This is a genomic window from Citrifermentans bremense R1 (assembly GCF_000426865.1).
Lineage (GTDB): Bacteria > Desulfobacterota > Desulfuromonadia > Geobacterales > Geobacteraceae > Geomonas > Geomonas bremensis.
In genome coordinates this window covers 1-56,312 of the sequence record NZ_AUGE01000014.1, presented here as the reverse complement: position 1 = coordinate 56,312, position 56,312 = coordinate 1, and the positions used below count along the sequence as shown (strand labels likewise).

51 protein-coding genes (1 of these 51 running past the window's edge) are annotated in these 56,312 nt (G+C 61.5%); 34 read left to right on the top strand and 17 right to left on the bottom strand.

The window, feature by feature from the left end:
• From K419_RS0110370 to ptsP, 18 genes are all read left to right on the top strand, one after another.
• Nucleotides 1–716, top strand: the 3' portion of a protein-coding gene (locus K419_RS0110370; protein WP_026841524.1) for a DegT/DnrJ/EryC1/StrS family aminotransferase. Its footprint begins 493 nt before the window's first position; the window shows 716 of its 1,209 coding nt (coding positions 494–1,209); the start codon falls outside the window, past its left edge; its stop codon occupies nucleotides 714–716.
• Between the two features lie 3 nt (nucleotides 717–719).
• The gene (locus K419_RS21925; RefSeq protein ID WP_051292977.1) at nucleotides 720–1,673 is read left to right on the top strand and encodes a glycosyltransferase; all 954 of its coding nucleotides are present in this window, start codon (nucleotides 720–722) and stop codon (nucleotides 1,671–1,673) included.
• The gene (locus K419_RS0110360) at nucleotides 1,670–2,665 is read left to right on the top strand and encodes a glycosyltransferase family 9 protein (RefSeq protein ID WP_026841523.1); all 996 of its coding nucleotides are present in this window, start codon (nucleotides 1,670–1,672) and stop codon (nucleotides 2,663–2,665) included. Before K419_RS21925 ends, K419_RS0110360 begins: the two co-directional genes overlap by 4 nt.
• A 30-nt stretch (nucleotides 2,666–2,695) precedes the next feature.
• Nucleotides 2,696–3,706, top strand: coding sequence for an NAD-dependent epimerase (locus K419_RS0110355; protein ID WP_026841522.1), 1,011 nt, complete (start codon nucleotides 2,696–2,698; stop codon nucleotides 3,704–3,706).
• Nucleotides 3,707–3,792: 86 nt separating this feature from the next.
• Nucleotides 3,793–4,740 carry a hypothetical protein gene (locus tag K419_RS0110350; RefSeq protein ID WP_026841521.1) on the top strand — a complete coding sequence of 316 codons (948 nt, stop codon included), beginning with the start codon at nucleotides 3,793–3,795 and terminating at the stop codon, nucleotides 4,738–4,740.
• 137 nt (nucleotides 4,741–4,877) lie between these two features.
• Nucleotides 4,878–5,243 carry a four helix bundle protein gene (locus K419_RS0110345; protein ID WP_026841520.1) on the top strand — a complete coding sequence of 122 codons (366 nt, stop codon included), beginning with the start codon at nucleotides 4,878–4,880 and terminating at the stop codon, nucleotides 5,241–5,243.
• Nucleotides 5,244–5,443: 200 nt separating this feature from the next.
• Nucleotides 5,444–6,907 carry a bifunctional D-glycero-beta-D-manno-heptose-7-phosphate kinase/D-glycero-beta-D-manno-heptose 1-phosphate adenylyltransferase HldE gene (hldE, locus tag K419_RS0110340; protein ID WP_026841519.1) on the top strand — a complete coding sequence of 488 codons (1,464 nt, stop codon included), beginning with the start codon at nucleotides 5,444–5,446 and terminating at the stop codon, nucleotides 6,905–6,907.
• Nucleotides 6,908–6,932: 25 nt separating this feature from the next.
• Entirely contained in the window at nucleotides 6,933–7,862 is a 930-nt protein-coding gene (gene fcl, locus K419_RS0110335; RefSeq protein ID WP_026841518.1) for a GDP-L-fucose synthase, read from the top strand.
• Between the two features lie 113 nt (nucleotides 7,863–7,975).
• A complete protein-coding gene (gene lptC, locus K419_RS0110330; RefSeq protein ID WP_012529300.1) occupies nucleotides 7,976–8,551 on the top strand; it encodes an LPS export ABC transporter periplasmic protein LptC in 576 nt (191 codons plus the stop codon).
• Nucleotides 8,551–9,039, top strand: a complete 489-nt coding sequence (gene lptA / locus K419_RS0110325) for a lipopolysaccharide transport periplasmic protein LptA (RefSeq protein ID WP_026841517.1) — start codon at nucleotides 8,551–8,553, stop codon at nucleotides 9,037–9,039. The genes lptC and lptA overlap by 1 nt, the downstream gene beginning before the upstream one ends.
• The gene (gene lptB / locus K419_RS0110320; protein ID WP_026841516.1) at nucleotides 9,020–9,757 is read left to right on the top strand and encodes an LPS export ABC transporter ATP-binding protein; all 738 of its coding nucleotides are present in this window, start codon (nucleotides 9,020–9,022) and stop codon (nucleotides 9,755–9,757) included. The genes lptA and lptB overlap by 20 nt, the downstream gene beginning before the upstream one ends.
• A gap of 266 nt (nucleotides 9,758–10,023) precedes the next feature.
• Complete coding sequence (gene rpoN / locus K419_RS0110315; RefSeq protein WP_026841515.1) at nucleotides 10,024–11,571, top strand: RNA polymerase factor sigma-54; 1,548 nt, start codon at nucleotides 10,024–10,026, stop codon at nucleotides 11,569–11,571.
• 65 nt (nucleotides 11,572–11,636) lie between these two features.
• Entirely contained in the window at nucleotides 11,637–12,185 is a 549-nt protein-coding gene (hpf, locus tag K419_RS0110310; protein WP_012529304.1) for a ribosome hibernation-promoting factor, HPF/YfiA family, read from the top strand.
• A 150-nt stretch (nucleotides 12,186–12,335) separates the two neighbouring features.
• Nucleotides 12,336–13,286, top strand: a complete 951-nt coding sequence (gene hprK / locus K419_RS0110305) for an HPr(Ser) kinase/phosphatase (RefSeq protein WP_084154189.1) — start codon at nucleotides 12,336–12,338, stop codon at nucleotides 13,284–13,286.
• Nucleotide 13,287: 1 nt separating this feature from the next.
• Nucleotides 13,288–14,151 (top strand): RNase adapter RapZ, encoded by an 864-nt coding sequence (gene rapZ / locus K419_RS0110300; RefSeq protein WP_026841513.1) that lies wholly within the window; start codon nucleotides 13,288–13,290, stop codon nucleotides 14,149–14,151.
• Nucleotides 14,148–14,543 carry a PTS sugar transporter subunit IIA gene (locus K419_RS0110295; RefSeq protein WP_012529307.1) on the top strand — a complete coding sequence of 132 codons (396 nt, stop codon included), beginning with the start codon at nucleotides 14,148–14,150 and terminating at the stop codon, nucleotides 14,541–14,543. Before rapZ ends, K419_RS0110295 begins: the two co-directional genes overlap by 4 nt.
• 10 nt (nucleotides 14,544–14,553) lie before the next feature.
• Nucleotides 14,554–14,820 carry an HPr family phosphocarrier protein gene (locus tag K419_RS0110290; RefSeq protein WP_026841512.1) on the top strand — a complete coding sequence of 89 codons (267 nt, stop codon included), beginning with the start codon at nucleotides 14,554–14,556 and terminating at the stop codon, nucleotides 14,818–14,820.
• Entirely contained in the window at nucleotides 14,801–16,561 is a 1,761-nt protein-coding gene (ptsP, locus tag K419_RS0110285) for a phosphoenolpyruvate--protein phosphotransferase (RefSeq protein ID WP_026841511.1), read from the top strand. Before K419_RS0110290 ends, ptsP begins: the two co-directional genes overlap by 20 nt.
• 7 nt (nucleotides 16,562–16,568) lie before the next feature.
• On the opposite strand, the gene K419_RS0110280 is transcribed toward ptsP, so the two are convergent.
• Nucleotides 16,569–17,336, bottom strand: a complete 768-nt coding sequence (locus K419_RS0110280; RefSeq protein WP_026841510.1) for a phosphorylase family protein — start codon at nucleotides 17,334–17,336, stop codon at nucleotides 16,569–16,571.
• 151 nt (nucleotides 17,337–17,487) lie between these two features.
• Between K419_RS0110280 and hpnJ the strand changes: the two genes are divergently transcribed.
• The 4 genes from hpnJ to K419_RS0110260 all read left to right on the top strand — a co-directional run bounded on the left by hpnJ (nucleotide 17,488) and on the right by K419_RS0110260 (nucleotide 21,036).
• Entirely contained in the window at nucleotides 17,488–18,909 is a 1,422-nt protein-coding gene (gene hpnJ / locus K419_RS0110275; protein ID WP_026841509.1) for a hopanoid biosynthesis associated radical SAM protein HpnJ, read from the top strand.
• Between the two features lie 7 nt (nucleotides 18,910–18,916).
• Nucleotides 18,917–19,783, top strand: a complete 867-nt coding sequence (gene hpnK, locus K419_RS0110270) for a hopanoid biosynthesis-associated protein HpnK (RefSeq protein ID WP_026841508.1) — start codon at nucleotides 18,917–18,919, stop codon at nucleotides 19,781–19,783.
• Nucleotides 19,776–20,156 carry an EamA family transporter gene (locus K419_RS0110265; protein ID WP_012529313.1) on the top strand — a complete coding sequence of 127 codons (381 nt, stop codon included), beginning with the start codon at nucleotides 19,776–19,778 and terminating at the stop codon, nucleotides 20,154–20,156. Before hpnK ends, K419_RS0110265 begins: the two co-directional genes overlap by 8 nt.
• Before the next feature lie 115 nt (nucleotides 20,157–20,271).
• Nucleotides 20,272–21,036: a DUF3108 domain-containing protein gene (locus K419_RS0110260; protein WP_026841507.1), complete on the top strand. Its 765-nt coding sequence runs from the start codon at nucleotides 20,272–20,274 to the stop codon at nucleotides 21,034–21,036.
• Nucleotides 21,037–21,196: 160 nt separating this feature from the next.
• On the opposite strand, the gene asnS is transcribed toward K419_RS0110260, so the two are convergent.
• A complete protein-coding gene (asnS, locus tag K419_RS0110255; protein WP_026841506.1) occupies nucleotides 21,197–22,582 on the bottom strand; it encodes an asparagine--tRNA ligase in 1,386 nt (461 codons plus the stop codon).
• Nucleotides 22,583–22,690: 108 nt separating this feature from the next.
• Between asnS and K419_RS0110250 the strand changes: the two genes are divergently transcribed.
• Both K419_RS0110250 and K419_RS0110245 read left to right on the top strand, forming a co-directional pair.
• Nucleotides 22,691–23,077, top strand: a complete 387-nt coding sequence (locus K419_RS0110250; protein WP_026841505.1) for a S41 family peptidase — start codon at nucleotides 22,691–22,693, stop codon at nucleotides 23,075–23,077.
• A 1-nt stretch (nucleotide 23,078) separates the two neighbouring features.
• Nucleotides 23,079–23,444 (top strand): glutaredoxin domain-containing protein, encoded by a 366-nt coding sequence (locus K419_RS0110245; protein ID WP_026841504.1) that lies wholly within the window; start codon nucleotides 23,079–23,081, stop codon nucleotides 23,442–23,444.
• A gap of 55 nt (nucleotides 23,445–23,499) precedes the next feature.
• On the opposite strand, the gene K419_RS0110240 is transcribed toward K419_RS0110245, so the two are convergent.
• Nucleotides 23,500–24,474, bottom strand: coding sequence for an HD domain-containing phosphohydrolase (locus K419_RS0110240; RefSeq protein WP_026841503.1), 975 nt, complete (start codon nucleotides 24,472–24,474; stop codon nucleotides 23,500–23,502).
• A 250-nt stretch (nucleotides 24,475–24,724) separates the two neighbouring features.
• Here K419_RS0110240 and K419_RS0110235 point away from each other — a divergent pair, with 250 nt between their 5' ends.
• The 3 genes from K419_RS0110235 (at nucleotide 24,725) to K419_RS0110225 (ending at nucleotide 26,722) form a co-directional block, all read left to right on the top strand.
• Nucleotides 24,725–24,904: a MerR family transcriptional regulator gene (locus K419_RS0110235; protein ID WP_026841502.1), complete on the top strand. Its 180-nt coding sequence runs from the start codon at nucleotides 24,725–24,727 to the stop codon at nucleotides 24,902–24,904.
• Between the two features lie 111 nt (nucleotides 24,905–25,015).
• Complete coding sequence (locus tag K419_RS0110230) at nucleotides 25,016–25,978, top strand: HD-GYP domain-containing protein (RefSeq protein ID WP_026841501.1); 963 nt, start codon at nucleotides 25,016–25,018, stop codon at nucleotides 25,976–25,978.
• Nucleotides 25,979–26,221: 243 nt separating this feature from the next.
• Complete coding sequence (locus tag K419_RS0110225; RefSeq protein ID WP_026841500.1) at nucleotides 26,222–26,722, top strand: chemotaxis protein CheX; 501 nt, start codon at nucleotides 26,222–26,224, stop codon at nucleotides 26,720–26,722.
• A gap of 171 nt (nucleotides 26,723–26,893) precedes the next feature.
• Here the strand turns inward: K419_RS0110225 and K419_RS0110220 are convergent, their stop codons facing one another.
• The 4 genes from K419_RS0110220 to K419_RS0110205 all read right to left on the bottom strand — a co-directional run bounded on the left by K419_RS0110220 (nucleotide 26,894) and on the right by K419_RS0110205 (nucleotide 33,134).
• Nucleotides 26,894–28,519: a fumarate hydratase gene (locus K419_RS0110220; RefSeq protein WP_026841499.1), complete on the bottom strand. Its 1,626-nt coding sequence runs from the start codon at nucleotides 28,517–28,519 to the stop codon at nucleotides 26,894–26,896.
• 224 nt (nucleotides 28,520–28,743) lie between these two features.
• On the bottom strand, nucleotides 28,744–31,242 hold the full coding sequence (locus tag K419_RS0110215; RefSeq protein ID WP_026841498.1) for an alpha/beta hydrolase: 2,499 nt from the start codon (nucleotides 31,240–31,242) through the stop codon (nucleotides 28,744–28,746).
• Between the two features lie 19 nt (nucleotides 31,243–31,261).
• Nucleotides 31,262–32,623, bottom strand: coding sequence for an OmpP1/FadL family transporter (locus K419_RS0110210; RefSeq protein WP_026841497.1), 1,362 nt, complete (start codon nucleotides 32,621–32,623; stop codon nucleotides 31,262–31,264).
• Nucleotides 32,624–32,870: 247 nt separating this feature from the next.
• Nucleotides 32,871–33,134 (bottom strand): hypothetical protein, encoded by a 264-nt coding sequence (locus tag K419_RS0110205; protein ID WP_012529325.1) that lies wholly within the window; start codon nucleotides 33,132–33,134, stop codon nucleotides 32,871–32,873.
• Nucleotides 33,135–33,307: 173 nt separating this feature from the next.
• Here K419_RS0110205 and K419_RS0110200 point away from each other — a divergent pair, with 173 nt between their 5' ends.
• The gene (locus K419_RS0110200) at nucleotides 33,308–33,880 is read left to right on the top strand and encodes a class I SAM-dependent methyltransferase (protein WP_026841496.1); all 573 of its coding nucleotides are present in this window, start codon (nucleotides 33,308–33,310) and stop codon (nucleotides 33,878–33,880) included.
• Between the two features lie 69 nt (nucleotides 33,881–33,949).
• Here K419_RS0110200 and ubiE read toward each other — a convergent pair whose 3' ends face one another.
• Nucleotides 33,950–34,657 (bottom strand): bifunctional demethylmenaquinone methyltransferase/2-methoxy-6-polyprenyl-1,4-benzoquinol methylase UbiE, encoded by a 708-nt coding sequence (gene ubiE, locus K419_RS0110195; RefSeq protein WP_026841495.1) that lies wholly within the window; start codon nucleotides 34,655–34,657, stop codon nucleotides 33,950–33,952.
• A 230-nt stretch (nucleotides 34,658–34,887) separates the two neighbouring features.
• On the opposite strand from ubiE, the gene cdaA reads away from it, so the two are divergent.
• From cdaA to K419_RS0110180, 3 genes are all read left to right on the top strand, one after another.
• Complete coding sequence (gene cdaA, locus K419_RS0110190) at nucleotides 34,888–36,054, top strand: diadenylate cyclase CdaA (protein ID WP_026841494.1); 1,167 nt, start codon at nucleotides 34,888–34,890, stop codon at nucleotides 36,052–36,054.
• 127 nt (nucleotides 36,055–36,181) lie between these two features.
• A complete protein-coding gene (locus K419_RS0110185) occupies nucleotides 36,182–37,210 on the top strand; it encodes a C40 family peptidase (RefSeq protein WP_026841493.1) in 1,029 nt (342 codons plus the stop codon).
• A gap of 65 nt (nucleotides 37,211–37,275) precedes the next feature.
• On the top strand, nucleotides 37,276–38,949 hold the full coding sequence (locus K419_RS0110180) for a B12-binding domain-containing radical SAM protein (protein WP_026841492.1): 1,674 nt from the start codon (nucleotides 37,276–37,278) through the stop codon (nucleotides 38,947–38,949).
• Nucleotides 38,950–39,025: 76 nt separating this feature from the next.
• On the opposite strand, the gene K419_RS0110175 is transcribed toward K419_RS0110180, so the two are convergent.
• From K419_RS0110175 to K419_RS0110150, 6 genes are all read right to left on the bottom strand, one after another.
• On the bottom strand, nucleotides 39,026–39,433 hold the full coding sequence (locus K419_RS0110175) for a hypothetical protein (protein WP_012529331.1): 408 nt from the start codon (nucleotides 39,431–39,433) through the stop codon (nucleotides 39,026–39,028).
• 113 nt (nucleotides 39,434–39,546) lie between these two features.
• Nucleotides 39,547–42,732 (bottom strand): YhdP family protein, encoded by a 3,186-nt coding sequence (locus K419_RS0110170; protein WP_026841491.1) that lies wholly within the window; start codon nucleotides 42,730–42,732, stop codon nucleotides 39,547–39,549.
• 113 nt (nucleotides 42,733–42,845) lie between these two features.
• Complete coding sequence (locus K419_RS0110165; RefSeq protein WP_026841490.1) at nucleotides 42,846–45,116, bottom strand: sensor histidine kinase; 2,271 nt, start codon at nucleotides 45,114–45,116, stop codon at nucleotides 42,846–42,848.
• Between the two features lie 149 nt (nucleotides 45,117–45,265).
• Nucleotides 45,266–46,183 (bottom strand): UDP-3-O-acyl-N-acetylglucosamine deacetylase, encoded by a 918-nt coding sequence (gene lpxC / locus K419_RS0110160; protein WP_026841489.1) that lies wholly within the window; start codon nucleotides 46,181–46,183, stop codon nucleotides 45,266–45,268.
• Nucleotides 46,184–46,376: 193 nt separating this feature from the next.
• Nucleotides 46,377–48,059 (bottom strand): ABC1 kinase family protein, encoded by a 1,683-nt coding sequence (locus K419_RS0110155; protein ID WP_026841488.1) that lies wholly within the window; start codon nucleotides 48,057–48,059, stop codon nucleotides 46,377–46,379.
• Entirely contained in the window at nucleotides 48,044–48,379 is a 336-nt protein-coding gene (locus tag K419_RS0110150) for a phasin family protein (RefSeq protein ID WP_012529336.1), read from the bottom strand. Before K419_RS0110150 ends, K419_RS0110155 begins: the two co-directional genes overlap by 16 nt.
• A gap of 155 nt (nucleotides 48,380–48,534) precedes the next feature.
• Between K419_RS0110150 and K419_RS0110145 the strand changes: the two genes are divergently transcribed.
• Nucleotides 48,535–50,322 (top strand): GspE/PulE family protein, encoded by a 1,788-nt coding sequence (locus K419_RS0110145; protein WP_026841487.1) that lies wholly within the window; start codon nucleotides 48,535–48,537, stop codon nucleotides 50,320–50,322.
• A 199-nt stretch (nucleotides 50,323–50,521) separates the two neighbouring features.
• Here the strand turns inward: K419_RS0110145 and glgC are convergent, their stop codons facing one another.
• A complete protein-coding gene (gene glgC / locus K419_RS0110140) occupies nucleotides 50,522–51,763 on the bottom strand; it encodes a glucose-1-phosphate adenylyltransferase (protein WP_026841486.1) in 1,242 nt (413 codons plus the stop codon).
• A 26-nt stretch (nucleotides 51,764–51,789) separates the two neighbouring features.
• Nucleotides 51,790–53,064 (bottom strand): ChaN family lipoprotein, encoded by a 1,275-nt coding sequence (locus K419_RS0110135; RefSeq protein ID WP_026841485.1) that lies wholly within the window; start codon nucleotides 53,062–53,064, stop codon nucleotides 51,790–51,792.
• A 564-nt stretch (nucleotides 53,065–53,628) separates the two neighbouring features.
• Here K419_RS0110135 and leuB point away from each other — a divergent pair.
• Together leuB and asd are read left to right on the top strand one after the other, a co-directional pair.
• Entirely contained in the window at nucleotides 53,629–54,717 is a 1,089-nt protein-coding gene (gene leuB, locus K419_RS0110130; RefSeq protein ID WP_026841484.1) for a 3-isopropylmalate dehydrogenase, read from the top strand.
• 128 nt (nucleotides 54,718–54,845) lie between these two features.
• Nucleotides 54,846–55,943, top strand: a complete 1,098-nt coding sequence (gene asd, locus K419_RS0110125) for an aspartate-semialdehyde dehydrogenase (RefSeq protein WP_026841483.1) — start codon at nucleotides 54,846–54,848, stop codon at nucleotides 55,941–55,943.
• A 71-nt stretch (nucleotides 55,944–56,014) separates the two neighbouring features.
• Here asd and K419_RS0110120 read toward each other — a convergent pair.
• Nucleotides 56,015–56,312 (bottom strand): transposase (locus K419_RS0110120; protein ID WP_026841313.1); only part of this gene is annotated, 298 nt, incomplete at its 5' end.

The following is a 56,312-nucleotide window of genomic DNA, read 5'->3' as shown; positions in this document are numbered from 1 at the left end:
GGCGCGGCCTGAAGCTTATCTTCGACGCCGCCCATGCCTTCGCCTGTTCCCACAAAGGTCAGATGATCGGTAGCTTCGGCGACGCCGAAGTCTTCAGTTTTCACGCCACCAAGTTCTTCAATACCTTCGAGGGCGGAGCAGTGGCCACCAACGACGACGACCTCGCGGTCAAGATCCGCCGCATGAAAAACTTCGGATTCGCCGGCTATGATAACGTGGACTACATCGGGACCAACGGCAAGATGAGTGAGATGTCTGCCGCCATGGGGCTCACCTCGCTGGAAGGGCTGGAGGGTTTCATCGACGTGAACCGTCGCAATTACGAGCTTTACCGTGAGAGGCTCGCCGGCCTTAGGGGCGTGCGTCTGATCGACTACGACGGCGCCGAGAAATGCAACTACCAGTACATAGTGGCGGAGATTGACGAGGACCTAGCGGGGGTGAGCCGGGACCAGCTGGTGGACGTGCTGCACAAGGAGAACGTTCTGGCGCGGCGCTACTTCTACCCGGGCTGCCACCAGATGGAGCCTTACTGCTCCTATTTCCCCCATGCGGGGCTGCTACTTCCCAACACGGAAAGGCTTGCCGACCGGGTGATGTCGCTTCCCAATGGCACCTCTGTGGGGCCGGCAGCGATCGACGCCATCTGCGGCGTGATCAGGCTAGCGGTGACAAACGGCAAGAAACTCCGCCACATGCTGCAGGTGCAGGGATAACCGATGAAACTAAGCGTCCTCATGATCACCTACAACCACGCCCCCTTCATTGCGCAGGCCCTGGAGAGCGTGCTTATGCAACAGGTGGGATTCGACTACGAGATCGTCGTCGGTGAGGACTGCTCGACAGACGAGACGCGTGACATCCTCATGGAGTACCAGGAAAGGCACCCAGACCGGATACGCCTGCTTTTGCCCGAGAAGAACCTGGGGATGATCAGGAACTTCGCAGCCACCTGCAAGGAGTGCCGCGGCGAGTACGTCGCCATCCTGGAGGGGGACGACTTCTGGACGTCGCGCAATAAGCTGCAAAGGCAGGTCGATTTTCTGGACGCCAATCCGGAATGCGCCGCCTGCTTTCACAACGTTGAGGTGGTCTACGGCGACGGGCGCGAGCCGCACCTTTTTCACCGCAAGCCCCTCAAGATGCTTTTTGATCAACGCGACATAGCCTCCGACTTTTTCATCCCGACCTGCTCGACAGTGTTTCGAAACGGCCTGTTCGGCGACTTCCCAAAATGGTTCTACGACCTCCCCATGGGGGACTGGCCCCTGCACGTGTTGAACGCGGAGCACGGCCTTTACGCCTACCTGGACGAGATACTGGCTTCGTACCGAGTGCACCAGGGCGGGGTCTGGTCCCAAAGGAAAACGCACGACAACATGCGCCAGACGGTGCTTGCCATGACGGTGGTCAACAGGGAACTCGGGTTCAGACACGGCAAGTCGATGGGAAGGAAGATCGCCATGCTGGAGTACGAGTTGGCGTACGCCATGGCCGAGAGCGGCGATGCCAAGGGGGCGTTAAAGCAGGTTGCCAGGGCTCTGGAGGCAGCCCCACTCTACCTGAAGCTGTACCGGCGGGTTCTGACCAAGCTGCTTTGGAAGACGGTCATTCGCGGGGGAGCGCACGGTGGAAACCTACGCACCGGCAACGAAGGGAACGGGAAGCCATGAGAATACTCCTCATCAAGCCGGGCGCCATCGGCGACCTTTTGCAACTAACACCTGTACTGCGGGCGCTGCACAGGCGTTACCCGCAGGCCAGGATCACCGTTTTAGTCAGCTCCCGGTTCACCGCCTCGCTCTTCGCGCACAACCCGATGGTGTACGACACGGTCATCTTTGACAAGAGGGGGGAACAGCGCAGTTGGGGCGGGGTACTCAGGCTCTGGAGCCGGCTCAGGGAGGAGAAGTACGACCTGGTGCTGAACTACCAGCGGAGCAACCTGAAGGCCTGGGTGCTGGCTTCCGCGGCGTTCCCCTGCCGCGTCCTGATCTACCACAAGAAAAACGCGCAGCATGCCGTGGTCAACCACCTGGAGGTTCTGCGTCCGTTGGGAATCGACCCCCTTGCCTGCGACACCACTTTGGAGCTCTACACGGGAACGGACGACAAGCGCTACGCCGAAGAACTCCTTGCCTCCTTGGGCGCGCAGAAGCAACCGGTGATAGCGATCAACCCGGGCGCAAGCCATCCGGTGAACCGTTGGAGCACGACGAACTTCGCAAGGCTGTGCGATCTGCTGGCCGGGGAGCTGGGGGCGAAGGTGCTGATCATTGGCGGAAGCGAAGACACACCTTTGGCCCAAGCGATCCTGGCGGGAGCTGGCTCCGAGCCTGTCGTGCTGACCGGAACCACCACCCTGCTGCAACTGGGCGCCGTGCTGCAAAAGTGCGATTTGCTGGTGACGGGGGACACAGGACCGATGCACGTGAGCACCGCGGTAGGCACCAAGGTGCTGGCGCTTTTCGGCGCTGCCGACCCACTCAGGACGGGGCCGGTTGGCAGCGGACACAGGGTGATGCAGGCGCATGATGTGGATTGTGTCCCATGCCGCAGCCGCAAATGCGATAACGGCAGGTACCTGGCGTGCATGGAGGGGATAACTCCGGAAGAGGTGCTGTCGGCAGTGAAGGAAATGTTGCAAAGTGGCGACTCCGCTTAAGATATCTTTTTTAGAATCCTGGGAGGTCAGATGACAAAGATACTTGTTACCGGCGCAGCGGGTTTCATAGGCTCGCACCTTTCCCACAGGCTCCTCGCCAAGGGATGCGAGGTGGTCGGCCTCGACAACCTGAACGACTATTATGAAGTGAGCCTGAAAGAGGGGAGGCTGGCGCGGCTGGAAGGAAAGCCTGGCTTCCGCTTCGTGCGGATGAACCTTGAGGACCGGGAGGGGATAGCCCGCCTCTTCGCCGCAGAGAAGTTCGATTCCGTGGTGAACCTCGCCGCCCAGGCCGGGGTACGTTACTCGATCCAGAACCCCTACGCCTACATCGACAGCAACATCTCAGGCTTCATCAACATCCTGGAGGGATGCCGCCACAACAAGGTGAAGCACCTGGTCTACGCCTCGTCCTCCTCGGTCTACGGCGCCAACGCCACGATGCCCTTCTCGGTGCACCACAACGTGGACCATCCGGTCTCGCTCTACGCCGCCACCAAGAAGGCGAACGAACTGATGGCACACACCTATTCCAGCCTGTACGGGCTCCCCACCACGGGGCTGCGCTTTTTCACCGTCTATGGACCGTGGGGGCGTCCCGACATGGCGCTGTTCCTCTTCACCAAGGCGATCCTGGAGGGGAAGCCGATCGACGTCTTCAACTACGGGAAGATGCAGCGCGACTTCACCTTCATCGACGACATCGTGGAAGGCGTAAGCCGCGTGATCGACAGCGTTCCTCCCGGCGAAGCCGGCTGGAGCGGGGCGAACCCGGATCCGGGGACGAGCTACGCCCCTTACAAGATCTACAACATCGGGAACAACAACCCGGTGGAGCTCTTGCGCTTCATCGAGGTGCTGGAAAAGGCGCTGGGGAAAGAGGCGCAGAAGAACCTGCTCCCGATCCAGGCCGGCGACGTCCCGGCGACCTACGCCGACGTGGACGACCTGATGCGGGACGTCGGCTTCAAGCCGGCCACCTCCATCGAGGACGGCATAGCCCGCTTCGTCGCCTGGTACCGGGATTTCTACAAGGTCTAGAAGGGGCATTCTCCCAGGGGCGCGTTCGATGGCCAGCCGAAGTTCCGGAGTTGGCAGCCGGCGCTAAAATGCGAAAAGGATAGCTCGTGAAGAAATACCGCCCGCTCGATTTCTCAGGTGTCAGCACCTACCCCCTCGCCACGCGGAAGAACAAGATGAACGTCAAGGACGACTTCGCCCTGCCGGTGCGGCCGGGGATGACCGTAGCCGACCTCTTGGCGGCCATGCCGAACCAGTTGGGCTCCCTGTCCCTCAATCGCGTCATCGATGCGGTGGTTGCTGCGCGCAAGAAGGGAAAGCCGGTGGTGATGGCGATGGGGGGGCACGTCATCAAGTGCGGACTGCAACCGGTGCTCAAATCGTTGATCGAGGCGGGCGTCGTTACCGCCGTGGCCCTCAACGGTGCCGGTTCCATCCACGACTTCGAGATCGCGCTCATCGGCGCCACCAGCGAGGACGTGGGGGCCGTGCTCCACGCGGGGAATTTCGGCATGGCCGAGGAGACCGGGAGTCAGATCAACGAGGCGCTCAAAGAGGGGGTGGCCCAGGGGCTGGGGCACGGGGAGTCGCTAGGAAGGATGATCCTGGAGCGCGAGCTCCCCTACCGCGAGCAGAGCCTCATGGCCGCCTGCGTCAAGAACGGCATCCCCGTCACCGTGCACGTCGCCATCGGCACCGACATCACGCACCAGCACCCCTCCGCCGACGGGGCGGTGCTGGGGGCGGCCAGCTTCACCGATTTCCGCACCTTCGCCTCCGTCGTTTCCGAGCTTGGCGACGGCGGGGTCTATCTGAACATCGGGAGCGCGGTGCTCCTTCCCGAGGTGTTTTTGAAGGCGCTCTCCATAGCGCAGAACCTGGGGCATCACGTCGATCACTTCACCACCGCGAATTTCGACATGCAGCAGCACTACCGTCCTCTCACCAACGTGGTGAAGCGTCCCACCTCCGGTGAGAGCCGCGGCTACACCGTCACCGGCCACCACGAGATCATGATCCCCCTTCTGGCTGCGGGGATACTGGATAGGATCTAGAACCCGTTCAAGGTTCAACGTTCAGATTGTTCCTCCTTTATATTGTCGCATGATGCGTGACGGGAGAATCTGAAGCAAACCTGTTCCAATGTTCTACGTTCAGCTTCTGTGTGCTTTTATTGTTCCGGGGGGGTGACGTGAAAATCGAGCGCTTTGAGGACGTTGACTCTTGGAAAGAAGCTCGTTTGTTGGTGAGTGAGGTATATAAACTACTCGACAATTGCAGGGATTATGGGTTTAAAGACCAGATCCAGCGTGCCACGGTTTCGGTCATGTCGAACATTGCAGAAGGTTCCGACCGAGGCAGCAACAGGGAGTTCGTGCAGTACCTTGTAGTCTCTCGCGGTTCCCTCTCCGAGGTGAAAAGCCTGACCTATGCAGCTCTCGACATCGGATATTTCGATCATGCCGCCTTTGAGGCGGTAATCGCGCGTTGTAACAAGATCAGCAACATCTTAAACGGGTTCATAAGGTTCCTGAAGGCATCGGAACGTAAGGCATAACCCTCTGTAACCTAAGTTGCGGACGAAGTCGGATCGTAAGGGCACACAATGGCTTTTAGCCTAAGTCATTCGTCAAACATTGAAGTTGAACCTTGAGCGGTTTTCAGGACAAAGTCAGATAGTAAGACAGATATGACCTTTAGCCTTACCTGTCTGTCGAACATTGAACATTGAACCTTGAACGGGTTTCTGGAGGTTTTGTGGAACGTAGGGAAGTAGAATCCTTTTTCGAGCGGGCCGCTTCGATCCGGGCCCTGGTTGTCGGCGACCTGATGCTGGACGAGTACCTCTGGGGACGGGCGGAACGGATCTCGCCGGAGGCCCCGGTGCAGGTGGTGGAGGTGGCCAGAGAAGACCTCCGTCTCGGCGGCGCCGGCAACGTGGTGAATAACCTCGCCGCCCTGGGATGCCAGGTCAGCGTCTGCTCGGTGATAGGGAGCGACGAGAACGGAGCGCTCCTGCGCCGCGCCCTGGAGGAGAAAGGGGCGGGACTGGAAGGGCTCTTCGAGGAAGGCGAGAGAAGGACCAGCAAGAAGACGCGCGTGCTCGCGGCGAACCAGCAGATCGTCAGGATAGACCGGGAGACGAAGTCGTCCATAGCAGCCGCCAGCGAACAGGGGATTATCGACTACCTGGCCGCCCGAAGCGGCGACTTCGACGTGATCGTGGTCTCGGATTACCTGAAAGGTGTCCTGACCCCGGCGGTCCTTTCGGCGGTCTGCCGCAGCGGCAGGGAACTGGGGATCCCGGTGGTGGTCGACCCCAAGGGAAACGACTACGGCAAGTACCGCGGCGCCACCATACTGACCCCGAACCGCAAGGAGGCGGAAATCGCCTCGGGGGTAGCCATCACGGACCAGGAGTCGCTGCAGTGCGCAGCGAGCGGGCTTTTGTCCTGCCTGGAGCTGGACGCGCTTCTCATCACGCGCAGCGAGGCCGGGATGTCGCTCTTCCCGGCGGCCGGGGGGGCGGTTCATATCCCGACCGTGGCCCGCGAGGTGTTCGACGTGACCGGCGCCGGGGACACGGTGATCTCGGTCCTTTCGCTGGGGCTTGCCTGCGGCCTCGCCATGGCGGACGCCGCCTGGATCGCCAACGTGGCGGCTGGGATCGCGGTCGGCAAACTCGGTACCTCGACGGTCGCCCCGCAGGAGATCGTCGCGGAGGTGGGGCACGGTGCTAAGGACAGCGACTCCAAGATCAAGAACCTGGACGTCCTGGCGCACGCCATAGCCCGCGAACACTCGCGCGGCAAGAAGGTGGTCTTTACCAACGGCTGTTTCGACCTTTTGCATGTCGGGCACGTGAAGTACCTGCAAAAGGCGAGAGGGCTCGGGGACATCCTGGTGGTGGGGCTAAATACCGACGCCTCGGTCCGCCGCCTCAAGGGGGAGAAGCGCCCCCTCATCGAGGAGACGGAGCGGGCCCACATCCTGGCGGCGCTGGACTGCATCGACTACGTGGTGCTCTTCGACGAGGACACCCCCTTGAAGGTAATCGAGACGCTTGCGCCGGACATCCTGGTGAAAGGCGGCGACTACAGCATCGAAGGGGTGGTCGGGCGCGAGGTGGTGGAGGCCCGCGGGGGACGCGTGGAGCTGATCCAGTTTGTCGACGGCAGGTCCACGAGCCGCATCATCGAGAAGATCCTTTCCTCGTATTGAGAGTGGGGGGAGGGGGATAGAAGCGATGGATAAAGACGCGAAAATCTACGTCGCCGGCCACCGCGGCCTGGTCGGCTCCGCTCTGGTGCGGGAACTCGCTCGCCTTGGCTACGGAAACCTGTTGCTGCGCGAAAGCCGCGAGCTCGACCTGCGCAACCAGGCTGATACGCTGGCCTTGTTCCAGGCGGAGCGCCCGGAATACGTTTTTCTCGCCGCGGCCAAGGTGGGCGGGATCGCGGCCAACAACAGCTTCCCGGCCGACTTCATCTACGACAATCTGATGATCCAGAACAACGTGATCCACTCCGCCTACCTGAACGGGGTCGCCAAGCTTTTGCTTTTGGGCTCCACCTGCATCTATCCGAGGCTCGCGCCGCAGCCGATTCGGGAGGAGGCGCTTCTGACCGGTCCGCTGGAGCCGACCAACGAGCCTTACGCCATCGCCAAGATAGCGGGAATCAAGCTGTGCCAGTCCTACAACCGCCAGTACGGCACCCGCTTCATCAGCGCCATGCCGACGAACCTCTACGGCCCCAACGACAACTTCGACCTCGACTCGTCGCACGTGCTCCCGGCGCTGATGAGGAAGTTCCACGAGGCGAAGGTCTCCGGCAGCCCGAGCGTCACCGTCTGGGGGAGCGGCACCCCTTACCGCGAGTTCGTCCACGTGGACGACGTGGCGCGGGCGTCGCTCTTTCTCATGGAGCGCTACGAGGGATGGGAGCCGGTGAACATAGGGAGCGGGCAGGAACTGACGATTCGGGAGCTGGCCGAAAAGATCCGGGAGGTGGTCGGCTTCACCGGGGAGATCGTCTTCGACAGCTCCAAACCGGACGGCACTCCCCGAAAACTCAGCGACGTAAGCCGCATCCACCAGCTTGGCTGGAGGCACGGCATCGAGCTCATGCAGGGGCTCCGTGACACCTACGCCTGGTACCTCGCTAACCTCTGCTGACCGGCTGCAACCACTGTTTTGCATCCTTTTTCAAACTTTGTGCCAAAAGTAACGGTTTGGCCAAAATTGGCTTTACAGTGAAATTTTATGATGCTATACTTTGCAGCGGAATTATGAATAACTTCAATAATATCAAGCGATTTCTCGGTCTGGTGGCCATCGTAGCATCCCTTTTGGTGGTAGGAACAATTCTGTTGCGAATGGATCACGGTATGGTGCCGAAGCTGCCGGTAAGGAAGCTTCCGCTGCAGGTGGACATCTCGTTGCAGAAGTTCCACTACACGGAAACCAAACAGGGGGTGAAGCGGTGGGACCTTGCGGCCGAGAAAGCCGAGTACAACAAGAAAAAGGACCTGACCTCCCTGGCGACGGTACGGCTTACGGTGGCAGGTGCAGCGAAGTTCGGAGACCTGGTGATCACTGCGGACCGTGCGCTGTACCATAACGGGACCCGGGACGTGGTCCTGTCCGGCAACGTAACAGGGGTGAGCAGCAAGGGGCTTCGGTTCTCCGCCTCCAACCTGAGCTACTTGGCGTCTCGCTCCCTGCTGGTGAGCGAGGAAAGGGTCCGCTTCAGCGACGGGGGGAACGAGCTGGAAGGGGTAGGGATGGAGTTTCAGACGCAGACACGGAGGTTCAAGTTGAAAAAGGACGTGAGCGCCGTATTTCGGCAGCAGGAGGCCAGGTGATGCGGAGCGTCTTTTGCCAGTTAATACTGTTGCTGCTGCTCGTTTCTGGGGCTATTGCCGCGCCGATAAGCGGAAATGAGCCCCTGAAGGTTAAGTCCGACAACTTAACTGCCGATAACGAGAAGAAGACGGCGACCTTCGAGGGGAAGGTGGTTGCCCACCAGGGCGAGCTGACCCTGTACACGGACCGGCTGGTGGTGAGTTCCGCCGGCGACGGCAACGAGCTCTCCAAGGTGGAGGCATTCGGCAACGTCAGGATTCTGCAGGGGATTCGGCAGGCTACCGGGGGGCACGCGGTCTACGACCCGAAGCGGGGGGTGATTTTGTTGGACGGCAACCCCAGGGTCGTGGTAGGGGATGACGTGGTGACCGGGAAGGTGATCACCTACTTCATCAACGAGCAGAGAAGCATTGTAACCGGCGGCCCGAAGGAGCGGGTGGAAGCGGTCATTCACCCCGGAGGGAAAAATGTCGGCGCAAAACCGTAGCACCCTCTGCACCAGGGGGCTTGAGAAGGGGTTCAACAAGCGCATGGTAGTGCGCGGCGTGGACCTCGAGGTCTCGTCGGGTGAGGTGGTTGGGCTTTTGGGTCCCAACGGGGCCGGCAAGACGACCACCTTCTACATGGTCGTGGGGCTGTGCCGCCCGGACCAGGGGGAAGTCATCCTGGACGGCGAGCCGATCACGGCGCTTCCCATGTACCAGCGCGCCAGGCGCGGCATCAGCTATCTCCCCCAGGAGCCGTCCGTCTTCAGGCGCCTGAGCGTGAGGGACAACCTGATGGCGGTACTGGAGACCATGGACCTTGAAGAGGTGAGGCGCCGGGAGCGGGTCGAGGAGCTTTTGGGGGAATTCCGCATCGAGCACATCGCCGGGAGCAAGGGGTACGCGCTTTCGGGCGGCGAGAGGCGCCGGGTCGAGATAGCCCGGGCGCTCGCGACCGATCCGGCCTTCATCCTCCTGGACGAGCCGTTTGCCGGCATCGACCCGATCGCGGTGATCGACATACAGAGCATCATCACCACCCTGAAGGAAAAGGGGCTCGGGGTGCTGATCTCGGACCACAACGTGCGGGAGACCCTCGGCGTCTGCGACAAGGCCTACATCATGAGCGCCGGAGAGGTGCTGGAATGCGGGGACCCGGTCCAGATATCCCAGAGCAAGAAGGCCCGCGAGATCTATCTGGGCGATAAATTCAGGCTTTGACGGCGGCGACGTTCTTTGTTCTGTTTTCAATTCCTTCGTTTTAAAAAAATAATGCTTTCCCGGTTTTCCAAATGCCTTTCCGCGGTTATAATGAGCATAGGCGCAAGTCATAGCTGAGGCAGACGGCAGCCGAATAAAGGACAGCAAACGTAGAACGGGCAGCTTGTAACTGTTAAACCGGCGACTAACAACGCATAATCAGCACGTAGAACTTTATCCGCTTAGAAAGGAACTGTCGTAGCAGTACACGGATTCAGCGAGGACTTATGGCAATAGAGATGCGCCAGCAGATGAAAATGAGTCAGCAACTGGTGATGACGCCCCAGTTGCAGCAGGCCATCAAGCTCCTCCAGCTTTCCCGGCTGGAGTTGCAGGACGTAGTACGTCAGGAGCTGGAGGAAAACCCCATACTCGACGAGGCGATCGAGCAGGAGGAGATCCGGGAACCCGAGCAGATCGAGTTGCGCGAGAAGGAAGCCGAGCCGGAGGCCGCAGCGAGCGATTTCCAGGAAGTGCGGGCCGGCGAAGAGACGCGCGAAGCGGACTGGGATTCCTACATAGACGGCTACAACTACAGCTCCGGCGAGCAGTACTACGACGACGAGGACCGTCCCTCCTTCGAGAACCTCCTCACCAAGAAATCCACCCTGTTCGACCACCTGATGTGGCAGCTGAGCTTAACCCGCCTCACCGAGCGCGAGATGGCGGTAGGAGCCGAGATCATCGGCAACATCGACGAGGACGGCTACCTCCGCGCCTCCCTCGAGGACGTCGCTTCCGCCTGCGTGCAGGTAGCCCCGTTCCAGGAGGAGATGCTCGAGTGGTCGGGGCTTTGCGCCGACGCCTGCGAGGAAGAGATCGCCGATGCTGCGGGCGGTTTCTCCGCTACCGTGCTGGTGCCGCTGGTCGATTCGGTGTTGAAGCGGATCCACGAGTTCGACCCGGTCGGCGTCGGAGCCCGCGACCTGCGCGAGTGCCTCCTGATCCAGGTCGGCAGCCTCGGCATGGGGGGGAGCCTCGTGGAGTCGCTGTTGCGCGACCACCTGAAGGACCTGGAGAGCCACAAGTACAAGCAGGCCGCCAAAGTGCTGGGGGTGGAGGTGAACGACATCCTCGCCGCCACGAGGATCATCGCGGAACTCGATCCGAAGCCGGGGCGGGTCTTTGGCAGCGACGACGTGCAGTACATCTCGGCCGACATCTTCGTGCACAAGGTGGGTGAAGAGTATGTGGTGATGCTGAACGACGAGGGGATGCCCAACTTGAGGATCAACCCCATCTACGCCCCCGACGCCAAGAGCAGCCGGCCGGTGGACAAGGTGGCCGAGGATTACATCGGCGAGAAGATGCGCTCCGCCCTGTGGCTCATCAAGAGCATCCAGCAGCGCCAGCGCACCATCTTCAAGGTGGCCAAGAGCATCGTCAAGTTCCAGCGCGACTTTCTGGACCGCGGCATCGAGCACCTGCGCCCGCTGGTCCTCAGAGACATCGCCGAGGACATCGGCATGCACGAGTCCACCATCAGCCGCGTCACCACCAACAAGTACATGCAGACCCCGCAGGGGCTCTTCGAGCTGAAGTACTTCTTCAACTCCGGCATCTCGACCGGGGAGGGGGACTTCATCGCCTCCGAGAGCGTGAAGAGCAAGATCAAGGAACTGGTGGACAACGAGGACTCAAAGCGCCCCTACAGCGACCAGCGCCTGGCGGAACTCCTCTCGGACCACAACATCGTCATCGCCCGCCGCACCGTTACCAAGTATCGCGAGATGCTTAGGATCGGCTCGTCTTCGGAGCGCAAGAAGCATTTCTAAACGCGGGCGCCGCCGTCGGCCGGCGCGTGAGCCGCGTGTATTGACAATAAAGGGAGGTACTTATTATGCAAACAACCGTGACGTTCAGACACATGGAGCCGAGCGACGCTCTCAAGAGCTACGCAGAAGAGAAACTGGAGCGGGTTAAGAAATATATAGACGAGCCGATCGTCGTCCAGGTATTTTTGACCGTTGAGAAGATCCGTCACATGGCCGAGGTAACCATCACCGCCAAGGGGATCACCATCAAGGCCGCAGAAGAAACCAACGACATGTACGCCTCCATCGACGCCGTCTCGGACAAGATCGAGCGCCAGCTGCGCCGCTTCAAGGAGCGCATCAAGGCCCACAAGCCCGCCCCCGACGCCCGCGAGCGCCAGGTGCAAAAGAGCATCGTCGAGGCTCAGAGCATCGAAGAGGGGGCACAGGCCCCGGTCATCATCAAGACCAAGAGCTTCTCCATGAAGCCCATGTCCGTCGAGGAAGCCGTGATGCAGATGGAACTTTTGCACAAGGATTTCCTGGTCTACACCGAGTCCTCCACCGAGAAGATCAACGTGGTGTACCGCAGGAAAGACGGCAACTACGGCCTGATCTCCCCGGAGATCGCCTGATCGGCGGCACACCGGCAGCCATGCTGAAAAAGGGAGCTTTTAGCTCCCGGTAAAGGATAGGGAGGCGCCCCCCGTGGCGCCTCCCACCATCTATGGCCCCTTTTGGGGCTTTTCGCTTGCACGGGGGAAAGGTCGACGCAATTGACAAGCATGAGCCTCAGCATCAAGGATCTTCTGGAAGACAAGGCCTACGGCCTGGACCTGCAGCTGCTCGGCGGCGAAGCGGGACTGGCCAACCGTCTCTACAGTTCCCGCATCCAGAAACCGGGGCTCGCGCTCACCGGGTACACGGAGCACCTGCACCCGGACCGGGTCCAGGTACTGGGCAACACCGAGATCTCCTACCTGAGCCAGATCCCCGAGGAAGTGGGGAGCCGGCACATCGAGAAGCTTTGCAGCTACCCCATCGCCTGCTTCATCGTCACCAAGGGGCTCGATCCCCCCGAATTCCTTAAGAAGAGCGCCCATGATGCCGGAATCCCGCTTCTGGGCACGCACCACCAGTCCTCCACCTTCATCTCCCTCATCACCAAGTTCCTGGAGGAGAGCCTGCTCCCCTCGACCCACATCCACGGCGTGCTGGTAGACGTCCTGGGCGTGGGGGTGCTGCTTTTAGGCAAGAGCGGCATAGGCAAGAGCGAGTGCGCCCTCGACCTGGTGATCCGCGGACACCGGCTGGTTGCCGACGACGTGATCCACATCAAGAAGAAGATGCCCGCGGCCCTGGTCGGGCAGGCGGGAGAGTCGATCCAGTACCACATGGAGATCAGGGGCTTAGGGATCATCAACGTCAAGGACCTCTACGGGGTCTCCTCCATCCGGGAAAAGAAGATCATAGACATGGTCCTGGAGCTCATGGAGTGGGACGCAAGCCAGGAGTACGAGCGCCTGGGGATCGACGAGCCGATGAAGACCATCCTGGGCGTGGACCTGCCGCATCTGAAGATCCCGGTACGCCCGGGCAGGAACCTCACCTCCATCATCGAGGTGGCCGCCAGGAACTTCCTCCTGAAGGGGATGGGGTACCACTCCGCGCGGGAATTCCACGAAAAGCTCCTGGCCCGCCTGGAATTCCGGCCGCTGGGCAACGAGGTGGAATAGCATGCGCATCGTCATCATAACCGGGCTCTCGGGCTCGGGAAAATCCACCGCCGTGCGCGCCTTGGAGGACGAGGGGTTCTTCTGCCTGGACAACCTCCCGGTCTCCCTCGTTACCACCTTCATCGAACTGGTAGAGCACTCACGCGAGGACATAAAAGACGTAGCCCTCGTGATGGACATCCGCTCCCGCGACTTCATCAAGGGGTACGACGAGGTCTTCCAGGCCATCGCCTCCGCCGGGCACAGCGTCAAGATCTTCTACTTCGACGCCACCGACGAGGTGCTGATCCGCCGCTTCTCCGAGACCCGGCGCCGGCACCCGGCGCTTGAGGGGGCGACGGTTCCCGAGGGTATCCGCTTCGAGCGCGACCAGCTCGCGGGCCTAAGGCGCATCGCCACGGCGATCATCGACACCTCGGAGATGAACGTGCACCGCCTGAAAGAGCTGGTGATCGGGCTGGTAAAGGGGGGGGAGGGGGTGCTGGAGATGCAGGTGAACCTGCAGTCCTTCGGCTTCCGCTACGGCCTGCCGCTGGAGAGCGACCTGGTCATGGACGTCCGCTTTCTCCCGAACCCCTACTTCGTGGCCACGCTGCGCCCTTTCTCGGGGCTGGACCAGGGAGTGCGGGAGTACGTCATGGGGCACAAGGAGACGGTGGTCTTTTTGGAGCACTTCAGGGACATGCTGGAACTCCTGCTCCCCAGTTACCGCAGGGAGGGGAAGTCGTACCTCTCGGTCTCCATCGGCTGCACCGGCGGCAGGCACCGCTCGGTCGCCATCGCGGAGGAGCTTTACAGCTACTTCCGCCAGAGAAACGTGAACATCAAGATTACACACAGGGACATAGATAAGGGGTTGGGATGATAGGATTGCTTTTGGTAGCGCATGCCGGGGTGGCCAGCGAGCTCTTGGCCGCGGCGGAGATGATAGTAGGCAAGCTGGAACTCGCCGAGGCGGTGGGGGTGACCCCGGACGCTTCCGCAACGGACGTGATGGCCGCCATCAAGGACGCTGTGGCCCGGGTCTCGGAGGGGGGCGCCATCATCATGACCGACATGTTCGGGGGGACCCCTTCCAACATGAGCATCTCCTTTCTCGAGGAGGGGCGCGTCGAGGTGCTTACCGGCGTGAACCTCCCCATGCTGATCCGCTTCACCCAGGAGCGCGGACGCTGCACCGTGGGGGAACTGGGTCTCAAGCTCAAAGAGAGCGCCGTCGAGGGGATCACCGTAGCCGGTGACTACCTGAAGAAATAAAAGGTCAACTATGATTCAGGGTGAATTCGTCATACCTAACAAGCTGGGACTGCACGCCAGGGCCTCCGCGCTGCTGGTCAAGACGGCGAGCCGCTTCGCCTCCGAGATCAGGATTGAGCGCGAGGGGATCGAGGTGAACGGCAAGAGCATCATGGGGATCATGATGCTGGCCGCGGGGAAGGGGAGCACCGTCGTGCTCAAGGTCGAGGGGCCGGACGACGCCGAGGCGTTCGCGGCTATCGGGGAGCTGATCCGCAATGGGTTTGGAGAGGAGTGATTCCAAAGAGCTGAAGGGGATCGGCGCCTCCGCCGGGATCGCCATCGGCGAGGTCCGCATCACGGACCGGCGCCGGGTGCCGGTGACCGAGGTGGTGGTGGCGCACGAGGAGATCCCGGGAGAGGTGGCGCGCTTCGCCAAGGCGATCGAGCGGGCCAAGGGGGAGCTCTGCGCCCTCAAGGACCAGCTCTCCAGCACCCACGGCCCGGAACACCTCTGCGTCATCGACGCGCACCTGATGCTTTTGGACGATACCATGCTGGTGGGCGAGACCACCCAGTACATAGAACGGCTCGGCATCAACGCCGAAGGGGCGCTCAAAAGGACCCTGACGCGCTTCAAGTCCTTCTTCGACGGCGTGGAGGACGACTACCTGCGCGAGCGCGGCAACGACGTGGAGACGGTGGTCGAGCGGGTGCTCAGGAACATGGTAGGGCAGAAGCAGGAGTCCATCGCCAAGATCGAAGGGAAGGCGATCGTGGTGGCCCACGACCTCTCCCCGGCGGACATCCTGCAGATCGACAAGGAGAAGGTGATCGGCTTCATCACCGACCTGGGGGGGAAGACCTCCCACTCCTGCATCCTGGCGCGCGCCTTCGAGATCCCGGCCGTGGTGGGTCTGGAGCGGGCCACGCTCGAGGTGGGGGAGGGCGATACCCTGATTGTCGACGGCGCCGCCGGCGTGGTCATAGTCAACCCGGGCGTCGAGCAGTTCAGGGACTACCTGCAGAAAAAGCAGCGCTACGAGTACGTGGAAAGGGAACTGCTGAAGCTGCGGGACCTGCCGGCCGTGACTCTGGACGGCTACCGGATGCGGCTTAAGGGGAACGTCGAGTTCATCGAGGAAGTGGCCGGCATCCACCGGCACGGCGGCGAGGGGATCGGCCTGTACCGCACCGAGATGCTCTTCTTGAACCGGAGCACGCTTCCCGGCGAGGAGGAGCAGTTCGAGGCCTACGCGGCGCTGGTGAAGAAGATGGCCCCGCAACCGGTGACCATCAGGACGCTGGACATAGGCGGCGACAAGTGCCTCACCGATCCGGAACTTACCGACGAGATGAACCCGGCCCTGGGGGTAAGGGCGATCCGCTTCTCGCTGCGCCAGCCCGAGGCCTTCAAGGCCCAGCTCCGGGCCATCCTCCGGGCCAGTGCCTTCGGCGAAGTCCGCCTCTTCTTCCCCATGGTCTCCGGGGTGGCAGAGGTACGCGCCGCCAAGGCGCTCCTGGAGGAAGCAAAAGCCGAGCTGCGCGGGCGCCATCCGTTCGACGAAGAGGTCCAGGTCGGCATCATGATCGAGATCCCGTCGGCCGTGGTCATCGCCGACCTCTTGGCCGCGGAGGTCGACTTCTTCAGCGTCGGCACCAACGATCTCATCCAGTACACCCTTGCCATCGACCGCACCAACGAACATCTATCCTCGCTTTACGAGCCGTTGCACCCGGCGGTGCTCCGTTCCCTGAAGATGGTGGTGGACGCGGCCCATGGCGCGGGAATTGACGCCTGCATCTGCGGCGAGATGGCGGGCGAGCCGGAGTACCTCCCTGTCCTTCTCGGTCTCGGCTTCGACGAGCTTTCCATGAACGCGGTCTCCATACCGCGGGTCAAGAAGATCCTGCGCCGCTGCAGCATGGAGGAGGCCCGCCAGGTCGCCTCGCGCGCCCTTTCCTTTTCGACCGCGGCCGAAGCGGACGCCTACTTGAAGGGAGAGATAGCGGCACGCTTCTCCGAGAGCTTCGACTGACCCCTTTTTACTGGGTTTCGCTAAGCGCCAAAAGCGCAAGCTCCACCCCGAGCGCCAGGTTTGCCCCCGCTACCTTGGAGTTGCGCGCCAGCCGGATCAACTGCGGGACCAGCAAAGGTCTCTTGGCCAGGGTGAGCACGAGCCGCCACGGGCTCAGGTTCAGCTCGGAGTCGCAGATCTCGGCGATGTCGAAGCCAAGTTCTTCCTCTGCCGGGTCGCTCACCCCTCTGAGCGCCACTGCTTCGATTCCGGCTTTCCCGGCTTCCCGGAACACCGCAGCACTCTCCATTTCCAGCACCGGTTCGTGAATCGATCCCTCCAGCGTCTGCGCGAGCGCGCGCTTGTTCACCACACCGGTGGCGGTGATGAAGGAGCCGCGCCGGGAAGAGAGCCCGCGTTTGCGGCAGCTTTCCAGGATCGGGGAGGTCAACGGCAGAGGAGGTGTGAGCGCCTCGCTCAGTCTCCCCCCGGCAAGCGCGAAGACCCGCTCGGCCAGCACTAGGTCGCCTACGGTTAGGCCGGGGAGCACGCCGCCGCAGAACCCGAAGTTGAGGATCACATGCGGCGAGGCGCTCCGGATCAGGGCTGCCGTGGCAAGAGCCGCGTGGTCGGGCCCCATCCCGGATTCGATCAGGGCGACGCGGGTACTGCCGCAGTCGAAGCGGTACAGGTTGAACCCGGAGATCTTTTCCTTCTGGAACCGCCGCACCCGTCGCAAAAGCGGGGCTATCTCCTGGGGCATGGCGGCCACCGCCCCGAGGCACTCTATCTTCATGGCCAGGCGCTCCTGTAGTTTGGTTCGCGCACTTTAACAGAGCGGGGCTTTTGCCGCAATGTCAAAGAGGGTTAACTTGACAAACTGGATGCGCCGACATATAGTCAGGCCTCTAATTTTTGTGTGACACTGCTAATCTGGAGGGCGAATCATGAAGCCGCTATTTCTTAACCCGCCGACCTTCGAGGACTTCGACGGGGGGGCCGGTGCGCGTTACCAAGCCTCCCGCGAGGTTACCTCCTTCTGGTTTCCCGGCTGGCTTACCTATCCCGCAGGGATGATCCCCGGAGCCCGGGTCGTGGATGCCCCGGTGCAGCGGCTCGATCTCGATGCCTGCCTGAAGATCGCCAAAGAGTTCGACATGGTGGTGATGTACACCTCCACCCCGACGCTCGCCATCGACGTAGAAACCGCCCGCCGCGTCAAGGCCCAGAACCCAGCCACCGTCACCGTGCTGACCGGCCCCCACGTGAGCGTCCTCCCCGAGGAGTCGCTTCGCTTCGCCGCCGGCGCCGTCGACATAGTCTGCCGCGGCGAGTTCGACTACTCCACCAAGGAGCTCTGCGAAGGAAAGCCTTGGTTGGAGGTGGAGGGCATCAGCTTTCTGCAGGACGGCAAGGTGGTGCACACCAAGGACCGCCCCCCCATCGCCGATCTCGACAGCCTCCCCTTCGCAAGCCAGGTCTACCATCGCGACCTTCCCATCGAGGAGTACGTCATCCCGCATTTCCGGCACCCGTACGTCTCCATCTACGCCTCCCGCGGCTGCCCCTCGCGCTGCATCTACTGCCTGTGGCCCCAGACCTTCTCCGGGCGGACCCTGAGGAAGAGGAGCCCGCAGAACGTGTACGAAGAGGTGTGCTGGATCAAGGAGAACCTCCCCCAGGTGAAGGAGATCTCCTTCGACGACGACACCTTCACCGCCGATCGCGAGCACGCAAAGGCGATCGCCCGGGCCATCAAGCCGCTCAACGTCTCCTGGGTGATCAACGCCCGGGCCAACTGCGACTACGAGACGCTCAAGGAGTTGCGCGACGCCGGGATGCACCACGTGGTGGTCGGCTACGAGACGGGGAACGAGCAGATCCTGAAGAACATCAAGAAAGGGGTCACCAAGGCGCAGGCCATCGAGTTCACCCGGAACTGCCACAAGCTCGGCCTTACCATACATGGCGCTTTCGTGCTGGGGCTTCCCGGGGAGACCAGGGAGACCATCAAGGAGACCATCGCCTACGCCATAGATCTCAACCTCACCTCGATCCAGGTCTCGCTCGCCTCCCCCTATCCCGGTACCGAGTTCTACGATATGGCGCTCAAGGAGGGGTGGATCGCCTCGGACAGCTTCCTGGATGCCAGCGGGCACCAGAAATGCGTCATCAACTACCCCGACCTCTCCAATAAGGAGATCTTCGACGCCGTCGAACTCTTCTACAACAAGTTCTATTTCCGCCCCCGTTACATCGCGCGCAGCCTCTTCAGCATGCTGGTTGACTCCGCCCAGCGCAAGAAGCTTCTCAAGGAGGGGGCGCAGTACCTAAGCTACATGAGAAAGCGCAAGCAGACCTGCGCCTAGGGAGTCGATGAAAGAGCTAGTGATCAACGCCGACGACTTCGGCCTTTCCAGGGGCGCCAACCACGGCGTATTCCGGGGTTGGGAGGACGGGGTACTGACCAGCGCCTCGCTCATGGTCGGGGGGGACGCCTTCGAGGAGGCTGTGGCGTACGCGCGCGCCAATCCCCTTCTGCAGGTCGGGCTGCACCTGACCCTGGTGCAGGGAAGCGGCGTGCTGACGCAACACGGACTGCCGCCGTTGACCGACGCAAGCGGCTACTTCGGAGACGACCCGGTGCTGGCGGGGATGCGTTTTTTCTTCCTGAAGCCCTTGAGAAAGAAGCTGCACCAGGAGATCGAGGCGCAGATCCGGAAGTGCCTCGATGCCGGGCTTGAGCTCTCCCACATCGACGGGCACCTGAACATCCACATGCACCCGGTGGTGTTCGACATCCTTTGCGAGCTGATGCCGCGCTATGGCATCAAAAGCTTCCGGCTCACCCGCGAGAACTTGGCTGCGAACCTCGCCCAGGACCGAAAGAGGATCGTCGGGAAATGCGCCGACGCCTTCATCTTCGCCTCGCTCGCCAAGCGCTGCCGCCCGATGCTCGACCGGCTCGGTATCCGGTACGCCGCCGAGGTGAAGGGGCTGCTTAATTCGGGGCGGATGACGGAACAGTACCTGCTGCGGGCGCTGGAGGGCGTGGGGGACGGTCTCACCGAGATCTACTTCCATCCCGGCCGCCGTCCCTGCGAGACGCTGGAGCGCCGGATGCCGGATTACCTGCACGACCAGGAACTGGCCGCTTTGACCAGCCCGAAAACGGCGCAGAAGCTGGCCCAGTTGGGGATACGGCTCAGAAATTACCGCGGAGAGGAAAAGACGTATGCTTAAGACCGTTGTGGTCATGCTGATGGCGGTCACCGCCGGAACCATCGGGGACGTGCTGCTCGCCAGCGGCATGAAAGAGCTGGGCGATCTCTCCACTATGAATTTCAGGGGGATACTGAAAGTCTCCCAGCAGGCGCTGACCACGCCGAAACTGGTGCTGGGAACCGCGATGCTCGCCATCTTCTTCTTTCTGTGGCTCGCGGTCCTCTCCTGGGAAGACCTATCCGTGGCGCTGCCGATGCAGGCCTTGAACTACATACTGGTGGCCTTTTTGTCTCAGTACTTCCTGCACGAGATAGTGAGCCCCATGCGCTGGGCCGGGACCATCCTGGTGGCGGTCGGCGTTATAATGATAACCAAGAGTTCCGGCGCCTAATCTTCTTTTAAGACGGTCATAGAAGAAGCGCCGGCCGTGGGCAGCTGTGTAACATTAGATAAAACCTAGGCTTTTTCCCTTGAAAAATAATTCCAAGTGGATATAAGCTGTAGTCATGAAAATTTTCGTCCTCATTATACTGGCCGCTTTACTCATTCCCCTGCATGCTTTTCCCGCCTCAGCCTTCAGCAACAACGAGAAGCTGGTCTACGACGTAAGTTGGACCGGCTTGAAGGCCGCCACCTCCGTACACGAGGTTTCCACCAAAGGAAACGAGATGCACATCGTTTCCACCACGCGCTCGAACTCCTGGATCGACACCTTCTTCAAGGTCGACGACCGCGCCGAATCCGTGATCATCCGCGGCAGCGGCGACCGCTTCGGGACCCCGAAGTACTCCCGCAACAAGATCCAGGAGGGGAGCCACCGCAGGTTGAAAGAGGCCTACTTCGACCCGCAGGAGTTAAAGGTGGAGTCGCGCAACCTTTTGGAGAAGTCCAAGCATGTGGACAAGATCAGCGCCAATACCTTTGATTCCCTTTCCTGCGTCTACTACGTCAGGACCCTGGAGCTGGTCCCCGGGAGGTCCGTCTACGTCGACATTTACGACTTCAACACGCTCTGGAATACCGAAGTGAAGGTGCTGAGGCGCGAGGAAATCAGCACCCCGCTGGGCAGGTTCAAGACCATCGTGGTGAAGCCGATTATGAAGGCCGAAGGTTATTTTTCCCGTACCGGCGACGTCACCGTCTGGCTTACCGACGATTCCCTGCGCATCCCGGTGAAGATGACCACCAAGGTGAAGATCGGCAAAATCACCGCCACCATTTCCGGCGGCAGTTACTGGCCCGCCAACGGCGACCGCACCGCCAGCAACTAGGCGCGCTAACCACATTCCGCGACTGACAAAAAGAAGGGGCCGGCAAGGCAGCTAAAAGCTGACCCGCCGGCCCCTTTCCGTTTGGGCCTTCGGTAGAGCGCCCCTCCAAAGGGGCTGGTTTTCGTTGTCAATTGTCAATCGTCAATTGTCAATTGGTTTCCTAGAACTCCGCGTGTCTCGGCGTCCTGGGGAAAGGGATCACGTCCCTGATGTTCTCCATCCCGGTCAGGTACATGATCAGCCTTTCGAAGCCGAGGCCGAAGCCTGCGTGCGGGGTCGAGCCCCAGCGCCTGGTGTCGAGGTACCAGGAAAGCGAATCCGGCTCGATCCCCACCTCCCTCATCCGCCCTATCAGCGGCTCTAACCGCTCCTCGCGCTGGCTCCCCCCGATGATCTCTCCCACCTTGGGGACCAGGAGGTCCATGGCGGCGACGGTCCTGCCGTCGTCGTTGAGCCTCATGTAAAACGCCTTGATGTCCTTGGGGTAGTTCATTATGAAGACCGGGCCGCCGACCACCTGCTCGGTCAGGTAGCGCTCGTGTTCGGACTGCAGGTCGAGCCCCCACTCCACGGGGAACTGGAAGGAGACCGGCGCCTTCTTGAGCCGCTCGATCGCCTCGCCGTAGTCCATCCTGGCGAAGGAGGCCTGCGCCACCCCCTCTATCCGCTCGACGAGCCCCTTGTCGATCTGCGCGTTGAAGAACCGCATGTCCTCGTCGCAGTTGTCCAGCGCGAAGCGGCAGAGCCTTTTCAGAAAGGCTTCGGCGAGGTCCGCGTCGTCGGAGAGGTCGGCGAAGGCCATCTCCGGCTCGATCATCCAGAACTCGGCCGCGTGCCGCGCCGTGTTGGAGTTTTCCGCGCGGAAGGTGGGGCCGAAGGTGTAGATGTCGGAGAAGGCCTGGGCGAAGAGTTCCCCCTCCAGTTGCCCGCTCACGGTAAGGCCGGTGGCTTTAGCGAAGAAGTCCTGCGCGAAGTCGATCTCACCCTCGAGCCGGGGCGGGTTGTCCAGGTCCAGCGTGGTCACGCGGAAGAGCTCTCCCGCCCCCTCGCAGTCGTTGGCGGTGATGATGGGGGTGTGCACGTAGAGAAAGCCGCGCTCGGCGAAGAAGCGGTGCACCTCCTGGGCCAGCGCCGAGCGGACGCGGAACACGGCGCCGAAGGTGTTGCTGCGCATCCTCATGTGGGCTATGGTGCGCAGGTATTCGAAGCTGTGCCTTTTTTTCTGCATCGGGTATTCCTGGTCCGCCGCACCCACAACTTCCACCGAGAGCGCCTTGAGCTCCAGTTCCTGCCCCGCTGCCGGCGACTCCTGCAGCACGCCGGTCACGGTGAGCGCGCTTCCGGTGCCTAGCGCGGCAACCTCCGCATAGTTGGCAAGCTCCGGCTCGGCCACCACCTGTATCCCCGCCAGTGTCGATCCGTCGTTCAGGGAGATGAAGGTCACCCCCTTGCCGGTCCGCACCGTCCTCGCCCACCCCTTGAGCAGTAAAGCCTCGCCCGGCCGTCCCTCGCTCAGTGCCTGTTTTACCCTGGTTCTCGCTGTCATGTGAGCCGCTCCGCTGGTAGATATTAATGACCATTTATAGCATACAGGTCGGGCCACAGCAAAAGCATAGTTGACAATCCACCCGGGGTTCGTATAGGTTTGCTCCCTATGATGAAGAGTATTTTCGCCCTATTGCTCTGCCTGTTCCTGATGGCGCCGGCCGCTTCCGGCAAAGAGCCCGGTTTCGGTGGCGTCGGTATCGACGGCGTCCCCAGGGCCGACGGCACCATCGTGGTGAGGCAGCTGGTGGCTGGCGGGCCGGCGCATCTGGCCGGAATCAAGGCGGGGGACGTGATAACCCAGGTGGACGGGACGCCGACCCTCGGGAGCGACTTCAAGTTCATCGTCGAACGCAGGCTGCGCGGGCGGGCCGGAAGCGCCGTGCTCATCCTGGTGCGGCGGCCGGGGAATCCGAAGACGCTCAGTTTCAACATGGTGCGGCGGCAGTTGAAGCTCGATGGGTCCGGTAAAAAGGGCGCCCAAAAGGGGGAGTGACATGCGTAGATTCATGACAGCAGCAACGGCGTTTTTCCTTCTACTTCCGCTTTCGGGCCTGGCCGCGGGGCAGATGCCGCAGAGCCCGCTGGGCCAGCACGCTCCGGCGCAGAAGTATCCCAAGGTAGTACTGTTCTCGACCTCGTGGTGTCCGCACTGCAAGGCCGCGAAGGAATTTTTCACCCGTAACGACATCCCCTTCATCAACCGCGACGTCGAACTCGACAGCGATGCGATGGAACTTTTGACCGGGAAGTACAAAAGCCAGGGAGTGCCGGTCATCGTGATTGGGGATGATGCCCAGGTGCTGAAGGGATTCGACGAGGGGCGGGTGCGAAAGGCCTTGGATCAATACCGGAAGAAGTAACCTGGCGGGCAGCATGATAGGCACACGAAGGGGGGCGCGAATGCGCTCCCTTTTTTTATCCCTGCACTTCGGCCTCTTCGGCCAGAACCTCCAGAAGGACCTCCACCAGGCGCGGCGCCAGGTGGTTTCCCTTCATCTCGTTCATGGTCCGGATCGTCTCGTCACGGGTGAATCCCCTGCGGTAGGGGCGGTCCATGGTCAGGGCGTCGCAGATGTCGGCGGTGGCCACTATCTGCGCCTCGATCGGTATCCGGTCTCCGTCCAGCTTCTGTGGGTACCCCCTGCCGTCGTAACGTTCGTGGTGGTAAAGGACGATGTTCTGCACCGTCTTCGATAGGTTCGCCTTGCGCACCACCTCGCATCCCCATTCCGGGTGCTTCATCACGACCTGGAACTCCTCGTCGGTCAGGCCGCGCTCCGCGTTCAGTATCGCCTCAGGCACCCCGATCTTGCCGCAGTCGTGCAACCAACTGCCGTACCTGATCTCCTGCTTTATCTCCTCGGACACCCCCAGCCGTTCTGCGATCTTGTTGGCCAGCGTTGCCACGCGGTCGCAGTGCCCCTTGGTGGAGGCATCCTTCAGCTCGATGGTCTGTGCCAGCGAGAACAGGATGAACTCGTCCTCGCGCTTGAGCGACTGCAGCACGCGGTACCTGCGGATGCCGTCTTTCACCGCACGCAGCATATCCGCCTTCTTCCACGGCTTGAGCACGAAACGGAAGACTTCGCCGCTGTTGATGGCGGCCAGCGTGGTGGAGAGGTCGGCGCTTCCGGTCATCATGATCTTCACCGTGTGCGGCGAGACCTCCTTGATCTTTGACAGCAGTTCTATGCCTCGCATCCCGGGCATCTCGTTGTCCGAAATGACTACGGCGACATTCTGCTCCTCGACGATCTTCAGCGCTTCCAGTGCGGACGCGGCAGTCAGTACGTTGAGCCCCCTGTTCTCGAAGACCCCTCTGGTGTAGGCCAGGTAGCTTCTCTCGTCATCGACGAAAAGGATGGTTTCGCGTTCTTGTTTGTTGGGCATTGGTTCATCTCCGGCAGGCACAGTTCATTAAGCAGTGTGCCTGGTACTTATCGGCAGAAGTTCCCATGAGAAAAGGAAAAAATTTTGAGGCTGGCGAACTCGGCGATACTTCAGCGGGAAGCTGCGCTTGGCGCCGCTTGACACGCTAGGCAAGAGCGGTACCATGCATCGGGGAGTTGTAATTAAAACGACGCCGAATTTGTTTTCTTAATTTCTCGATCTTCGGGAAGACCTGGCAAAGGGGGAGACCATGCTGATAACGAAGACCTGGTACACCATCTCGGAAGCGGCCCAGAAATTCGGGGTGGAAGAGGATCGGCTCAGGGTGTGGATCGACGAGGGGGTGATCCGGACCGAGGAGGAAAACGGGGTGGTCCGGGTAAACGGGGACGACTTGGAACTGAAGATCGAGGAACTGACCGGGATATAGCCATTAAAAATGGAAAAAGCCCTGCTGGCCCTTAAGCTCATGGGCGTGCTGCCGATATAGTTCCTGTGCCCACCAACGCAGGGGGGCAAAGGTAACAACGGAGGTGGCGTCATGGGGGAGATGTACGTACCCGTCAGCATAGAAAGCATCCAGGCCGATCTCTTCCCGGATGTGGCCCTTTACATCAGAAGTGGCGAAAAATACATCCTTTATAAGAGCCATGGCCGCAATTTCACCGCCAGTGACCAGGAACGGCTCATGGAAAACAAGGTGGAGTTCCTCTTCGTGAGTCCGGCCGACCTGGAGGTGATCACGACCTTCATGGAGAACAATGCCGAGCGCGTGTTGAAGGACGACACGCTGCAGGCTAAGACCAAAGGAAAGATCATCTACCAGACCTCCATCAACTTCGTGGGGGACATCTTCGAACACCCAGAGAAGGTCTCCGATTTTTCCCGTAGCAAGCGACTGGTGGAAAACCTGCTGCAGTATCTGGCCAGCGACCGCGATTCCTTCAATTCCCTGGAAAGCGTGATGGCCCACAACTACTACACCTTCGTGCACAGCCTGCAGGTGACAGCGCTGTCGGTGCTGCTGCATGCGGAGGCCTACCTTCTGTCCCACGACGAGATGCTCGACGTCGGTATCGGGACTCTCCTGCACGATTTCGGCAAAGTATTCGTTGCGCCAGCGATCCTGAACAACGAAGGGAAGCTCTCCAAGGCCGAGGTCGAGGAATACCGCAAGCATCCGGAAGAGGGATACCAGTACCTCAAGAAAAACACCAGGCTTTCCGAGATCTCGCTCGGAGTCGTGCGCTCTCATCACGAGCGCAACAACGGCAACGGGTATCCCCAGGGGCTGAAAGGGCCGGCCATCTCCCGCAGCGCGCAAGTCGCCGCCATCTGCGACGTCTACTGCACCTTAACCATCGACCGTGCCTGCCGCAAGGCCCTCAGTTCCGCCATTGCCGTCTCCATCATGAAGCAGGAGATGAAGGGATCGTTCAACGAGCGGTTGCTCGATGTACTGGAAGGGATCGTCTGCACCGAAAACCCGGCGCAGTTCTTGTGAACCAATTGACAATTGACAATGGACAATTGACAACGAAGACACACCAAAGACACAGCGAGCAGTATCCAGTCTGATTTAGGAGTTGAGGTGCTGAAAAAAAAGGGAAGGACCTTGCTCTAGTTCTGTACCAGCGCATTTAGTTGTCAATTATCAATTGTCAATTGTCAATTGGTTTAAGACGAATACCAGCATCAATTGTCAATTGCGAACCGTCAATTGCCAATTGAACCTCAGGAGGTTGCCTTGAGCAGTATCACGTTCGAAGAGATCATGTTCACCATCATGTCCGCCACGCAGGATACCTTCAAGAGCTACATGAACACCGACATCTTCGCGGGGAAGGTGGAAAAGAAGATAAACCCGCTGCACAGCGACGTGGTCGGCATCGTCGGGGTCGCCGGAGACCGGGTCGGCTACATCCTCTTCGCCACCGAGAAAGGGCCCGCCGAGCAGATAGCGAAGGAACTCATGATGATGGACGAGGCGGACGACGAATCGATCAACGACGCGGTGGGCGAGGTGGTCAACAACATCGCCGGCGTGTTCAAGACCAAGTACCACGAGCAGTACGGCAGCGTGGCGCTGGGACTTCCCCTCGTACTCTCCGGCCGCCTGAGGCCGATCACCGACCCTCCCGAGCAGGCGGCTAGCGACGGGAGCATGGTGGTTCAATGCAAGGGGGTAACCATCCCCTTCACCACCATGGACGGCAGGCTCACCTTCCGGGTCATGGTCTACATGTAAAGGCAGGGGCTGGGGGCTAGGGGGTGGAAAAACCATACGGCCACCGGTTCCTATTTATACGGCTCCTCCGCTACTCCTCCAACGGAAAAAGCCCCCGCTGCCTTGACGGCAACGGGGGCTTTTTTCTTTTCGCTGTTACAGCTTGGGGCCGTAGCCTAGGCGCGAAGGCGCCTAGATGCCCAGCTGCTTGAAGAAGTCGTTCCCCTTGTCGTCCACCAGGATGAACGCCGGGAAGTCCTCAACCTCTATCTTCCAGACCGCCTCCATTCCGAGTTCGGGGAAGTCGATGCACTCGACCTTCTTGATGTTCTCTTCGGCCAGGATGGCAGCCGGGCCGCCGATGGAGCCCAGGTAGAAGCCGCCGTGCTTCTTGCAGGCGTCGGTGACCTGCTGGGAGCGGTTCCCCTTGGCGATCATGATCATGGAGCCGCCGTTTTCCTGCAGGAGGTCGACGTAGGAGTCCATGCGGCCGGCGGTGGTGGGGCCGAAGGAGCCGGAGGGCTTCCCTTTCGGGGTCTTTGCCGGGCCTGCGTAGTAGATCGGGTGGTTCTTCAGATACTCGGGAAGCGGCTTGCCGGAGTCGAGTATCTCCTTGAACTTGGCGTGGGCGATGTCGCGGCCGACCACGATGGTTCCGGAGAGGAGCAGCGGGGTGGAGACCGGGTGCTTGGTCAACTCGGCAAGGACGTCCTTGAGCGGCTGGTTCAGGTTGATCCTGACGCCGTGCTCGTGCTTGCCGCGGAAACGCTCGGGGATCAGGCGGCCCGGGTTGTCGTCCATCTGCTCGACCCAGATCCCTTCCTTGTTGATCTTCGCCTTGATGTTGCGGTCAGCGGAGCAGGAGACCCCCATGCCGACCGGGCAGGAGGCGCCGTGGCGGGGCAGGCGGACGATGCGCACGTCGTGGGCGAAGTATTTGCCGCCGAACTGCGCGCCGATGCCGGATTCCTGGGCCGCCTTGAGGAGCTGCTGCTCGAGATCGACGTCGCGGAACGCCTGGCCGCCGTCGTTGCCGGAGGTGGGGAGGGCGTCCAGGTATTTGGCGCTGGCGAGCTTCACGGTCTTCAGGCACGCCTCGGCGGAGGTGCCGCCGATGGCGAAGGCCAGGTGGTACGGCGGGCAGGCCGCGGTCCCGAGGGTCTTCATCTTGGCGACCAGAAACTTGATCAGGCTGTCCGGGTTAAGGAGCGCCTTGGTCTCCTGGTAGAGATAGGTCTTGTTGGCGGAGCCACCCCCCTTGGCCATGAAAAGGAACTTGTACTCGGCCCCTTTGGTCGCGTAGACGTCGATCTGGGCCGGGAGGTTGGTGCCGGTGTTGATCTCCTTGTACATGTCCAGAGCCACGGTCTGGGAGTAGCGCAGGTTCTCCTCGGTGTAGGTCTTGTAGACCCCCTTGGAGAGGTACTCCTCGTCGTTGGCGCCGGTCCAGACCTGCTGCCCTTTTTTGCCCATGACGATGGCGGTGCCGGTGTCCTGGCAGATGGGGAGTTCGAGCTGCGCTGCGACCTCTGCGTTTCTCAGGAAGGCGAGGGCGACACCCTTGTCGTTTTGGGAGGCTTCCGGGTCGGCGAGGATCTTGGCTACCTGCTCATTGTGCTCCGGGCGCAGCATGAAGGAGAGGTCCTTCATGGCGGCGTTGGCCGCGATGGTAAGCGCCTCGGGCGCCACCTTGAGGATCTCTTGCCCCTCGAAGTTGGACACCGACACGTACTGCTTGGAATCCGGGATCAGGCGGTACTTGGTGCTGTCCGGCCCTAGCGGGAAGGCTTCCTGGTACTTGAACTCTGGAGTTGCCATCGATTCTCTTCTCCTTTTGCTGGGATGATGGTGACAGTCTGCTCTATCGGCTCCTGCCGGGACTGAAGGCAGGAAAAATTTGTATACAGTATCCCGGAATATATTGCAAAAGGCTCACTTTGTCGAGAGGGAATTGAAGCCAAGCGCGCCCCTGGAACAGAAAAGCCCCCCTGCCGGGCGGAGGGGGGCTTTCATGAACTGCGGCGGGAGGCGGAGCTCTCCGTCTACTTGGGAGAGCCGAACACCTTCATGGTACGGGGCGGGGTGATGCGGTACTCAATCCTCCCTCCGGTCCCGACCGGGACCTTGGGGAGGGCAGGCGAGACCACGGTCGGGTCGACGGCGATCCCGTTCAGGACGAAATACACCATCTGCCTCTGCATGTGCCTGAGCGTCTCCGGTGAGCCGGCGAGGTCGATGAAGGAGCCGTGCTTGGCGTCCGGCTGGTCGAACTGGAAGTACCCTTCGCGGGGGGCGGTCGCCGTCGCGCTCCCGGCGGCAGGCGCTACCTTGGGGACCGGCAGGCCGCCGGCGAGGGTTATCATGAAGGGGGCGGGGACCCGCCCGGAGAGGTAGCTCAACTGGTCGAAGCCCGGTGCCGTCGCCCGCGCCTCCGGGGTTCCCAGCACCTCGCGCCCCCCAAGCGCGTTGCCGAGATAGCGCGTGCTGGAGTTGGGGATGACTATGTCGCCGTTAGTAGGGCGGCCTGAGGCGTCGAAGCTCGTGCTGGTCGCCTCCTGCATCAGGACCCTTCCGGAGAGGCGCGACGGCAGCGGAGTCCCCGTCGCTAGGTTGGGAAGCGGCGTGGTCATGGTGGCCGGGTCGGCCGGGTCGACAACCGACTGGGTGAGCTGGAAGAACTGGTGGTAGAGCGGCGTCCCCGGCTCGATGCCGTGAGCCGCGAGCCCGGCGACGATTCCCGGGCCGAAGTAGGGGCTGTCCCTCAAGAGGTAGGCGACGCGGCCGCCGGGGCCGTTCAGGAGCCCCTTCATGTCGGCGTCGAGCGTCGCCTGGGTGTAGGGAGGGGTGCCTGGCGCTGCCGGCAAGGTGGTGTTCCCGGCGAGGTAGTAGGCGCCGACGATGGCGCCCAGGCTCATGCCGACGAACTTAGGTTTCACGAGCGGGTTGGGGGCATTGGCACCGAGCGCCGCGAACCCCTGCGAGGCGAGCGCCGGGTCGAAGGAGGGGGTGGCAGCCACCAGTTCTAACCGGTGCAGGTTCAAGGCCGCCTGCTGTATGTTGGTACGGGTGGCAAGCGGCGCGCCGAGCGCTATGAAGTCCTCCCCCCATGCTGTGCCGGTCGTGTGCCCCGGAAGGGCGAGTGCGCCATGCAGCGGGAGGTCGATGGCGACCACGGCGAAACCCGCCCCGGTGAGGCTCCCGGCCAGGGCGATGACGTCCTCCTTGTGACGGTTGATGCCTGGCTGGTAGATGGCGAGCGGCCATCCCCCTGCGGGGGGAGCGCCGGCCGGTGCTATGTACACGAAGGGGATCTGGCGCTCTGAATGGTAGAAGCCGGTGAGCCTGTGCGTCGCCGGATCCCTGAACGGCTGCAGCACGGCGCTGGCCGCGCTGTAGCGCCCGAAGGGGAGGTTGAGGTTCATGGTGGTACTCCTGCGCGCGACCGTAGGGCTCACCGAGATATCGGCGCTGGTGAAGCTGCCGGTCGCGACGGCGCCGACGCTCGCCGGGGGGGAGGCGCTGAGACCTGTCCCCGCCAGCACAGCTGACCAGTAACCCTGCGGGGTAAGGCCGGCTGGGGTGGTCACGGTGACCGAGTTTAGGCCGGCGCCGATCCAGCTCTTGCCGGGAAGCCCTGCGGGCACCCCGCTCCCCGCGGCGAAGGCGCGCAAGGCGCTCTCCACCGGGACGATGCTTGCCAACGGCGCTGCCGGGTCCGTGGCGATGAACTGCGCGGCGGTGGTATTGAAGCGCCCGATCAGCGCGACCTGGTCCCGGCTCGACACACTCGTTTGAGCCGGGGCGGCGGTGAGATCGTCAAGGACCTTCCGATATCCGGAGAAGACGACGTTTCCGGCCTGGTCGGTGCGGTTGGCGCGGATCGCCTCCAGCGGCTGGAACGGCCCTGCCAGCGGAAGGGAGGACTTGAGGGCTGCGAAGTAGACCGAACTGCTCACCGCGCCGCCGGTCGAGGCGTCCCGCACCCGGTCGGAGACCAGGTAGAGGTAGCGGGTGGCCGGAAGCAGGGGGGACCTCGGGAATAAAGAGACGTCGCTGCTGCCGGGGGTGTAGCTCAGGCTGAAGTTGCCGGTGACATCGGCGAAGCGCAACGGCTGGTTCTCCGTCGCATCGGGTGCGGGGGTGTCGGCTTGGATCCGGAACACCTTGATGTTGTCGCCGGTGACGCTGGCTGGGACCAGGGGACTGGCGAACCGGATGTAGATCGGGGCGTTGACGCCGGCGACGGCCCCGCTGCCGCCGACTTCGTAGATGTTGACGTAGGCCAGCGCCTCCAGCGGACTCATGGGCGTGTTGGGGGGGCGCAGCCCGACGTTGCCGGTAACCGGGTCCGTGTACTGGGTGAGGGGGTCCTTGGCGTTCGCGGTGGCGAGGACGTTGGGGAGCGGGATAGTGCCGCTGGCGGGGTCGAAGAGGGCGGTGTTGGGGCTCGCCTCCTGGGAGACCGCGCCGTCGTAACCGCACCCGGCGAGCGCCAGGAGCAGGATGATGCAGCAAAGCACGCGTTGCGTCTGCCTGGTCATATGACCTCCTCGTCTGGCGTCAGAACTTGAAGTTAAGGTTTGCCGCCAGCAGGTAGGCGTCGCTTTTGAAGGTGCCGTTGGACCCGCGCAGTGCCGCCATGTCCTGGTTGTTGACCGTGCGGTCCACGAAGTGCACCCACATGTAAGCCAGGTCGAGGGTGCCCATGCTGTGATGAATGCCGGCACCGACGGCGAAGCTGTGGCGGTCGGCGTCGGGGAGCAGCGGGTCGAGGGTGGCGTTGGGAACGGGGGTGTTGTCGAAGGAGTAGCCGGCGCGCAGGTCGAGGACGTTGTTCAAGGAGTATTGCCCGCCGAACTTGTAGGCCCAGACGTCGCGCCAGTCTCTCGGGTCCGGGCGGTTGTTGAAGGCGGCAAATTCGGGCGAGTCGAATTCGATCAGCAATTGGTCGAAGCTGCTCCAGCCGGTCCGGGTGGCGTCGAACTCGAGGGTGAGTTTTTCCGTGGGGCGCCAAGCGATGCCGAGGTCCAGGGTGTCGGGGAGGACGATCCGCGTCGAGGCGGCGCTGATGGCGCGGGCCCTGGTGTAGGGGAAGGGGGCGGCCGCCGTTAAGCCTATGGCACCAAGCCCCGTAGGGGTGGTGGCGAGGAAGTTGGCGTCGCCGTTTACGTCGAGGGTGATCCGGCTCCGGTAGGCGACGCCGAAGCTGTACTGCGGCCGCGGTTTCCAGAGGATCCCGAGGTTGTACCCGACGCCGGTCGCTGTCCCGTCGAGCCCCAGCGAGCCGAGCTCGTAGGCGCCAAAGGGAGGAGCCGGCGCGGTCGGATCAATCGCCGGGGCATAGGTCATCTTCTGCAGCGACACTACAGCGTAGGTGACGTCGAGAGCACCGGCGACGGCCAGCTTCAGGTCGTCGAAGCGGTACGCAACCGTTGGCTGAAAGTTGATCGGTTTGATTGAGGCAGTCTGCACCTGATTCCTGAAGACGCTGGAGTCGTCCCAGCTCTTCGCTAGGGGGTACATGGCGTTGATGCCCAGGCCGAAAGAAAGCGGCAAGCGATCCATGCTGTAGGTGGCGTAGAGGGTCGGCGCCACGACGATATCCCTTCTGGACTTCTCCGTCACGTGGGTAGTCCCTGTGTCCAGTGGAGGTGTGCCGCTTAGTGGCGTGGTGCCGTGAAACTCGGTCTGGGGCACCAGTATCACCAGCGAGCCCAAGTTCGCCTGCGCGCCGCGCTGAAACGAGATCCCTGCCGGGTTGAAGTACAGCGCGCTCGGGTCGTCCGCCTGCGCCGCGAAGGCGTTTCCCATCGCCATCGCCTTGGCCCCCTGCTCGCTCACCTTGAACCCTGCCGCATGGCAGATGCCGGCCGCCCCCAATAAGGCGCAGGCCGCGCCCGCATAGCACACAGATCTTATCATTAGATTCTCCTTGACGACCACATGACGGAGCCCACATCGCTGCTTCGGGAAAGTGGAACAATAAAGCCCAGTTGCACATGAGGCATGGTGCAGTTCTCAGCAGGGGGAATTACATGTGAAGCACCGGCTGTCGATAATAATTAGCATTTGCCAATGCTACAGCCGCCTGTGGTGAAGTCAAGAGAGACGCCGGTGCCCGCGGAGTGCCTAAAGCCACCGCCTGACTCGGCTCATGGTAAGTTGTAGATCAGTGCACCGTCTTCTCCCGGACCATGCGGCCGAGCATCTGGCGCAGTTCGTCTTCCTCGACGAAGCTGAACAGGTCGCTCCTGCCGAAGGCGACCTCGACGCACCCGCGTCTTTTTTTCAGGGTGACGTCCACCTCGTGGACACCGTTGCCGAGGAGCCCGTAGTAGACCTGGTCCAGTCCGTTGCGGCTCCGGAATGCCTCTTTCCCTCTCATCTCGAAATACACAGCCTGGTCCAGCGCGTCATTGGTAAGGTAGATCATGGTGCACCTCCTCGTTTTTCTATATCAAACCATGAGGTGGTGACAGATAACGTCGCACGTCTTGGAAGAGGCTACCCCTATTCCCTGACCCCCGCTGGGGGAGGAGAAAATCTTGACAATTGCGCGCCCGGATTGTACGCCTATGTCCTTGAACAACGCGGAGGGGGTGGGGTATGGACGGAGATCGCATTAAATGGGACCAGCGTTACCGCGACGTCGAGCGCTTCTTTTCCCTCGGTCCGTCGAGGTTTCTCGCCGATTCACTGGCGCGGGTATTTTCCCTGGTCCGGGGGAGGAGGGCGCTGGACCTTGCCTGCGGCGAAGGGCGCAACAGCATCTATCTGGCGCAGCAAGGCTTCGAGGTGAGCGGCGTGGACATTTCGCCGGTGGGGCTTGAACGGGGGAAGAGGAGGGCGGCGGAACTGGGCGTCCCGGTGGAGTTCATCGAGGCCGACCTGGATCAATGGCGCCCGCAGGAAAGCTACGACCTGATCCTCAACTTCAACTTCCTGATGCGCGACCTGATCCCGGCTTTGATCGAGGCGCTCTCGCCGGGCGGGGTAGTGCTGATGGAGACCATCCTGGACGCGCCGGGCCTGCAAGGGGAGCACCGGAGGGATTACCTGCTGCAACCGGGGGAGTTGGGGAACATCTTCGAGGCATTCGACGGGAAGGTGCTGCTTCTGGAAGAGGACGGCGCTGAGGAGACCCCCGTGGCGCGGGTGCTGTTTCAAAAACGGCTGTAAAAAAGGGTTGAGGGGGAGCATGCTGCTCCCGATCTCAACCCATGGAACGATTATCTAGTTAACTATTATCTACTTCGTGCCGACGTAGACGGTGGCGATGCCGCCGGTCAGGTCGAAGTGCCGCACGTCCTTGAACCCCACCTGAGTCATCATCCCTTTGAACACCTCCCTGGAGGGGAACTCCAGGACGGAATCAGGCAGGTATTGGTAGGCGCTGAACCTGGAGAAGGCGCCGCCGATCTTCGGAAGCACCTTCAGGAAGTAGAAGTGGTAAAGATCCTTGAACACGGGGAGGGTGGGGGTGGAGAACTCCAGGATGACGATCTTGCCGTCGTTTTTCAGCACCCGGTGCATCTCGGCGAGTCCCTTGATCCGGTCCACCACGTTTCTGATCCCGAAGGATATGGTGGCTGCGTCGAAGCTCCCGTCGTCGAAGGGGATCTCTTCGCAGGGTGCCACCTGCAGCGTAATGCGGTCGGAATGGCGCGAATCCTTTACCTTCACGCTTCCCAGTTCGATCATCTCGGGGGTGAAGTCGATGCCGACGATGCTGACCGAGGCGGGGGTCTGCGAAGCGATCTCCAGCGCCACGTCCCCGGTGCCGGTGGCGACGTCGAGCACGCGCCCGGACCCGTTAAGCCCGATCTTCTTCACGGCGAAGCGGCGCCAGCGGCGGTCGATACCCAGGGAAAGAAGCCTGTTCAAAAGATCGTAGCGCGGGGCGATGCTCCCGAACATGGCGCGTATACGTTCACCCTTTTCCGACAATGCGTACATATTTTCCTACCTTTTTAGCGCGTGAAATGCTATAAATTTTAGCCCCTTCCCCTAGCGGACAGGGTTAGCGAGCTTTGATTTTTAACATAAAGCGCCCCCTCTTGCCAGTAAAAAGCGGCCTCCCTCTTCCACGGATTCTCTGCAAATGCGGTTTCCGGACAGAGCCGGCACGCCGCCTGCCCCAGCAGGGCAGCTCACTCCCCGGCGTCATCTCCTCAAGGAGGAAACTGTTGCTCCCGCATTTTCGGCCCCAGGACATCGCAGACATCCTCATCATGACCTTCCTGGTCTACCAGCTTTACAGCTGGTTCAAGAACTCGAAGGCGCTCCAGGTCGTATTGGGGCTGCTGTTTTTAGGGGTGATCTACTTCATCACCAAGAACCTCGGGCTCTTCATGACTAGCTGGATCCTGCAGGAACTGGGAACCGTGCTGCTGGTACTCTTGATCGTGGTGTTCCAGGCGGAGATCCGTCAGGCCCTTTACCGGCTGAGCCTGTTGCGCAACTTCTTCGACCGCGAGGAGAGCGCCTTGCGCATCGACCTCCTGGAGTTCTCGGCCACCGTCTTCTCCCTGGCCTCGCAGCGCATCGGAGCGCTGATCGTTTTCCAGCGCGAGGAACTGCTGGACGACCATATCCTGCACGGTGTCCCCTTGGACTCCCTGGTGAGCGGTTCGCTGATGACCAGCATCTTCATACCCTCCTCGCCGCTGCATGACGGCGCAGTGCTGATCAAGGACGGCAGGGTCTCGCTCGCCTCCTGCCACCTGCCGCTGTCGGTGAGCGCGGACGTGCCGCAGCACCTGGGAACCAGGCATCGGGCCGCACTCGGGCTGTCGGAACGCTCCGACGCCGCGATCGTCGTGGTTTCCGAGGAGCGGGGGGAGGTCTCCCTTTCCCTTGCGGGCGAACTGCAGCCGATGGCCTCCGCCGCGCAGCTCCACGAAAAACTGACCTCGCTGCTGCAGCCCCTCTCCCCTGAGGAACAGAGGGTGGGACTCAAGTCCCGGCTCTTCGCCAACCTCTGGCCCAAGGTGGCCATCCTCTGCATGGTGGTTGTCTGCTGGCTGCTGATCACCTTCCGACAGGGGGAGATCCTGACCATAACGGCGCCGGTCACCTTCCACAACCTCCCCGATGCGCTCACTTTGACTCGCAGCTATCCGGACCAGGTCGATCTGCAGCTCAAGTCGTTTTCGAACCTCGTCTCCCCGAAACAGCTCGACATCGTGGTGGATCTCGACCTTTCCAAGGTCAAGGAAGGGAACAACAACATCCAGATCAGCAAGGAGCTGATCAAGCTTCCGCCGGGGGTCGTGGTGGTCAACATGGACCGCTCCCTGATCCGCGTTACGGCCGAGCGCAAGCCCTTGAGGGAGGAAAAGCGCCGTCGTTAAATAGCCGTATTCACTGACGCTTTGAAAAATATTTCCTAGCAATACGATCATTAGGTTGACAGGACGCAACATTTGTTATATAAATTTGAGGCCTTGCGGTATTTTCTAAAACGATGAAGGAGGATTCATGATAAAATGCGTCAAGCTAATAGCCTTATGCCTTCTCATGCTCTCCGTCCCTTCGCTCGCCTTCGCTGCCAAGACCCATCGCGTTAAAAAGCACGAAACCCTATATTCCCTCGCAAAAAAGTATCATGTCACCGTTGAAGAACTGAAGGCTGCGAACAACCTGGTCGGCAACAGCGTGAAGCCGCGCGTAGTCCTGGTTATCCCCGCCCGCTCCGTTTCCGAGGGAAGAAACGAGGCGGCGTCGAGCGATGCGACGTACAAGGTGAAGAAAAGCGAAAGCCTCTCCCGTATCTCGAAGAAGACCGGCATTTCCGTGGCGGAGCTGAAGCGCCTGAACGGACTCAGCAGCAGCCGGGTCAAGGCCGGGAAGGTGCTGGTTCTCAAGGAGAGAGCTCCTGCCGACGAGCCGAAGGTCAAGGTGGTCAAAAAGCTGCAACTGCGCCATGGCGACCTTTTCAACGAGAAAGATTACGAGCAGAGCCTTCAGGAATTGACCGCTCTCGAACCTGAGCAGCAGGTGGATCTTGCCAAGAATGCCGAACTCAAGGTGGACAACCTCAAGGAACTGAAGAAATCCGCCTACGGCTTCCTGGGGACCCGCTACCGCTTCGGCGGGAGTTCCCGCTCCGGCATCGACTGTTCCAGTTTCGTGCAGCACGTGTTCCGCGACCTCGAGGTCTCCCTGCCGCGCACCGCTCGCGAGCAGTTCGAGGTGGGGAATGCAGTGGCGCCGGGCGACCTGCAGAAGGGGGACCTGATCTTCTTCGCCACCTACGCCTCCTACCCGTCCCACGTAGGGATCTACCTGGGCAACAACAAGATGATCCATGCCTCCTCGCGCGACCGCAGGGTGGTCATTTCCTCGCTCAATACCTCCTACTACCGTTCCCGCTTTCTGGGTGCCAAAAGGATCGCCAAGGTGAATCCGGAAGTATTCCAACTGGACGACCTGATCCTGGGGGTCGAGGAGGAGAGCCCGGAGGAGATGCTGGAAAACGACTCGCTCGGGTTGACGAGCAGCAACTAGGCTAAACAGAAACCACAGAACTTCCGAATCCGGCCCTTAGGGCCGGATTTTTTTATGGGTGCAGCTTGAAGATCCTCCTTGCGTACAAATGCCATCCCGAAGGCGCTGAAGATCCTTTCACCTCTCTGTTGCCGGCAGGGCTTCTCTCCCTGCATGCCGTGCTGCTTCGGGCTGGGCACCAGGTCACCCTGGCCAACCTCTCCGGCTTCAGCTGGCGCGAGGTCCGGGCGCTTTTCAAGCGGCTGCGCCCCGAGGTCCTGGGGGTGTCGCAGTTCACCCACAACCGGGTGGAGTCGCTGCGCCTGGCCTCACTTGCCAAGGAGCTCGACCCGCGCTGCCTGGTGGCGCTCGGGGGACCGCACGCGACCCATTGCTGGCGCGAGCTCCTGGAGGGGCACCCCGAGGTCGACCTGGTGGTTCTCGGCGAGGGGGAGGCGACTGTTTGCGAACTGGTTGAGGCGAAGGCCCTCGGCACCCCCTGGGATAAGGTCGCCGGGCTCGCTTTTCGCGCCGCAGGAAAAGCAAGCCTCAGCGCGCCGCGGGCGCCCATTGCCGACCTGGACCTTCTTCCTCTGCCTGGAGAAGCCGAAGGGGAAAGCATAGGGGTCGATTTCCGGCGCCAGCTGGAGTTCGTCATCACCTCCCGCGGCTGCCCCGCCAGTTGCCTCTTCTGCTCCTCGCCGCTCTTTTGGGGGCGCGGCGTCCGCTTCCGCTCTCCCGAGTCGGTGGTGCGTGAGATCCGCTCCCTCAAGGAGCGCTACGGGCTGATCTACTTCTCCTTCCGCGACGATACCTTCACGGCCAACCGGGGGCGGGTGCTGGAGATCTGCCGCCTGCTCCGGCAGGAGCGGCTCCACGTCATGTGGAACTGCCAGTCCCGGGTGAACGCGGTGGACGAGGAGATGCTCATCGCCATGAAGCAAGCGGGCTGCGAGTGCATCCAGTTCGGCGTGGAGTCGGGATCGCCGCAGATGCTGAAGGCACTCGGCAAGAGGATCCTTCCCCCTGAAGTGGAGCGTGCAGCGGCGGCGGTGCGGCGCGCGGGCATCAACCTGTCGGTCTACCTGATCACGGGGATTCCTGGGGAAGGGGAGGAGGACCTGCGGCAGACCGTGCGGCTTATCGAGAGCATCCGCCCGCACGACGGGCAGGTCTCGCCGCTGGTGTACTACCCGGGTACCGAGCTTTTGGCCCGCGCGGTGCGGGAAGAGGGGGTGCCGTCCGACCTCTTCGAGGAGGAGCGTGGCGAGGGGTTCCTGGTGCGCCGGGACCCGTTCGTGGAGCGGTCGCGCCAGGCGATGCTGAAGGCGCTGGAGAAGGCGGGACGCAAAGCCGTGTTCACACAGGCTTCGTATGCGGCGCAGCGAGCCCTTTTGGGGTACTGCTTCGTGACCGAGATGCTTTGTGCCGAATCCCTGGAGCAGCAGGGGGACTGGGACGGGGCGCTCAGGTTATACCGCGGCATGGTGAAGGCCGAGCCCGACAACCCCTGGGGGTTGCTCCACCTCGGGGAGTTGCAGGCGCGGATGGGGGATCTGAAGGGGGCGTCCCGCTCCTACCAAAAGGCCTTGCAACTGGTGCCGCGGCACCTCCCAGCGTTGCAGGCGTTGGGAGAACTGGCCCTGGCGCAGGGGGATCGCCCCGGGGCTGCCCGTCACTTCGCCGAAGCGCTCAAGCTCGACCCCGCCGACCCCGCCGCGCTGGAAGGCGCGGCCGCAGCCGGCGCAGGCAGGGAGTAAAAGGGCAAGCGCGGGAAATAAAAAAGGCGCCTTCCTCTTAGGAGGGCGCCTTTTTTTATCACTGCTGCTGGGAAGCCTACTTGTTGACGGCGAGGCCCGGCGCGAAGATGATTTTGTCGAAGGTGCGCTTCAGAGTCTTGCTCTGGAAGTTGATCATCGGCGGGGAGTCCGGGAACTCAACGGTGTCGCCGACTTTCACCGGGGTCTGCATTGCGGCAACCCACAGTTTCTGGCCGTTTTCTTCGATCTGCACGTAGGTGTACCCGCCGGAGTCCATGGTCTCGAGGACCTTCCCTTTGTGCCCTGCGCCCGGCTTTATTTCCTGGGGCTTAAGGCCTGCGTGGGGATCGCCGCCAGGTGCTGCTGCGGGCATCTGGCCTGCGGGTGCTGCCGCGGGAGCGGTGGTCTGGGGTGCTTCTTCTTTCTTCTTGCAGCCGACTGCTGCCACAGCAACGATTGCCAACAGTACCAAAGTCTTCTTCACAGTCTTCCTCCGTGTTGGATTATATTAAGCTTCCGAACGACGAGGCAAAATAGCACAACCTTAGCCGATATTACAACTAAAAAAGGTGTAGACGGTCGAGGGGCTTGAGCAGGCTATCTTCCTATCACCACCTCTCCGGTGTCCGTGATGAGCCGGGCCGGGAGTTCGAAAACCCTCTTGAAGATGTTGAATACCCCCTTGGCCAGCGACTTTACCGGAACCGCGGTAACCTGGGGGTCGTCGATGCGCCCTTTGGCCTCGAAGTAGGTGGTGATCAGCGACTTGTCCTTGCCGGTCAGCACCCACCCCACGATCGGTATCTTGCTCACTACCTTGTCCACAGTCTGCAGCGGCTGCACCCCGATGTTCAGATCCAGCTCGTTTTTGACCAGGTTCAGCCTTCCCACCGCCGAGATGTTCATGGCGTTGCTGTCCAGGAAGAGGTTTTCCGTAGAGGCGATGCCATCCTTAAAGGTGAAGTCGCCGGTTATCTTGTTAAAGGGCATTCCGCCCGACACCATGTCGGGCAAATGGAACTTGAAGAGCTGCGAGACGTTCAGGATGGAGAAGACCTTGGAGAGGGTCGAAAACTTCCTGATGCTGCCGCGCTCCACCTTGAGCTTCAGGTTCCCCTGCGCGCTCCTCTTCCATTCGGCGGAGGTGTCGCCCCTCCCGGCGAGCTCACCCGAGAGCGTCATCGCCCCGGTAATCTCCTGTTTTTTCACCCCCATGCTCCGCATCAGCCGGTCCGCGGAGACCTTCTGCACGTTGTAGCTAAGCGTGTGGCGCACCGGCAGCTGGTTGAAGTCGCTCTTGAGCCTCCCGGACACCTCCCCCTCGAAAGCGGCGAAGTCGAAGGGCTGCAGGTGCAGCACCTTATTTTCCAGCAGCACGCTGCAGCGCAGGTGCTGGAAGGGGAGGTCGCTGAATTTCCCTTCGCTCGCGGTTACGTGCGCCTTGAGCGTGACTCGGCTCTCGCCTTCGCCCGAGCCGCCAAAGAGCGGGAACAGGTCCTCGACCTCGAGGTGCTGCGAGCTAACCGACAGGTCCGCTACCGGGTTCTTGAGTTCCTTCACGCTTCCTTTCAGCGAAATAGGGCTCTTGCCGAGGGTCCCGGATAGGGCGGCGATCTGGAGGTTGTCGTTTTGGTAGGCGAGGGTCCCCTGCACGCGCTCCACCCGCACCGGGTTCTTTGCGGGGACCAGCCCCAGGTCGGACAGATCCAGAGAGGAGGAGCTGAAGGAGATGAGGAAGCTCGGATGGTCCAGCCCCGTCACGGTCCCTTTGCCGCTGATGCTCGACCCGCCGACCCTGAGCGAGAGTTGCGCACTCTCGAAACTCTCGCCGTTGATCCGGACGTTCCCGTTAACCCCGGAGACTGGCCGCACCTTGTCGCCTGCCTTCACCGAGACGTTGGCAAGCGCCGCGTTGCCGCTCCAGAAAAGCCGCTCCATGTCCGGGCCGGCCGCGTGCAACTGCAGCTGCACCAGGCCCGCCGGGCGGTAGTCGCGCACCATCGGCACCATGTAGCCGACCTCCCCGGACTGGAACTGGTTGCTCCTGATGTCGAAGCTGACCGGGCCGTCGTAGCGGCTGACGGCGGTCGCCGAGAGGGCTGCCGGGGCGAGCTGGTAGTTGAGCGCGGTGATCCGGAACTGCTCCTTGTCGAAGTTCATGGCGAAAGAGAGGGCGTTCGGGCGCGACACGGGCTTGGCCACTATGTCGTGGAAGGCGTAGGTGGCAGCGGTTAGGTTCGCGTCTCCGGAGAGCTTATAGAGGGCGGTGGTTCCTTCTCCCTTGAGACTCAAGGTGGAACCGTCGGAGAAGGAGGTGAGCCCTTTTCCCAAAAGCCATACGGCCTCGGCCTTTTTGGGCTGGACCTTGGCGTTGAAGAGGTACTGGCAGGGGACCGTCAGGGGGTAGTCGGTGATGCGCCCTTCCAGGAGAAGCGGCGAGCTCCCGAAATTACCGCTCATCCCCTTCAGATGGAAGTCCTTGCCGGCCAGCTGCAACTCGCCGCGGATCCCGCTGAATACGGGGATGCCGGAGCCGTAATCCACCACCCCTTCCTGCACATGAGCCTTTATCGCGAGCACGTTGTAGTTCTGTCCCCGCTCCATGTGCAGGATCTGGCTCACCCGGCCGTCCAGGTGCCCCTGCTCCAGCCGGTATACCCCCCCCTTGATCTTCTGCTCGATGAAGAGCGAGGTGTCGTCGACGATGATGCCGTAGGGGATGTACTGGCGGAAGTCGCGCAGGTTGAAGCTGTTGCTGGACGCGTTGGCGGTGATGCGCAGGTCCCCCGAGTGGATGTCGGAAAGGCGCACCCCGCCGTTTACCTTGAACCCGTCCAGGTCGACCTTTACGTGTTCGATGTCGAGCTGGTTGGCGGTCAGGGTGAGCGCGCAGGAGCCCTTCAAAAGCCTCGGGGTAAGCCTTGCGTGGAACACCTGCGGGTAGTCGAGGTTGAGCCGGGTGATCCGGAACTCCGCCTTGCTCTTGAAGGCGTTCAGCCGTCCCTTGAAGGAGGCGTCGAGCGCCAGTTCGCCGGCGAGGCTTTTGAAGGGGACCCATTTGCTGTAGTAAGGCCAGAAGTGCCCGGCGTCCAGCGGGCCGGTAGCGACCTTGCCGTTCACCTCCATGTCGGAGAAGGGCGTCCCCGCCTCGGGGATCTTCGCGGAACCGGAGACGGAGACCGGGACCGGCCCCTTGGGCAAGCCAAGCGCTGCGGCCAGCTTGAAATCGCAGCTCTTCCCGCGCACCAGGCGGCTGAGGAAGAGGTCGGCATCGGAGAGTTCGGTGACTACGGGCTTGTCGGAGAAGGCGAAATCGGTGAAGCGGATCTGCCCCTTCTTCAGCTCCAGCCCCCTGATCCCGGGCGCTTCCCCGCCGGCAGAGGGGGTGAGGAGGTCGGCGATGTTGAACGCCCCCTGGCGGTCGCGCACGATTTTCAGCACCGGGCGCTCCAGTTGGAGGCGCGACACAACGAGCTCCTTGCGCAAAAGCGGGAGGATCGCGATGCGCACCGTGAGCCGGTCCGCGGTGATGAAGTCGCTGGATCCGTCCTTTTCCTTCACGGTGACGCCGGTGAAGGTGAAGGCGGGGGTGAGGCGGAGGGAGAATTCACCCGTCTGGTACTGCAGGTCCCGTTTCAGGGCGCTCTTCACCTGCGCCAGGATCTCCTGCTTATAGGTATCGAGGTCCAGGAGCCTGGGCAGGAGCGCTGCGGCGAGAACTGTCACGGTGAGTATGGTGGCCAGAGCGGGCAAGAGCCAGCTTCGTATTTTTTTCAGCAACATGGGTGTCCCGGGAACGGCTGAGAGGCAGATTAAGATTAAGATTGAGATTAAGATTAAGGAATCCCAGGGTTTTCCTCAATCTTAATCTCAATCTGCTTCTCAGTCTGCTTCTCCTACGCCGTGTCAGCGGGGAGCTCGATGACGAACCTGCTCCCCTTGGGGTAGTTTTCCTTGGCCCTGATGAAGCCGTGGTGGTCGGTGATGATGGTGTTGACGATGGCAAGCCCGAGCCCCGTGCCGCTCTTCTTGCGGGAGAAGTACGGCTCGAAGAGCCGCGGACGGTCCTCGGCGGATATGCCGTGGCCGGTGTCGGAAACGGTGAACGTGACCATCTTCAACTGGCTGTCGTAGCTGGTGCTGAGTTCGACCACTCCCTCGCCGTCCCCCTCTATGGCGGCGACGGCGTTGTCCAAGAGGTTGATCACTACCCGCTTGATCTGGTCGCGGTCCAAAAGGATCGGGGGGATTGCCTCGTCGGCGTTCAGCACGAAGCGTATGTGCCGGTGCGCCTCGTCGTAGAGGGTGAGCGCCTCCTTGAGTATCCCGTTCAGGTCGTTTGGCTTCAGCACCGCGGCCGGCATCCGGGCGAAATTGGAGAACTCGTTCACCAGCCCCTTCAGCTCGTCCACGGACTTGATGATCATGGCGGTGCACTGGTCGAACACCTCCTCCTCCCCCTCGAACCGGGTGAGGTAGCGCTTCCTCAGCCGCTGGGCGGAGAGCTGGATCGGGGTGAGCGGGTTCTTGATCTCGTGGGCGATCCTTCTGGCCACCTCGCGCCAGGCGGCCATGCGCTGCGCCTTGATCAGCGAGGTCATGTCGTCCAGCACCACCACCATCCCCATGAAGGCGTCATTTTCGTCCTTAAGGACGGTGAGGTTGGTGAGCAGGGTGAGCTCCGCGTCGCGCATCGGGATTACCACCTGCCGTACGATGGAGTCGTGCTTGGCAAGCACCATGTCCCGCAGGAGCCCCTTGACGATGTCCAGGTGCTCCGGGCGCAGCACCTCGCGGAAGTTCTGCCCGGTGACCTGGTCCGTGTTGATAAAGAGCAGCTTTTCCGCCGATTTGTTCACCGTGGTGAGCAGGCCGTTCTTGTCCACCGAGATGATGCCAGCCGTGACGTTGGCGAGCACCGCCTCCATGTAGCGGCGGCGCTGCTCCAGCTCGAGGTTGCTCTTTTGCAGTTCCTCGTTGGTGTGCTGCAGCGCGAGCTGGTTCGCCCGGAGGTCCTCGGTCATCCGGTTGAAGGAGGAGATCAGCATCCCTATCTCGTCCCCCCCACTTTGGCCCAGGTGTACGTCCAGGTTCCCCTCGGCCACCTGCCGGGTCGCCTCCGCCAGTTCCTGAATCGGAATGGTGAGGCTTCGGGCGAGGTACATCCCGAACCACACGGCCAGGAATAGGATCACCATGGTGATCAGGAACAGGGTGAGTATGTATCCGGTCCTGATCGGGTTTTTCAGGATCTTCAGCTGGCGGAACTCCTGGTAGGAGGAGGAGATCTCCCGCATCTTGGACACCAGCGAGTAGGGGACGTAATAGTTGACCACCACCACCCCGACCACGTCGTTCTCGTTGAAGTTGCTGTGGATGGGGACTATGCCGCGGATGAGGTCGGCCTTGCCGATGGCGTTGACGCGGGTAAGCCTGGCCCCGGAGAGGACGCGTTGGATATCCTCGGACGAGGGGTTGGTGAATTCACCCAGCGGCAGCTTGGCGTTGCCGGCCCGGAACAGCTCCTCGCGCTGTGCCGAGAAGACCTCGACCACCCCCAGGTTGTACTCGGTCTGTTTCTGGCGCACCAGGGCCTTAAGCTCGGGGAGGTTCTCCTCGTTCAGAAGCTTGCGTTCCTTGATGGCGGTACTGATCTGCTCGCCGTAGTAGAGGGCGTTGGCCGCGGAGGTCTTGTAATAGACCTGGGCCACCTCCATCGACTCGTTGAGCGAGGTCTCGACCTGCTTGTTGAACCAGTTCGAGATGCTGTTCTTGATGAAGCCGGCGGAGACGAAGAACAGCAGCATGGTCGGGACCAGCGAGAGGGTGACGAAGGCAAGCACCAGCTTGGTGCGCAGCTTCGCCCCCGGCGTATTCTTGCGCCGCTCCAGAACCAGCTTGGCTATGTTTCTGAAGACCAGGTAGACCAGCAGGATGATGAGGAGGATGATCAGGTTGACCATGCCGAAGATGGCGATGTTGCTTCCCATCGGCACCTGCTCGCTCAAGCGGGAGAGGTGGATCTCCAGGTAGGTGAGGAGGCAGATGGTTAAAAGCGAGATACAGACGATTATGGCCTCGCGCTTTCTTTTCCTCACTTCACCGGCGGAAAGTTCCGGCCCCTGGTATTGCGGGGGCGTTCCCCCTTTTTCGGCTGAAATCGGCATTCGGGCACTCTATACGAAAGGTTGCGGGATTTCAAGTAGTGCAAAAGGAGCTGTAAACGAAAAGAGCAGCCCCGTCTGGTGGCTGCTCCGATTCGCTTAATCTTTGTCTTAGTCTCAAACTCAATCTTAATCTATACCTTAATCTGCCTTTAAGCCTCCAGCCAGGAGAGCTCCGGTATGCCGATGTTGAACGGAGCGTTGAAGGCCTGGGGGGTGAACTCGATCAGTGTGTAGCAATCCGGGCGCTTCAAAAGCTCGGTGACCAGCTTGTGGTTTAGGTCGTGTCCCGACTTGGTCGCCTTCACGTGGCCGATGAGGCGGTGGCCGGCGAGGGAGAGGTCCCCTACCGAGTCGAGGATCTTGTGGCGCACGAACTCGTCCTGGAACCTGAGCCCTTCGGGGTTGATGACGCCGTTGTCGCCGATTACCACGGCGTTCTCCAAGGAACCCCCCAGCGCCAGCCCGTGGGACTTCATCATCTCCACCTCGGCCAGAAAGCCGAAGGTCCTTGCCGCGGCGAAGTCGCCGATGAAGCTTTCCTGGCTGAATTCCAGGGAGCGGAACTGGCTTTTTACCGCCGGGTGGGCGAACTGCATGTCGAAGGAGATCTTGTAGTGACGCGAGGGGATGATGGTCGCTTTTTTGTCCCCTTCCACGACGGTCACCGGCTTTTTAACCACGAGGTACTTGCGCGCCTTGCCGGAAACCTTCACCCCGGCCTTGGCGATCGCGGCCACAAAGGGGGCGGCGGAGCCGTCCATGATCGGGACTTCCGGGCCGTCGATGTCGACGTGGGCGTTGTCGATGCCGCAGCCGTAGAGGGCTGCCATCAGGTGTTCTATAGTCGAAACGCTCGCGTCGCCGCGGCCGATGGTGGTGGAGAGCCTGGTGTTGACGACGTTGGAGGCGTGGGCCTCGATCGAGACGGCGGGGGCGAGGTCAATCCTGTGGAAGACGATGCCGGTCCCGGCCTCGGCCGGGCGCAGCGTCAGGGTAATAGTCTTACCCGTGTGCAGTCCGATGCCGCTGAACGTTGCTTTGTTTCTCAAGGTCTGCTGGAATATCATCTGCTTGCTCCCTGATAATCAGTATGCGGACTATCAAGCAAGGAGCGCGCCAAAGTGCGGGTCTTGTTCATGAGAATCAAAACCGTAGGCATTCCGGAGGCATAGAGGGGCAGGGCAGGGACGGGTGACTCGCGGGAACTGTGGCGAAAAATGCCCGTGTGGTGGAAAAGCAACGGCAGGTGTGGCTTTTTTGCTACAGTCTGCCGGAGCGGAGAATGGCGATCATCCACCAGATGCCGACTACTCCGGCGCAGCTGTAGCCGAAAAAGGCGAATACAGGGAGCCCCCAGAGCATCGGGCCGCGGTTGGTCTGCATGGCGATGGAGGAGCCGATCAGGAGCGCCGCTATGATGAGGCTCAGGCAGACCCGGTTCGCGGAGCGGTCGAGCTCACGGCTGAAGCGGTCCAGCCCCCGGTGTTCCAGGTCGATGCGGAACTTGTTCCGGTTGATCTTGTTCAGGATCTCCTTCAGCTCCCGCGGCAGGTTGCGGGCCAGGGTGAGGTATCCCTCCAGCCCCTGCTCTATCTCGTGCAAAAGGCGTCCCGGCGAGTGCTGCTGCCTGTACTCCTTCTCCAGGAACGGCCGCAGGTGCCCGACCATGTCGAAATCGGGATCGAGCTTTCTCCCCATCCCCTCCACCACCACCAGCACCTTGACCAGCATGGTGAGGTCCGGGTGCACTTTGATGCGATGCGTGGAGACCAGGTCGATGAACTCAAGGAGCATGCGCCCCACCACGATCTCCTTGAGCGGGATCTCGAAGTAGCTGTCGATGAACTCGGCGAGCCCCTTTTTCAGCGCGTGCATGTTGACGTTCTCACCCGCGTCGCCGGCCTCCGCCACGATGTAGGCGAGCCCTTCGACGTCCCGGTCTATGACCGCGCCGAGGACGTCGGTCAGGTAGCGCTTCACCGCGGGGTCGAGCCTTCCCACCATGCCGTAGTCGAGCAGGCAGATCACGTTGTTGGGGAGGATCAACACGTTGCCCGGGTGTGGGTCGCCGTGGAAGAAACCGTGCTCCAGCACCATCTTCAGAAACGCCGTCGCGCCGCGCCGCGCGATCTCGCGCCGATCCAGCCCCGCCTTCTCGATGGCGCAGATGTCGCTCACCTTGATGCCGTCCACGTACTCGGTGGTGAGCACACCCTTGGCGGTCGCCTCCCAGTAGACCTGCGGGAAATGAAGGTCGGGGCCCCCCTTGAAGTTGTCGCGGATGCGCTCGATGGCGTGCCCCTCGCGGGAGAGGTCCATCTCGCGCCGTATGGTGTAGGAGAATTCCCGCACCACCCCAACCGGGTCGTAGATGTCGCTTCTGGCCATGTGGCGCTCCAAAAGCAGCGCCACTCCCATCAGGATGTCGATGTCGGTCTCGACCGCCTCCGTCACGCCCGGGCGGCGCACCTTCACCACCACGTCCTCGCCGGTGATGAGCGTGGCCCGGTGCACCTGCGCAATCGACGCCCCGGCGATCGCCACCGGCTCCACGTGGAGAAACCGGCTTTCCAGCGGGACCCCCAGTTCGTGCTCGATATGTACCTTTATCTCCTCGAAGTCGATGCAGGGGATCTCGTCCTGCAGGCGCGTCAGTTCCTGCACGAACGCGGGGGGGATGATGTCGGCGCGGGTGGAGAGGAGCTGCCCCAGCTTGATGAAGGTCGGCCCCAGTTCTTCCAGGGCCAGGCGCAGGCGCTCGGGCGCCGAGAGGTGAGCCGCCTTGTTGGGGCGGCGCAGCATGCGGCGCGACAGGGCCACGACGTGCCCCAGGTTCAGGTACTCCAGCAACTGACCGAGGCCATACCCGCCCATTACGGTGATGATCTGCCGGTAACGCCGGATGCTCCGGACGTTGCGGTTGATGTTCAGGATTCTATACACTCTTCCTCCGCCTCGACGCTCAGGTTTTGCACCTGGAGCGCCTCAAGCGCCCGCACGCGCCGCTCCAGGCGGTCGTACTCTTCGCGGGACACCATTCCCATCCGGTCGAGGGCTTTCTTCACCTCGGTCTCCGCCATCTCCGCGGAGCGCTGCTGCCCCGTCTTGACCATCTCCTGGATCCGGTCCAGGAACGCCCTTCCTTCCTCCTCGCTGATCTTGTAGCGGGACTTCATCTCCTGGACCAGCTCCTCCCCTTTTTTCTGGGTGATCGCCGCCGCGCCGAGCGCCGTGAGCATTACCTTCTCGAAAAGTTCAAACATGGTACCCCTCCTTGGGCATCTGAATTCGCGCCGGTTATTAGGCACAATCTAATGATATCGGTCGGCCGTCCATTGTCAAACTTGGACACCCTTGACATTACTCAGGTTCTCGCTGATACTCGCTGCTTTAAAATAATGAGAGAGGAACCGCACGCATGCACAGGAAGAAGATGTTCACCATTAAGAATGTGGGACAGATACTCCTGCAGCGCCAGATGATCAGCGAGGAGCAGTTCCAGGTGCTGCTCGCCCAAGGGGAGGCGCAGGCCCTGCGGCTGGCCGGCGCGCAGCAGGCCGGCTATTCCCGCCGGGTGCTGCATGCGCCGGAAAAGGCCTCTCCTGCCGAGGTGATCGCCTCCTTGAACCTGGAGATTCCCGGGGCGGGGGGGAAGCTTCTGACCGAGGACGCCATCACGGAGGTGCTGGCGCAGGCTGTCGGGCTTCCTTATCTCAAGATCAACCCGATGAAGCTCAATCTCGATCTGGTCACGGCGCACATCTCCCGCCCCTTCGCCTTGAAGCACCTGATCGTCCCGGTGGGATACGAGGAAGGGGTGGTGGTGCTGGCGGTAGCCGACCCCTTCAACGAGGAGGTCGTCGAGGAGCTCAGATCCATCAAGCGGATGGAGTTTCGCCGGGTCTTGGCCTCCAGAAACGACATCCTCAAGATACTCAGGGAGTTCTTCGGCTTCCGCGCCTCGGTGCAGGCCGCCGAGAGCGAGGTCACGGCGGGGGTGGACCTCGGCAACCTCGAGCAGTTCGTGCGCATGAAGACCGGGCACGAGATCGAGGGGACGGACCGCAACATCATCTCCGCCGTGGATTTCCTCTTGCAGTACGCCTTCGACCAGCGCGCCAGCGACATCCACATCGAGCCCAAAAGGGAGAAATCCCTGGTGCGGCTCAGGGTGGACGGGGTGTTGCACAACGTCCACGTGGTTCCCAAGCAGCTGCACCCCCCCATCGTCTCCCGCATCAAGATGCTCTCCCGCATGGACCTCGCCGAAAAGAGGCGCCCCCAGGACGGCCGGATCAAGACCAACCACCAGGAAAAAGAGGTCGAGCTGCGCGTCTCCACGCTCCCTGTCGCCTTCGGCGAGAAGGTGGTAATCAGGATCTTCGACCCCGACGTGCTGATGCAGGAGCTCGACCAGATAGGGTTCTACCCCCGCGAGTACCAGCTCTACAGCTCGTTTTTGCGCAGGCCCAACGGCATCATCCTGGTCACCGGCCCTACCGGCAGCGGCAAGACCACGACGCTCTACTCGTCCCTGCGCACCCTCTCCTCGCCCGAGGTCAACATCGTCACCGTGGAAGACCCCATCGAGATGGTGATGGAGGAGTTCAACCAGGTGGGGGTCCAGTCCGGGATCGGGGTGACCTTCGACAAGGTGTTGAGAAACGTGCTGAGGCAGGACCCGGACATCATCATGATCGGGGAGATCCGTGACAAGGAGACGGCCGAGAACGCGGTGCAGGCGGCGCTCACCGGGCATCTGGTGCTATCCACCCTGCACACGAACGACGCTCCCTCTTCGGTGACGAGGCTCATCGACCTGGGTGTTCCCCCCTTTCTCATCTCTTCCACCGTGGTCGGGATCATCGCGCAAAGGCTTTTGCGCAAGATCTGTCCGGCGTGCAAGAAGGAGCGCCGGCTTGCCCCCGACGAGCTCGAATACCTGGGGCTCAAGCGCGCCGGAACCGTCTGGTCGGGCGAGGGGTGCGCAGAGTGCCGCGGCACCGGCTACAAGGGGAGGACCGGGATCTTCGAGGTGCTGGATGTGAACGAAGCGGTGAAGGGGGTTATTTCGGAGCGGCTCGACCTTGCCGAGTTGCAGGCGGTCGCCCGCCGCGATGGCCTGGTCACGCTCAGGGAGCAGGCCGTCCGCAAGATGCTGGAGGGAATCTCCACTTACGAAGAGGTTATCGCGGTCACCGGGTAGGGCGCTGGCCGGACCGGTCGGACAGTCTGAGGGGACAGGCACCTTGCGGAGCCAGTCCCCTCAGACAGGTCGGGCAGGCGCGGCTACCCTTTTTTGCAGCGCCTGCTCCCGATTCACCCACCGTGTCCCTTTCTTTTTGGATTCGCTTCGCGTCAGCGCTCCGGTCGCCTGCGAATTGCAACGTCACGTTTGGTCCGGGTTACCTCGCTTCCGGGTTAGACACCACGACGATCCCCGATTCGGTCACCCGGTACCCTTTGAGCCGGTCCTGGTCATGGTCGAGGCCGATTTCCGTGCCGTCGGGGATGACTATGTTCTTGTCGATGATCGCCTTCTTGATGGTGACGTTGCGCCCCACGGTCACGTTTTCGAACAGGATGGAATCCTCCACCAGGCTGAAGCTGTTCACCTTGCAGCGCGGGCCGAGAATGGTCCTTCTCACCGTGGCCCCGCTGGTTATGCACCCGGCGCAGACGTAGGAGTCTATGTTCATGCCGCGCCTTCCCTCTTCGTCGAAGACGGTCTTCGCGGGGGGGAGGTTCCCCTGGTTGGTGAGGATGGGCCACTTGTAGTTGTACAGGTTCAGCTGCGGCGAGACGTTGATGAGGTCCATGTTGGCCTCGTAGTATGAGTCGAGGGTTCCTACGTCCTTCCAGTACCCTTTCTCCTCCGCCTTCATCCCGGGGATGATGTTGTCGTTGAAGTTGTAGGCGAACACCTTGTCCCGGTTTGCCAGCATCATCGGGATGACGTGCTTGCCGAAATCCAGATCCTCGTAACGCTTCTTCCCCTCCTGCAGCAACTCGATCAGCTTCTTGGTGGAGAAGATGTAGTTCCCCATCGAGGCGAAGCAGGTGCTCCGCCCCGGGATGCACTCAGGATGTGCCGGCTTCTCGGCGAAGGCGGTGATGTGGTAATCCTCGTCCACCGAGAAGACGCCGAAGCGGCTGGCTTCCTCGACCGGGACCTCCAGCGCGGCGACGGTAAGGTCGGCCCGGTTCCTGCGGTGGTAGTCGATCATCTGGCTCACATCCATCTTGTAGATGTGGTCGCCGCCGAAGATGGCGACGTAGTCCGCGTCGGAGGATTCGACGAACCTCAGGTACTGCAGGATCGCGTCGGCCGTTCCCTTGAACCACTCCTCGCTCTCGGAGCTGGTCTCGGGTGAGATGGAGACGAAGAACTCCCCGAGCCCGGTCCACTTGCCCCAGGACTCCCGGATGTGCTTGGTGAGCGAGTAGGCGCGGTACTGGGTCAGGATGTAGACCTTCTTGATCCCTGAGTTGAAAAGGTTGCTCAGCACGAAGTCAATGATCTTGTACTTGCCGCCGAACATGACGCTCGGTTTGGCCCTGCGCGTCGTCAGCGGGCTGAGCCTTTCCCCTTTGCCGCCTGCCAGCACCATTGCAATCGTGTTTCCGACATTACTCATGGCATACATATCCTATCCTCCAAAGGATTTCGGTGTCATGGCGCCTTTTGGGGGGGCGCATTTTTCTGCTCGCTGTGCTGGTAAGGCTTGCTCTGCTTGAATTCGACCTCGACGGTCATCTGTTCCCCGTTTCGCTCAAGCTTCAGCGTGCCCCGGTCGCCCACGTGTTTCTGCTTTACCGCGTAGATCAGGTCGAAGGCCTCCGCGAGCGCTTGGCCGTCCAAGGTGAGAAGCAGGTCCGCCTCCTTTATTCCGGCCCGCGCGGCGTTCGATTCGGGTATCACCTCCTTTACCAGCAGCCCCCGCTTGTCCGGGGCCGGATCGAAGGCTACGCCCAAAAGCACGTCGTTCTTCGGGAGTTCCTCGTAGGCGGTATGGACCAGGAAGTCGAAGGCCGCCATGGGAAACCCCGGGAGCTCAACATCCATGGTTTCAGGCTGCACTTGCCTGGTGACGACCACCTCGTGCCCTCCAATGGTCACATAGGAACTCGGCACGCGGCGAAAGACGCGGCGGGGAATCCCGAAGCCGTAGCTTACGTGGTTGCCGCCGGCCACCACCAGGAGGTGACGGTCCTGCCCCTGCGGACTCTCCAGGAAACGTGCCGCCGTCTCGGCCATGGTGTCGTCCCAAAGCGTCTGCGCGCGCAGAAAACCCTCGGCCGCCATCTTGCCGTGGCTGTGCCCGGCGAAGATGCTCTCGGTCTGCGCCCGCTGGTACGGGTCGGAGAGGTCGAGCTCGGGGAGCTGCGCCTTTTCCGCGGCGCTTAGGTCCTCCAGGGGCTTGCTCTGCACCGCCTGCACCAGGCTTTTCTCCGCGTTGAGCCCGATGACGGGGATCCGCTTTTCCTTGGCGTAGAGCAGCAGGTCGCGGTAGTAGTCGAAATCCATCTTCCAGGTATCGAACCAGTGTGAATCCTTGACGAAGGTTTTTTCGTCCAGCTCGCCTGCGCTCCAGCGGTCCAGGACGGGCTGCTGGGACTTGGTGAACATCTCCATTCCGAGGGCGACCTTCCCCGGGTAGCGCCCTTCCAGGGCCTTCAGCATGTCCAGCTCCAGGCGGTGCGAGGCGGGGTTGTCATGCGTCTCCCCCACGTAGACCACCCGCGCGTCGGTGGCAATCCTCTTCATCTGTTCCGGAGTCACCAAGGTGCCGGTGGGGAGGTGGACGATGTCCCCCACCTTGGGCGCAGACGGAAGCGGATAGGGCACCTCGGGGTTGCCGATGACCTGTTTTCCTGAAGTCGTGCAGCAACCGGTCATGGCAAAGAGCGAGAGGGCGGCAGCGAGGTGCCGGAAGTGGGAAAGCATGGTGCCTCCTGATAGCGTGACGGCCCAACGGGCCTTTTATAGTCGGGCAAGGAAACCTCCTGTCGGCGGGCCGGAGAGTCGTCCGGAAACGGCCGTCCTGCCGGCAACGGCTGGCGGCGGCTTAGTCGCCCCTTATGGGTTAAAGGGGTATCATACCTTCTTTAATGAGCTTGTCTAGACCGTTTTGCCCGCGCCGGGAAAAATGGGTCCTGACATAGCTGGTCGACCTTTGGAGGCCCGCGCTGAGGTCACTGTATCAAGATTGGAAGGATATATCATAACTTTTCATGAATAGGAACTAAAAAGCATAAGCGCAGGAACGGGTAAAAGGTATATAGGACTATTACTTCACCGCACTGAGCTATATCCTACTTCTGTCGAGGAGGTTGAGCGACGCAGTCAGTGGTGACTGTTTGCATCATCTGGCATCCGCTCTCTATGACTGAGCCGTTCCCCTCTCTTGGTTTGGGTCGCTAAACGTATGTTTGACGGGCTTTTTTATGTTGACAATAGCGGCCGGTCGCAAATAGAATCGCTAATTTAATACATCTGGGAGGTCATGTGATGGGAAAGCTTTTTAAAGTGGCGGTATTGCCAGGAGACGGCATAGGTCCCGAGGTTATGGCTGAAGCACTGAGGGTGCTCGATGCAGTCGAGAAACGTTACGATGTCACTTTCGAGCGGACCCACGCCAACGTAGGCGGGGCGGGAATCGACCAGGAAGGTCGTGCGCTTCCCGAGACCACCGTAAACATATGCAAGGCTTCGGACGCCATCCTTTTCGGCTCCGTCGGCGGACCCAAGTGGGAAACACTTCCCCCGGACGAGCAGCCCGAGCGCGGCGCCCTGCTGCCGCTTCGGAAGATCTTCGGCCTTTACGCCAACCTGCGTCCGGCCATCATCTTCCCGTCGCTCACCAGCGCCTCCTCGCTGAAGGAAGAGGTCATCGCAGGAGGCTTCGACATCCTGGTGATCCGCGAGCTGACCGGCGGCATCTACTTCTCCCAGCCCAAAGGGATCGAAGGCGAGGGGCGTAACCGCGTCGGCGTCGACACCATGCGCTACAGCGTCCCGGAGATCGAGCGCATCGCGCACGTGGCATTCCAGGCGGCGAGAAAGCGCGGCAAGAAGGTCTGCTCCATCGACAAGGCCAACGTCCTTTCCAGCTCGGTCCTCTGGCGCGAGATCGTGATCAACATCGCCAAGGAATACCCGGACGTCGAGCTCGCCCACATGTACGTGGATAACGCCGCGATGCAGCTCGTGAAGTGGCCCAAGCAGTTCGACGTGATCCTTTGCGAGAACATGTTCGGCGACATCCTCTCCGACGAAGCTGCCATGCTGACCGGCTCTTTGGGGATGCTTCCCTCCGCCTCGCTGGCCGAAGGGACCTTCGGCATGTACGAGCCTTCCGGCGGGAGCGCCCCGGACATCGCAGGGCAGGGGATCGCCAACCCCATCGCCCAGATCCTCTCCGCGGGGATGATGCTCCGTTACTCTTTCGGCATGATCGAGGCGGCCGACGCCATCGACAAGGCGGTCGCCAAGGTGCTGGACGGCGGGTACCGCACCAGGGACATCTATCAGGAGAAGGCAGGCGAGAAGCTGGTGAACACCAAGGAGATCGGCGACGCCATCATCGCGAACCTCTGATTCAAGGGGACAGATTCAGGGGGACAGGCACCTAGCGGAGCCAGTCCCCTAGACGCGCAACACGGTAGAGGCGGGAACCTCCCCGCCGGTGCGTATATTAAATACAGACTAAAAAAGGAAGGTCGCCTATGAAAGTCGGACTGGTTGGTTGGCGTGGCATGGTAGGCTCCGTTCTTCTCCAGCGCATGCAGGAGGAAAACGATTTCCAGGGAATAGAGCCGGTTTTCTTTACAACCTCGCAGGTGGGGCAGCCTGCCCCCATGAACGCGGGGACGCTCAAGGATGCCTCTGACATCAACGAGCTTAAGAAGCTGGACGTGATCATCACCTGCCAGGGTGGCGACTACACCAAGGCGGTGCGCCCCGAGCTGAACAAGGCGGGATGGAAAGGGTACTGGATCGACGCGGCCAGCACGCTCCGCATGGAGAAGGACGCCGTCATCATCCTCGACCCGATCAACCGCAACGTCATCGACGCTGCCCTTGCCAAAGGGGTCAAGGACTACATCGGCGGCAACTGCACCGTGAGCCTCATGCTCATGGGACTGGGCGGGCTCTTCAAGTCCGGCGCGGTCGAGTGGATCACCTCCATGACCTACCAGGCAGCCTCCGGCGCGGGCGCTCCCAACATGCGCGAACTCCTCTCCCAGATGGGCGTATTGCAGGGCTCGGTAGCCGATCTCTTGGCCACACCGGGCTCCGCCATCCTGGAGATCGACCGCAAGGTGACCCAGACCCTGAGGGGGGGCGATCTCCCCACCAAGGAGTTCGGCTTTCCGCTCGCGGGTAGCGTCCTTCCCTGGATCGACCGCGAGGTCGAGGACGGGCAGAGCCGCGAGGAATGGAAAGGGTATGCCGAGACCAACAAGATCCTCGGCACCGCGAACCCGATCCCGGTCGACGGCATCTGCGTCCGCGTGGGCGCCATGCGCTGCCACAGCCAGGCGCTGACCATCAAGCTGAACAAGGACATCCCCATCGGCGAGATCGAGGAGATGATCAAGAACGACAACCAGTGGGTCAAGTTCGTTCCCAACACCAAGGCGGAAACTTTGGCCCAGTGCACCCCGGCAGCCGTTTCCGGTTCGCTCACCGTGCCGGTGGGGCGCGTGAGGAAGATGAAGATGGGGCCGCAGTACCTCTCCGCCTTCACCTGCGGCGATCAGCTCCTTTGGGGCGCCGCCGAGCCGCTGCGCCGCATGCTGCAGATCCTGAAGGAGAGGTAAAGGCAAAGGCAAAGGCGTAGCACGCGGATTTGACGGAAACAACGGATAATGGCAGATAAACCTTTTCCTGATTAGCGCCAATCTTCCGCTAGACGTAACCATGTCTCTGATCGCCTGCCGGTACGGGCAGCAGCTGTTACAAGACGGGGCAACATCGCAGCCAGATCAAAGCGCCGGTTGAAACGATACTGATATTCGCCGAGATACCTGTGTGGGTACTTCGAGAAGTCGAAGGCATGGTAGGTCCCCACGATGGCATTCTTGAGGTTGCCGAGGATGGTGTTAACCCAGGTGAAACATTCCATCTTCTGGCTCTTCGTGGAGCCTTTTCTGATTATGTGCTTCTCGTGAGTGCAACCGGCTTCTGTT

What these genes read in the sequence shown, in the direction of transcription:
- K419_RS0110220 (WP_026841499.1), bottom strand. Translation starts at nt 28,519, where the DNA reads ATGGCAACTCCAGAGTTCAAGTACCAGGAAGCCTTCCCGCTAGGGCCG.
- lptA (WP_026841517.1), top strand. Translation starts at nt 8,551, where the DNA reads ATGCGGAGCGTCTTTTGCCAGTTAATACTGTTGCTGCTGCTCGTTTCT.
- hpf (WP_012529304.1), top strand. Translation starts at nt 11,637, where the DNA reads ATGCAAACAACCGTGACGTTCAGACACATGGAGCCGAGCGACGCTCTC.
- K419_RS0110240 (WP_026841503.1), bottom strand. Translation starts at nt 24,474, where the DNA reads ATGCCCAACAAACAAGAACGCGAAACCATCCTTTTCGTCGATGACGAG.
- ubiE (WP_026841495.1), bottom strand. Translation starts at nt 34,657, where the DNA reads ATGTACGCATTGTCGGAAAAGGGTGAACGTATACGCGCCATGTTCGGG.
- fcl (WP_026841518.1), top strand. Translation starts at nt 6,933, where the DNA reads ATGGATAAAGACGCGAAAATCTACGTCGCCGGCCACCGCGGCCTGGTC.
- K419_RS0110355 (WP_026841522.1), top strand. Translation starts at nt 2,696, where the DNA reads ATGACAAAGATACTTGTTACCGGCGCAGCGGGTTTCATAGGCTCGCAC.
- rpoN (WP_026841515.1), top strand. Translation starts at nt 10,024, where the DNA reads ATGGCAATAGAGATGCGCCAGCAGATGAAAATGAGTCAGCAACTGGTG.
- leuB (WP_026841484.1), top strand. Translation starts at nt 53,629, where the DNA reads ATGGGAAAGCTTTTTAAAGTGGCGGTATTGCCAGGAGACGGCATAGGT.
- K419_RS21925 (WP_051292977.1), top strand. Translation starts at nt 720, where the DNA reads ATGAAACTAAGCGTCCTCATGATCACCTACAACCACGCCCCCTTCATT.
- K419_RS0110280 (WP_026841510.1), bottom strand. Translation starts at nt 17,336, where the DNA reads ATGAAGATAGAGTGCCTCGGGGCGGTGGCCGCCATGCCCCAGGAGATA.
- K419_RS0110230 (WP_026841501.1), top strand. Translation starts at nt 25,016, where the DNA reads ATGGGGGAGATGTACGTACCCGTCAGCATAGAAAGCATCCAGGCCGAT.
- K419_RS0110200 (WP_026841496.1), top strand. Translation starts at nt 33,308, where the DNA reads ATGGACGGAGATCGCATTAAATGGGACCAGCGTTACCGCGACGTCGAG.
- rapZ (WP_026841513.1), top strand. Translation starts at nt 13,288, where the DNA reads ATGCGCATCGTCATCATAACCGGGCTCTCGGGCTCGGGAAAATCCACC.
- lptC (WP_012529300.1), top strand. Translation starts at nt 7,976, where the DNA reads ATGAATAACTTCAATAATATCAAGCGATTTCTCGGTCTGGTGGCCATC.
- asd (WP_026841483.1), top strand. Translation starts at nt 54,846, where the DNA reads ATGAAAGTCGGACTGGTTGGTTGGCGTGGCATGGTAGGCTCCGTTCTT.
- K419_RS0110215 (WP_026841498.1), bottom strand. Translation starts at nt 31,242, where the DNA reads ATGACCAGGCAGACGCAACGCGTGCTTTGCTGCATCATCCTGCTCCTG.
- lptB (WP_026841516.1), top strand. Translation starts at nt 9,020, where the DNA reads ATGTCGGCGCAAAACCGTAGCACCCTCTGCACCAGGGGGCTTGAGAAG.
- K419_RS0110295 (WP_012529307.1), top strand. Translation starts at nt 14,148, where the DNA reads ATGATAGGATTGCTTTTGGTAGCGCATGCCGGGGTGGCCAGCGAGCTC.
- K419_RS0110145 (WP_026841487.1), top strand. Translation starts at nt 48,535, where the DNA reads ATGCACAGGAAGAAGATGTTCACCATTAAGAATGTGGGACAGATACTC.
- K419_RS0110185 (WP_026841493.1), top strand. Translation starts at nt 36,182, where the DNA reads ATGATAAAATGCGTCAAGCTAATAGCCTTATGCCTTCTCATGCTCTCC.
- lpxC (WP_026841489.1), bottom strand. Translation starts at nt 46,183, where the DNA reads ATGATATTCCAGCAGACCTTGAGAAACAAAGCAACGTTCAGCGGCATC.
- K419_RS0110135 (WP_026841485.1), bottom strand. Translation starts at nt 53,064, where the DNA reads ATGCTTTCCCACTTCCGGCACCTCGCTGCCGCCCTCTCGCTCTTTGCC.
- K419_RS0110235 (WP_026841502.1), top strand. Translation starts at nt 24,725, where the DNA reads ATGCTGATAACGAAGACCTGGTACACCATCTCGGAAGCGGCCCAGAAA.
- hprK (WP_084154189.1), top strand. Translation starts at nt 12,336, where the DNA reads ATGAGCCTCAGCATCAAGGATCTTCTGGAAGACAAGGCCTACGGCCTG.
- K419_RS0110260 (WP_026841507.1), top strand. Translation starts at nt 20,272, where the DNA reads ATGAAAATTTTCGTCCTCATTATACTGGCCGCTTTACTCATTCCCCTG.
- K419_RS0110210 (WP_026841497.1), bottom strand. Translation starts at nt 32,623, where the DNA reads ATGATAAGATCTGTGTGCTATGCGGGCGCGGCCTGCGCCTTATTGGGG.
- glgC (WP_026841486.1), bottom strand. Translation starts at nt 51,763, where the DNA reads ATGTATGCCATGAGTAATGTCGGAAACACGATTGCAATGGTGCTGGCA.
- K419_RS0110265 (WP_012529313.1), top strand. Translation starts at nt 19,776, where the DNA reads ATGCTTAAGACCGTTGTGGTCATGCTGATGGCGGTCACCGCCGGAACC.
- ptsP (WP_026841511.1), top strand. Translation starts at nt 14,801, where the DNA reads ATGGGTTTGGAGAGGAGTGATTCCAAAGAGCTGAAGGGGATCGGCGCC.
- K419_RS0110290 (WP_026841512.1), top strand. Translation starts at nt 14,554, where the DNA reads ATGATTCAGGGTGAATTCGTCATACCTAACAAGCTGGGACTGCACGCC.
- K419_RS0110360 (WP_026841523.1), top strand. Translation starts at nt 1,670, where the DNA reads ATGAGAATACTCCTCATCAAGCCGGGCGCCATCGGCGACCTTTTGCAA.
- K419_RS0110245 (WP_026841504.1), top strand. Translation starts at nt 23,079, where the DNA reads ATGCGTAGATTCATGACAGCAGCAACGGCGTTTTTCCTTCTACTTCCG.
- asnS (WP_026841506.1), bottom strand. Translation starts at nt 22,582, where the DNA reads ATGACAGCGAGAACCAGGGTAAAACAGGCACTGAGCGAGGGACGGCCG.
- hpnJ (WP_026841509.1), top strand. Translation starts at nt 17,488, where the DNA reads ATGAAGCCGCTATTTCTTAACCCGCCGACCTTCGAGGACTTCGACGGG.
- K419_RS0110165 (WP_026841490.1), bottom strand. Translation starts at nt 45,116, where the DNA reads ATGCCGATTTCAGCCGAAAAAGGGGGAACGCCCCCGCAATACCAGGGG.
- K419_RS0110205 (WP_012529325.1), bottom strand. Translation starts at nt 33,134, where the DNA reads ATGATCTACCTTACCAATGACGCGCTGGACCAGGCTGTGTATTTCGAG.
- K419_RS0110250 (WP_026841505.1), top strand. Translation starts at nt 22,691, where the DNA reads ATGATGAAGAGTATTTTCGCCCTATTGCTCTGCCTGTTCCTGATGGCG.
- K419_RS0110150 (WP_012529336.1), bottom strand. Translation starts at nt 48,379, where the DNA reads ATGTTTGAACTTTTCGAGAAGGTAATGCTCACGGCGCTCGGCGCGGCG.
- K419_RS0110170 (WP_026841491.1), bottom strand. Translation starts at nt 42,732, where the DNA reads ATGTTGCTGAAAAAAATACGAAGCTGGCTCTTGCCCGCTCTGGCCACC.
- hpnK (WP_026841508.1), top strand. Translation starts at nt 18,917, where the DNA reads ATGAAAGAGCTAGTGATCAACGCCGACGACTTCGGCCTTTCCAGGGGC.